The sequence below is a fragment of the Roseovarius sp. 217 genome (assembly GCF_000152845.1).
Taxonomy (GTDB): Bacteria; Pseudomonadota; Alphaproteobacteria; order Rhodobacterales; family Rhodobacteraceae; genus Roseovarius.
The window spans coordinates 3470029-3526268 of the sequence record NZ_CH902584.1 but is presented as its reverse complement, the minus strand read 5'-3'; the positions used below and the strand labels follow the sequence as shown (position 1 = coordinate 3526268).

Genomic DNA, 56240 nt, shown 5'->3' with positions numbered 1-56240 from the left:
ATTGCCTCGGCAAGCAGCAAATCGCCCTGTTTGATCTTGCCGGAGGCCACCCCGACCGAGAGCGCCAAGGGGATCGAGGCGGCAGAGGTGTTGCCGTGGTCCTGCACGGTGACGATGACGCGGTCCATAGGCAGGCCCAGTTTCTTGGCCGTGCCCTGAATGATGCGGATGTTGGCCTGATGCGGGACGATCCAATCGACATCGGCACCGGTCAGTCCGATTTTTTCCAGTGCGGCCTCGGCGGTCGACGCGAGTTTCTCGACCGCCTGACGGAAGAGGGGGTTGCCCTGCATGCGCAGTTTGCCCGCCTCGCCGGTGGTTGAAACACCGCCATCGACATAGAGCATATCGCGATAGCGACCATCGGAATTGAGGTCGGAGGACAGGATTCCGCGATCGGCGGAGGTGCCGGTGCCCTCTTCTGCCGCCAGCACCAATGCGCCCGCGCCGTCGCCAAAAAGCACGCAGGTCGAGCGGTCCGTCCAATCCATGATGCGGCTGAAGGTCTCTGCGCCGATCACCAGCACGCGCTGCGCCTGACCTGAGAGGATGAGCGCGTTGGCGGTGGTGAGCGCATAGATGAAGCCCGCGCAAACGGCCTGAATGTCAAAGCCGAAGCCACGCGTCATGCCAAGCTCTTTTTGCACCATCGTGGCCACAGAGGGGAATGTCAGGTCTGGTGTCGATGTCGCGACAACGATCCCATCAATGTCATCGGCGACAAGGCCTGCATTCGTAAGGGCTGCGCGCGCGGCGCGCACGGCGAGATCCGATGTGGGTTGGCCATCGGCGGCAAAATGACGGCGTTCGATGCCGGAGCGGGTGCGAATCCACTCATCCGAGGTCTCCAGAGTCTTTTCGAATTCCGAGTTGGGAACGATGCGGTCTGGTAGATAATGCCCGATACCTTGGACGACGGAGCGCAGTGTCATTCAGTTTCAGCCTCTGGTTGGGGCTCTGTTTGCAGATCTGAGGGGGCACCCTGGTCCAGCAGGGCCGCAGAGGCAACCCGCGCCGCCAGCTTGTCGGAAAAGCCCGATTGTGCCAATTCGAACGCCAGTTTGATTGCGGAGGATACGCCCATGGAATCGGCCGCGCCATGGGATTTGACCACAGTGCCGTTGAGCCCGAGGAACACGCCGCCATTGGCGCGGCGCGGGTCAATCCGCTTTTTCAGGCGGGCGAGCGAGGTATAGGCGAGCACCGAGGCCAGGCGCGACAGCAGCGAATAGGCAAAGGCCTCGCGCAGCAGGTCGGAAATCAGTTTGGCGATGCCTTCGCCGGTCTTGAGGGCCACGTTGCCGGTGAATCCGTCGGTGACGATCACATCACATTTGGTGCCGGGCAGGTCGCGCCCTTCGACAAAGCCGACGAAATCGAAATCCGCAATCCGGGCGTTGGCGGCGATGAGGTCATAGGCCTCTTTCAGCTCGGCGCGGCCCTTGTGCTCTTCGGTGCCGACATTGAGCAGGCCGATCCGGGGGCGCGCAAGGCCGAAGCCGTTGCGCGCATAAGAAGCCCCCATAAGGGCATATTGCATCAAATCCTTGGCATCGGCGCGAATGTCTGCGCCGCCGTCCAGCATGATATTGTGCTTTTGCGGATTCTTGGAGGGCCACATGACCGCGATGGCGGGGCGGAAGATGCCCGGTAGCTTGCGCAGTCGCAGCACCGACATGAGCATCAGCGCGCCGGTATTGCCGCAGGAGACACAGACCGTCGCCTCGCCCATGCGGACCGATTCGAGCGCGGACCACATCGAGGTCTCACGCCCGTGGCGCACCACATGTGACGGCTTGTCTTCCATCGTGACAACTTCGGGCGCGTGCCGGATTTCGCATCGCTCGGAGAGGCCACGACGTTTCGAGATCAGGCGCTCCAACTCTTCGCGGGGGCCATGAACGATGAACCCGATATTGGGGTTCTTGGACGCGGAATCGGCAATGCCGGCGACAATGGTCGCCGGCCCCTGATCCCCGCCCATGGCGTCAATCGAGATGATGGTGCGTCCTGCACCCGCCTTGGATTGGTCCGTGCGAGCGGTCATGCAGCAAATCGCCTATCGCGGCTTCAGGCCGCGTCGTCTTCCAGGTCGATCTCTTCCACCAGCGCCACGACCTCGCGGTCGGCATAGTGTCCGCACGCGGAGCACACATGATGCGGGCGCTTCAGTTCGCCGCAGTTGGTGCATTCGTTCGGATTGCCTGCAACCAGCGCGTCATGGGCGCGGCGATTGTTGCGGCGCGATTTCGATACTTTGTTCTGTTGGACGGCCATGTCGCAACCTCAATTCCTGTGGGCCGATTGGCCCTGTTTCACGGGTGTTCGCGGCTCATAGTATGTTACGAGCCGCCGGTTCAACCCCAAATTCCGGTGAGAGCGGGAAAATACAGAGATTTAATGCCGGGGCAAGCGATTCTTGGGGTCAGCGCGAGGCGATCAGTCGTCATTGCCCTCTTGCAGCTTGTTTCGCAGGCTGGCGAGGGCGGCAAAGGGCTTGGTCTCTTCGTCCTGCAGGGGGGCAACACCCTCCTCGGCGATTGCGAGGCTGCCGAGTTCGGCACCATCGCGGCGCGGATAGGCGGGCAGCGCCAGCGCCAAGGCCTCGATCATCACGCGAGAGAGGTCGATTTCGGCACCCAGGGGCTCAAACGTGTCATCCTCGGGCATCTCGATCTCTGCGCCGGGTTCGACCGGGTCGAGATCGGCCTCTGGCGAAAAGCGTCGGGTGACTTTCTCATCAATGCGTGTCTGCACGGGCTCGAGCGTGACCACGCAGGGCTGGATCACGGTTGCGCCCAGGTCGGCCTGCAACAACCAGTCCTTGCGCCCCTCGGCGCTCAGCGTACCGCGAAGGCGCAATTTGCGCAGACCGAGCAGATCGAGTTCCGCGGAGATGGCTTCTGTCTGCGCCGTGTCAGGCACCAGATCAAACGTCACGGGCCGGCGGGTCGAAAGGTCAGCCACGCGAATAACCTGGGTCTTTTGCGGGTGTTGTGACATCTTTCCCCTCGCTTCCATTCTTGAAACATTGCATCACCTTGCTGTAAGCGGGATAAAAGCCACAGGCGGCCAAGACAAGAGGGCAGAAATGACAGCGATCCGAAACCGAGTGGTCAGCGCCTTGGCGCTTTGCTGTCTTATTGTCGCAACCGGCTGTTCAGCCACCTACCGCAATCACGGCTATGTGCCGCCCGAAGAGGACCTGCAAAACCTCGTGGTGGGGGTGGATACCCGTGCCACCGTGGATGATGTCGTTGGGCCGCCATCTTTGTCAGGCGTGCTGGCGGATGGTGATTATTATTACGTGCGCAGCCGGGTGCGTGAATATGGCATGTTCCGCCCAAAGGTCGTGGAGCGTCGGGTTCTGGCAATTTCGTTCAATGACGATGACACGATCGCCAATATCGAAGAGTTCGGGCTTGAGGCCGGTCAAGTGGTGCCGCTGGCGCGGCGTGTGACGGATTCGTCTGTGATCAAGAATGGCTTCCTGCGCCAGATCCTGAGCAACATCGGCAATCTCAACCCCGCCTCCGCGTTCGAGTAAAAAGAGGTCATGCCGCTGTCACAGCTTGCGTGCTAGAGCGACCGGGACTAGGGTCGCTCAGCGCAGACGGGGTCGCGGCATGGCAGGGCTTGGCAATCAGCGGTATCAGGCACGGATCGGCACCACGCCCGAGGATCGCCACGCCGCACAGCGGTTGCGGGCGCGGGCCTTTCTGGGCGAGGCCGAGGGGCTGGATCGCGATGCGTTCGACGATATCTGCACCCATGTTCTGATCGAGGACGCTGCGAGCGGTGCTTTGGTCTGTTGCTTCCGGATGCTGATGCTGACCGGCGGGTCTGAGGTCGCGCAGAGCTATTCTGCGCAGTTCTACGAATTGTCCGCGCTGGCCGGATTTGAGGGCAAGATGGCCGAGATGGGCCGGTTCTGCATCGCGCCCGGCCTGAACGATCCCGATATCCTGAGAGTGGCCTGGGCGGCGATGACGCGGTTTGTCGATGCCAACGGCATTGAGATGCTCTTTGGCTGTTCGTCGTTTCAGGGAACCGAAACGGACACCTATCTCGATGCCTTTGCTATGCTGCGGGAGCGGCATCTGGCACCGCGACGCTGGTGGCCGCAGGTCAAGGCCCCAAGCGTATTTCGCTTTGCGCAGCGTCTGCGGCGGCACAAACCGGATGTGAAATTGGCGATGCGGCATATGCCGCCTCTGTTGCGCACCTATTTGATGATGGGAGGGTGGGTGAGCGACCATGCGGTCATCGACCGGCATCTCAACACGCTGCATGTGTTCACCGGCGTCGAGATTGGCGCCATTCCGGCCACGCGCAAACGACTGCTCCGAGCGCTGGCAGGCTGAGGTCCCTTGACGCTGCCGGGGCGGCAGGATAGCCCGCGCCCATGGCACGCGCACCTCTTTTACAACTCACCGACATTTCGCTCACCTTCGGGGGTGAGCCTGTGTTTCACGATCTCTCGCTTGTGGTGCAACCCGGCGACCGGGTGGCGCTTGTGGGGCGCAACGGATCGGGGAAATCCACGTTGATGAAGGTGATGGCCGGTCTGGTCGAGCCGGATCGCGGTGTGCGGGTTGTCACGCCGGGCATCAGTGTGGGCTATATGGAGCAGGAGCCTGACATGGTCGGGTTCACCACGCTGGGGGACTATGCCGCAAGTGAATTGGACCCAGCCGAGACATACAGGGTTGAGATGGCGGGCGAGGGGCTGAAATTCGATCCGGCACGCCCGGTTAGCACTGCTTCTGGCGGTGAACGGCGGCGCGCGGCGCTGGCCAAGCTGATGGCTGAGGCCCCCGATCTGATGCTGCTCGATGAGCCGACAAACCATCTCGATATTGAGGCGATTGCCTGGTTGGAAACCGAGTTGCGCGAGACCCGTAAAGGTTTTGTCCTCATCAGTCACGACCGCGCTTTTTTACGTGAACTGACGCGCGCAACTCTCTGGATTGACAGAGGAATGACGCGACGACAGGAAAAGGGCTTCGAGCACTTTGAAGTCTGGCGTGACAAGATCTGGGAAGATGAGGATCAGCAGCGGCACAAGCTGGATCGCAAGATCAAGTCTGAGGGTCGTTGGGCCGTTGAAGGGATCAGCGCGCGACGCAAGCGCAATCAGGGGCGGGTGCGTGCCCTTGCCGAATTGCGTGCGGAGCGCAGCAGTCAGATCAGGCGTCAGGGCACGGCAGCGATGGCGCTTGAGGCGGGTCCGTCCTCGGGGCGGAGAGTCATCGAGGCTCTTGATATTTCAAAGGCTTATGGCGACAAGCTCATCTTGGACAAGTTCAGCATCAAAATCCTGCGCGGTGATCGGGTGGCCTTTGTTGGCCCCAATGGCGTGGGCAAGACGACGCTGCTCAAAATGCTGCTCAAAGAAATTGAACCTGATACCGGAACCGTCAGCCAAGGCACCAATCTGATGTCTGCGGTGTTCGATCAGGCGCGGGCACAATTAGACCCGGAAATGAGCCTCTGGGAAAGCCTGACGGGCGATGCCGATATGCGGGTATCGGGGCAGGCGGATCAGGTGCTGGTACGCGGTCAACCCCGGCATGTGGTGGGTTATCTCAAGGATTTCCTGTTTGACGAGCGGCAGGTGCGCGCCCCGGTCAAGTCTTTGTCGGGGGGAGAGAAGGCCCGGCTTTTACTGGCCAAATTGATGGCGCGCGAAAGTAACCTGCTGGTCTTGGACGAACCGACCAATGATCTGGATATCGAGACGCTCGATCTCTTGCAGGAGCTGCTTGACGATTACGACGGCACGGTTCTGCTGGTCAGCCATGATCGCGATTTTCTGGATCGGGTGGCGACCAAGACAATCGCCATGGAGGGGGATGGTCATGCCACCACCTATGCCGGGGGCTGGTCGGATTACCGGGCGCAGCGCTTGGCGGATGTCACAGAGGATTCGGCGAAAAAAGCCGAAAAAACAGATAGTAAAAAGCCGGAGTTGAAGCAGGAAAAACCCGCTGCGACGCGCCTCAGTTTTACTGAAAAGCACCGGTTTGAGGAACTGCCGGCGATGATCGCACGGCTTGGTGCCGAGATTGGCAAGCTCGAAGATCTTTTGGCCGATCCGGCGCTTTTTACGCGCGAACCCGTCAAATTCAAAAAGGCCACGGAGGCCTTGGCGGCGCGGCAAGCGGCCCTGGCTGAGGCCGAGGAGGAGTGGTTGGCGTTGGCCGAGCGGACAGAAGGCTGATTTCTGCTGTAGTCGGACACCTGTCGCCGCTAAGGTGGTTGTCATGACCGCGACGGACGACAAGATCAAGGATCGTATCAGGCGACTTTATGAAGGGCGCAGCACGCGCGCGACCCGTTTTCGCTATGCGCTCTTGGTCTTTGACGCGTTGAGCATACTGTTCTTTCTGGCAACGGCCACCTTGACCCTCAATCCGGCGCTGATCGTCGCGGATGTCGTCATTGCATGCATCATCCTTGGCGATTTTTCCTGTCGGCTGTGGATTGCCGAGAACCGCTTGCGCCATCTGCGCCAGATCTATGTGCTCGTTGATATCGTTGTTCTGGCGTCGCTCATTGTGGCGCCGTTTCTGGGGCAGGGCTGGGCAGCGCTGCGGCTCTTGCGCGCGCTGCGACTCGTGCATTCTTACCATCTGCTGCGGGATCTGCGCCGCGATGTACGGGTATTCCGCCTGCATGAAGATGCGATTGTCGCGGCTGTGAACCTTTTGGTGTTCATCTTTACCATGACGGCGTTGGTCTTTCTGTTGCGCGGGGGCAAGGAGCCGGGACTGGAGACCTATGTCGACGCGCTCTACTTCACAGTGACGACGCTGACCACGACGGGGTTTGGCGATATCATCATGACCACGGGCATCGGTCGACTCTTGGCGGTTGGGATCATGGTGGTGGGGGTTGGTCTGTTCCTCGGACTTGCGCGGGCCATCTTCATGCCCTCCAAAGTGCGCTACAAATGCGAAGGCTGCGGCCTGTTGCGGCATGACCCGGATGCGATCCACTGCAAGCATTGTGGCCGTGAGGTCCGGATCGAGACTGAGGGCGCATAGCTGCGCCTCACTGCATCCGCAGCGCCCCATCGAGGCGGATCACTTCGCCATTGAGATAGCCGCATTCGATGATGAAGGTCGCGAGCTGGGCATATTCCACCGGATCGCCCAGACGTTTGGGAAATGTCACTTCTGCGGCGAGACTGTCCTGAACCTCTTGCGGCAGGCCGCGCAGCATCGGCGTGGCAAAGGTGCCGGGGGCAATGGCCATGACGCGGATACCGTCGCGCGCCAGATCCCGGGCCATGGGCAGCGAGAGACCGACGATCCCCCCCTTGGAGGCGGCATAGGCGGCCTGACCCTTTTGCCCGTCAAAGGCGGCGATGGAGGCGGTGTTGATGATCACGCCGCGTGCGCCATCTGTATCGGGGACGTTCTGCGCCATTTCCGCCGCTGCCAGGCGCGCCACGTTGAAAGACCCCACAAGGTTGATGTCGAGCGTGCGCCGAAAGAGGTCGAGCGGGTGCGGGCCGTCGCGGCCCAGCACCTTGGCACCGGTGGCGATGCCTGCGCAATTGATCGCCGCTGTGATCCGGCCCATGGCGGATTTGGCTGTTGCGATGGCGGCTGACACTGAGGCCTCATCGGTGACATCGGTCGTTACGAACTGCGCGCCGATTTCCGCGGCGATGGCCTCTCCTCGCTCCGCATCGCGGTCAAGCAGCGTCACCGCGGCACCCATGGCGCGGAAATGGCGGGCTGTCGCCTCGCCCAGACCAGAAGCACCGCCGGTGATGATCGCGGCTGTTTCGTCAATGCGCATTTTGCCCTCGCTTGATTTAAATGAACATGTGTTCAAATACTGGGTGTGATCCCTGCTGTCAAAGACTGTCTTGGGCTTTTTCTTGGTCCAAATACTCGGCTCCGTTCACTCTTGGCGCGGTCGTAAGCGGGTGATCACCCCGAGCGTCAGCACGGTGAGCACGATGCGGTAGATGTGGTGGATCGTCACAAAGGCGGGATTCGCCTGAAGGCTGAGCGCCACCAGCGCCATTTCGGTGACGCCGCCGGGGGCGAGGGTGATGAGGAGCACATCCACCGCCTCGCCCGTCATCTCATGCAGGGCGAGGGCCAGCCCGACGCCGAGGGTCAGCATCGCGCCCACCGCCGCCAAGGCGAGCGCAGCACCGCGCAGCAAGAGGCTGCGGCTGAGCCCGGTAAAGCGCATGCCAAGTGCAGTGCCAAGCACGATTTGTGCCATGTTCACAAGCCATTGCGGGATGTCAAAGCTGAGCCAGCCACTGAGCGACAGGGCCGCCGCAAGGGCCATCGGCCCGGTCATTTGCCCCGCAGGCAGGCGGAGCAGATGACCGAGACCCAAGCCCCCAAGCCCCGCCAGCACGATCAGCGGCAGGTCTGACCAGGGCACATCGGGGCGGGCCATGGTCATGCCAGCAGAACTGCCCACCGGGGCCCCCAGCCAGAGCGAGAGGCCAAGGGGCAGGGCCGTCACCACCACGATGATGCGCAGGAATTGCTGCATCATCAGGCGGGTTACGTCGGCACCTGCCGCCTCGCCCAGTTCGATGCTCTCGTAGAGCCCGCCGGGGGTGCTGGCGTAAAAGGCGGTGGTGGGATCATAGCCGCCAAGATGGCGAAAGATCGTATAGCCCATAGCATGCGCCAGACCGACAAAAAGCGTGACTGCGCCGAAGGTTAGCGCGTAGTGATGCGCTTCGGTAAAGAGGGCGGGGGTGACTTGGGCACCGATCATGAGGCCAATGATGGCGATGAACATGAGGCGCAGTTTCTGGGGAAAGCGGTAGCCTGTGGGCAAGCGTTCGGGCAGCGCGGTGGCGATGAGCGCTGAGATCGTCAGCGGACCCAGCAGAAAGGGCAGGGGCAGGCCGATGGCCTGGCCTGCAAAGCCCGAAAGAGCAGAGAGGATCAGCAGGAGAAGGGTGGTCGCGTGGATCGGCATGGCGCCAGTTCAAGCATCGGGCGCGGGCGGGGGCAAGGGGGGGATCAGAGGAATGTGACGAATTTGTCAAAGGGCATTTCGCGCAGACGTTGGCCTGTGGCCGCGAAGATCGCATTGGCCAGCGCCGGGGCGGCGGGGGGCACGGGCGGCTCGCCGATGCCCTTGATCTTGGTGCCGTTTTCCAGACCGCGGACGGTGATTTCCGGGCATTGATAGAGGCGAAGTGATTGAAATGTATCAAAATTATTTTGCTCCGCCGCGCCGCTTGCATAGGTGATCTGGGCGTGCATCGCATGTCCCAGACCAAAGAGCACGCCGCCCTTGACCAGCCCTTCAAAGTTGATCGGATCAAGGATGCGACCCACGTCGGCGGCGACGAAGACGCGGTCGAGGCGGAGGCCGTTTTCGGTGTTTGTGACCTCGACCACTTGCGCGCAGGGCACGCCGAAGGAGAGGCAGAAGGCCACGCCACGGCCTTGGCTCGGGGCAAGGGGGCTGCCCCAGTTCGACATCTCGCCGACCGCCTCCAGCACCTGCTGTGACGGGGCGTGAGTGCAAAGGCGCAGGCGCTCGGTCAGCGGATCGGCCCCGGCGGCGTGGATCAGTTCGTCAAGCAATCCATCGTGGAAAAACCCGTTGGAGGATGCCCCCACCGAGCGCCAGGACGAGATCGGTGCCAATTCGGGCGCGCGGTAGCCTGTGACGCGGTAGTGAGGAATATCAAAGGGTTGATCCCATGCACCGGCCACGATTTGCAGGTCTGGACCGGGGGTGGGGATGCCTTGGCGGCCCATCTGCGAGGCGAGGATCGACGGCATGGCGATGCCCAGATCATAGGCTGCGACCTGTCCATTCTCGACCCGGCCCCGCCCGCGCGCCATGGCGATCTGGCGGGGAAAGTCGTGGGTCATGTCCTCTTCACGGGAATAGGTCAGTTTCACCGGCCTGCCGGGCAAGTCCATGGCGATGCGGGTGGCGTAGCGCGTCACCTCGTCTTCGAGCCGGTGGCCAAAGCTGCCGCCGATCATCAGCGCGTGGATGTGGATGGCGTCGGGTGTAAGGTTTGTAAGCTTTGCCACGTTATTTTGTACAAAGCGCGGCACCTGGGTGCCGGTCCAGATATCGACCCGCTCGGGCGTGTAGAGAACCGTGGCGTTGAGCGGCTCGAGCGGCGCGTGGGCGAGGTAAGGCGCGCGGTATTCGACCTCGATATCGGTGCCCCCGGAGAGTGCGGTTTCCACATCGCCCTCGTCGCGGAATTGGCTGTCTTGGCGGTCGGCGGTGAAGCTGTCTGCGAGGGTTTGCCAATGGGCGTCCATCTCGGGTGGGATGGGGGCGGGGCCCCATTCGACCGGGATCGCGGCGACCGCCTGCATCGCGCGCCATGAGGTGTCGGCGATGACGGCGACGCCGTCGAGCAGGGCCGCCACCTTGATCACGCCGCGCATGGCGAGGGCAGGGGTGGGATCATGGCTAAGGCGTGCGCCGCCGATGGCGGGGTTGAGGCGCAACGCGGCATGGGCCATGTCGGGGAGGCTCACGTCGATGCCGTAGTTTTGCGTGCCGGTGGATTTGGCGACAATGTCGATCCGCTGCATCGGCTGACCAAGGAGACGCCAGTCGGAGGGCGCGCGCAGGGTGACATCGGTCACGGGATCGGTGTTTGCGGCCTCGGCGGCAAGGCTCTGATAGCTGAGGCTCGTGCCATCTGGCAGGACCACCGCGCCGCGTTCGGTGCGTAAATCGGTTATGGAGATGTTATGCAGCCGCGCGGCGGTGGCCTTGAGCGTTTCGCGCGCGACGGCCCCGGCGTGGCGGAGTTTGTCGTAGCCGTCGGGGACAGTGGTGGAGCCGCCGGTGATCTGCATGCCCAGAAATTTCATCGGCGCATCGGCAAGGCTGCGCACGGTTTCGGCAAGCCAACTGTCATCTGTGGCGCGGAAGGGGACGGCATCGCCCGACAGGGCGGTGTTGTAATAGGCGGGGCTGGGGGGGCCGGGATCGGTTTTGATCTGGTCAAGATCCACATCGAGTTCCTCGGCAATGAGGGCTGCCTGAAGGGATACGGCCCCTTGGCCTTTGTCGGCGCGGGGGGTGATGAGGGTGATCGCGTCAGCCGTGATGCGCACATAGGGGGTCAGCGCCGCTGCCCCCTCGGGCAGGTCGGTGAGGAGCGGGTTGGCGTAGGGCGTCTTGTACCGCCAGACACCAAAGGCCACACCGCCCGCGATGGCGGCGGAGCCTATCAGGAATGTGCGGCGGGCGATGGTTTTGGCGCGGCCCATGGGTCACGCCCCCTTGAGGCTGCGCGCCGCGGTTTTGACCGCCTCGCGGATGCGGGGATAGGTGCCACAGCGGCAGAGATTGCCGGACAGGGCGTCGTCAATCTCGGTGTCGGTGGGATCGGGGGTCTCACTGAGGAGGCTTGCGGCCTGCATGATCTGGCCGGATTGGCAATAGCCACATTGCGCGACCTGATGCGCGATCCATGCGGCCTGAACGGGATGCGGCGCATCGGGCGTGCCCAGCCCTTCGATCGTGGTCACAGGCCCCCAGACATCGCCCACCACCACCTGACAAGAGCGAGTGGCCACCCCGTCGATATGCACAGTGCAGGCGCCACATTGGCCGATACCGCAGCCATATTTCGGCCCGGTGATCCCCAGAACATCGCGCAGCGCCCAGAGGAGTGGCATGTCGGGTTCGAGATCATCCAGAGAATGGTTGGTGCCGTTGACGGTGAGTTGCACGCGCAGCCCTTTTTGCAGCCTTTGGAATGATAATAAACCGATCAGTTCAGTTGTCCAGATGGCATGGCAATTGCTGTTTCACTCGGGCGCAAAGACCGTATAGTAGGGGCTTATGAAGCAAAAAACCGGAAAACGGATGCAGGTCGTCATTCACGCAGGAGCCCATCACACCGATGACGACAGGTTGATCAATTGCCTGTCCGCCAATCGAGAGATGCTGGCTGAGCACGGCACCAATGTGCCTGATCCGCAACGCTATCGCCGTTTGGTGCGGGATATTCTGCATCAGGCGCAGGATTCCGGGCTGGCACCGGATGCACGCGACATTCTGGTTGATGCCATCAGCAATGAGGGGGCGGTGGATCGTCTTGTCCTGTCCAATCCGGGATTCTTCGGCACACCCAAGATGGCGGTAGGCGGCGGGACTTTTTACGGTGCGGCCGAGCATCGGCTCAATCTCTTTCGGCAACTCTTTCCCGACGATCAGATCGAGTTGTTTCTTGGAGTGGTCAATCCGGCGACCTTCTTGCCGCCGCTGCTCAGGCAGACCGAATTCGATACGATCGAGGCCTTGTTGCGTGGCTATGACGTGGCGCAACTGAGGTGGTCGGAGCTTGTCACCCGGATTCGCACCCATCATCCGGATATTCCCGTCACCGTCTGGTGCAATGAGGATACGCCGCTGATCTGGAGCCAGGTCGTGCGTGAATTGGCTGGAATTGACCCCACGGTGCAATTTGAAGGCGAGTTCAGCCTGCTGGAAGAAATTATGACGCCGGCAGGGCTCGAGCGGTTTCGCGGCTATGTGGCGGCCCATCCGGGCATGACCGAAGTGCAGAAACGCCGGGTCGTTGCCGCGTTTCTGGATAAGTTTGCCGATGAGGCCGCCATCGAGGAAGAGCTAGACGTGCCCGGCTGGACCGATGCTGTGGTGGGCACGTTGACCGAGCTCTATGACGAGGACATGTTCACAGTCCAGCGCATACAGGGCGTTCAGGTCATAACCCCGTAAAGCGGGGCAATTGAGTGAGAATTTCGCTTGCAGTGCCGAGACAGCTTGTCTAATCAGGCGCGCAAGCCCCTATAGCTCAGCTGGTAGAGCAACTGATTTGTAATCAGTAGGTCCGCGGTTCGAGTCCGTGTGGGGGCACCATTCCTAACATTCTAGAGTGTGAGCACCGAGGACGCGGTGCTTTACCTGTTGGACATATCCACAGTGATTAAGAGATTCGGCGATATCTTTGGAGCGTTGAGTTTCCAGAGTCGCAACAGACGTCAGTTCGAAGCCCTATTGTTGCGGCTTTCGTCGCGGTGCCATGATTTTGCCACAGGTGCGGAGGGGGGTCGAAAGGGGGCCTCGCTTGTCGCAGAATTTGAAACAACTACACGCTATGCGTGTGGTGTGTGGCGGGGGCGACGGAGGTTGTTCCAGTTTTCTCATATTTTTAGAGATCAGCCCAGTCGGTTTGGGAAACAGTGCATTACCATGGGGTGAGCATTGTGCGGCAAAAACAAGGCTGGCGTTAACCAGCGTGACGCAATTTTGGCACTTTTGCGCCAGATTTCCCTTGGGCCAGCCTATTCGAAAGGATAATGTCTACTCAGCCCAACTGGGGGGTTATGTCTGTAGGTCGCGGGGGCGGCCGCACAAAACCATCGCGTTTATCCGTAATGCGCTTGCGCTTACTACGGGTCTGCCTGAACGTGATATTTGGAAGTTTTGGGTGTCTTGCCCCTAAGTGTAGTGCCATGTTGGTATTGCTTCCCCTTTGGTTCTGTGCCGGCCGCTCCTGTCTTGCATCGTCAGGAATGGCGCAGGCGTTTTTGAACAGGGTCGCAAGCATGTGCTTTTGAAGCACGGGAGATGGAACATGGCAATTAACAGAATTGACGGTGATAACACCGAAAACCGCATTGATATTGCTTATACAGCTGATCCCGAGGGGGATCGTATTGACGCGAACGATGCACCGGATGGTTCCAACGATGATGTGGTCGACGGGCTGGGTGGGGATGATACGATTCTCGCAGGTGCCGGGGACGACACGGTTTTTGCCGGGTCTGGCAGCGATTCTGTCGAGGGCGGTGCGGGAAATGATCTGCTCGTTGGCGACACGCCCGATCCTGCAGCGGGCGGGCGGGAGGTGTTTCAGTGGAGCGAAGCCCCTGATCCCAACGATGCGGATCCGATTGATGCGGGCGATCCGATCACGGGTTTCACGCAGAATACCGGCTCTGTCGATGTCACGTTCTCGGTGCTCAAGACCTCGGTGACAAATGATACGACCTTTGGGGCGAACACGCAGGACGTTTCGGGCGTTGTGACGGGTGGCGCACCAGCGGATGCCAACAGTTCGCTCTCGGCGGACCTCACTGCGGCGGGAAAAACCGATCTAAAACTTCAGTTCTCGTCAGAGGTGGAGAATGTGTCGTTCAAGATCAACGATCTGGATGGCACTGAGCATGTCCAGATCTTTGCCTTCGATGCCAATGACAATCTCATCCCGGTGACATTCACGGCGGGGTCAGCTGTCACCGTCCTGAGCCCGGAAGAGGCGCTTGGTGCCGGGTCCGGTTCAGACGATAATCCGACGCATGGTTTGTTGGTTGAAATCGCGGGGCCCGTGTCACAGCTTGTCATTCGGTATTCCGATGAGGCCGGAACCTCGGACGGCATTAACGTGACGGATGTGTATTTCGGTCTGCCGGGCAGCGTGATCGACACCGGGCTTCCGGGCGATGACACGCTGATCGGGGGCGACGGCGATGATACGCTCCTCGGTGAGATCGGAGACGATTCTCTGATTGGTGGCGATGGGGCGGACAGCATCCTTGGTGGCGCGGGAAATGACACGATCGACTCCGGGTCTCCGGTATCGACAGGTCCTCTCCCCGATCTGGGCTTTGGCACGATCGTTCCCGCTGATCCTGATCCTGAAAATGACCGGGATTTCGTATCGGGTGGCGATGGCGATGACGTGATCCTGACCGGCGACGATGCCGATACGATCACGGGCGGCACAGGTGCGGATGTCATCGACGGTGGTATTGATGCCGACCTGATTGATGGTGACGAGGGCAATGACACCCTCATCGGGGGCGAGGGATCGGATACGATCAATGGCGGTGCCGGTGATGATGTGATCTATGGCGGGCTTGATCCGAGCTTTCCGGACGAATTCAACATTCCCGACGCGACGGACCCCGAGCCTGACAATGGTCGGGATCTGATTGATGGCGGCGATGGCAATGACACGATCTTTGGTCAGGATGATGACGACACGATTTTTGGTGGCGCCGGAGATGATGTGATCGACGGCGGCATCGACAATGACTCGATTGATGGCGGGGCTGGGGCGGATGTCCTGACCGGGGGCCAGGGCGACGACACGGTCACGGGAGGCACCGGCAACGACACGCTGAGCGGTGGCGATGGTGCCGATAGTCTGAGCGGTGGTGACGATCGCGATGTATTCCTCGCGGCTGGTGCGGGCGATGTGATTGACGGCGGCACTGGCGACAGCACGGATGACGGGGTCAATGACGATTTCGACACGCTCGACCTGCGCGGTCTTGGGCGGTTCGACATTGTTGGGCAAACTGTTGATGCGGATGGTGATTCGACCTCGGGGACTGTCAATTTCCTTGGCACGGACGGCGCGGTCACTGGGTCGCTGCAATTCACCGAGATCGAGAACCTCATTCCTTGCTTTACCCCGGGCACGGCGATTGCCACGCCGCGTGGCGAAAAGCTGGTGGAAGAGCTGAAGGTCGGCGACAAGGTGATCACCCGCGACAACGGCTTGCAGGAGATCCGCTGGATCGGTCAACGTGTTCTCAGTGGGGATGACTTGATGCGCTCGCCGCATCTGCGCCCGATCCTGATCCGTGCTGGCTCTCTTGGGCATGGTCTGCCCGAGCGGGATATGCTGCTCAGCCCGCAGCACCGGATTCTGCTCAATTCAGATCGGGCCGCGCTCTACTTCGAAGAGCGTGAGGTTTTGGCGGCGGCCAAGCATCTGATGGGAATTGAGGGGGTCGAACAGGTCGAGACGCGGGCGGCCACCTATATCCACTTCATGTGCGATCAGCATGAGGTGGTTCTGTCCAACGGCACCTGGACCGAGAGTTTCCAGCCCGGTGAGCAAGTGTTGGACGGGATGGGGGCTGCGCAGCGGAACGAGATCTTTGATCTCTTCCCGGAACTTCGTGCGATCGAGGGGATTGACGCCTATCAGGCAGCGCGGCGCTCGCTCAAGCGGCATGAGGCACAGTTGCTGGTGCGCTGAACGGCGATCCCATTGTTGTCAAAACGTAGACAATCCCGGTGTAGTGCCGGGATTGTTTCGTTTTGAGAGGGTGGATGGTGCGGCGCACCGGGGCAGGGGCCGACGGCGTGTTTTGCGCGCTGAGGCCGGCCCGAAACAGGTGGTCGATGCCGGGGGCATGATGCGGGTGCGCACGAGCAGATAAGCCCTGCGGGGCGCTATAAGCGCGGATCAGAGATTTTAGGGAATGCTAGCAGGATCAAGGGGGTAAGTGGCGGACCGAGGAGGATTCGAACCCCCGACCCCTTGATTCGTAGTCAAGTACTCTATCCAGCTGAGCTATCGGTCCGTGGAGGCAGCAATTAGACTCTGGCGCAGAGCATTGCAAGGGCGTTTTGGCAGAAATCAGGCGGAGAGATCGAAATTTCCCTTGGGAAAGGTGATGCAAAAGGCAGTGCCGGTCTCGTCGCTGCGTTCGAGCGTGAGGGTGCCACCGTGACCGCGCACCAGCTCTGCGGCGATGGTCAGACCAAGGCCGCTGCCGCCCTTGGTGGTGCCGCCCTGAAACGGCTTGAACAGATGTTCGCGTGCGCGGGCGGGCAGGCCGGGGCCGGTATCGGCGACGCGGATATACCATTCGCCTGCATCCTCATCGGCCATGACGCTGATTTCGCCGGGGCGACCGCTGTTCACGATGGCCTGACGGGCATTGCGCACGAGATTGCCGATGATCCGGTAGAGTTGTTCGGCATCGGCCAGCAAGATTAAGGTGTTGGGAACGTCTTCGGCAAAGCTGACATTGGCCTCGCCTGCGGCTAAGCGTTCGCTGTCGATCACATCGGCCACGACATCCGCCAGATGCAGGCGGGCCAAGGTCGGCCCGGGCTCTTCGGCCTTGCCATAAGCGAGGGTCGCCTCGCAGAGATGCACGGCGCGGGTCAGGGAGTTCAACAGTTTGGGGGCGAGGCGCTTGACGGTCGGATCTTCGCTGGTCTCGATCCGATCGGTAAAAAGCTGGGCGGAGGTGAGGATATTGCGCAGGTCGTGATTGACCTTGGCCATCGCACCGCCAAGCTGGGCGAGGTGCTCTTTTTGTTTGAGCGCGCTGGTGAGCTGGGTCTGCAGCGATTGCAGCGTTTCCTCAGCCTCGCGCAGTTCTTTGACGCTCGACCTGGGGCGGATCACCAGCCGGGCATCTTCGGGGGAGGCGGCATAGGCCTGCATGGTGCTGACCACGCGTTTGATCGGTTTGACCAGCGTGACGCGCACCGCCAGAAAGAGCAGAACGGCGGTAAAGATGGAAATGACCAGCGAAAGCCAGAGGATACGCAACCCATAGTCGATCATCGCGGCGCGCAGGCCGGTGGTCTCGAGGGTGATTTCGATCAGCAGCCCGCCCATCCGAACGGGTTCACCGATGATGCGGATCACTTGAGAGTCGGGGGTGGCGAGGCGCAACATGGCGTCACGGATCAGGGTAAAAGCGGGAGCATCCCGCAGATCGAACGTTTTTGTGATGGGTTGCGGGACGGGTGACGAGAGCATGAGTTGTCGGGCATCATCGCGACGCAGAACAACGTTGAACACCTCGGCGTTGCGCAGGAGTTCTTCTTGCAAGTCGGGTGTCACCTCTTCGGAGGCGAGCAGGACGAGCGAGGCGATCTGCGCCCGCTCCAGTCGGGTCATCAGATAATCTTCGCGAAAGCGTGCGATGGAGGGCACAAAGATCAGCACCTCGGCCAGCATCACAAAGATGGCCGTCAGGATCAGAAAGCGTCCTGAAAGTGAGTTGAGCAAAATGTCCCCTCCCGAGGATGGCTGCGATCAGGGCAGCCAGCGTTGCACGAAGCCGACGATACGTTTCACGCCTGCGCTGTCAAATAGACGTGGTGAAAAATAGGCCCCGGCGGCGCGTTTGTTGATTTCGCCTATCGTGGGGTAGGGGGCGACCATATTGGCCACATGTTTCATCTTGAGCTTGTTCGCGAGCACCAGCGCCCAGAGGTTGATCAACTCGCCCGCCTGCGCACCTGCGATGGAAACACCGACGGGACGTCCGCGCACGACCATGACCTTGATCAGACCGGCGGTCTTGCGTTCTGCGATGGCGCGGTCGTTATGGGAGTAATGAAAGCGCACGACCTCGAGGTTGCCGCCGTGTTCTTTGCGCGCCTGCGCCTCGGTCTGACCGACCTGCGCCAGTTCAGGATCGGTATAGCTGGCCCAAGGGATATGATCGGTGCGTTGTTTGGCGGGCAGGCCCAAGAGCGCCTGACGGATGATGAGACCCGCGTGATACCCTGCCACATGGGTGAATTGCAGACCGCCCGCGACGTCGCCTATGGCATAGACGCGTTTGTTTGTGGTGCGCAGAGAGGCGTCCACCTTGATGCCGCGTTTGGTGGTCTCGATTCCCGCAACCTCAAGATTGAGGCGTTGGGTATTGGCCTTGCGGCCCACCGCCATGAGCAGGTGGGTGCCTTTGAAAATGCGCCCGTCCTTGGTCTCGATCTCGATGGCCCCGGCAGTGCCGCGAATTTCGGCAGCGAGGGCGTCTTCGGCAATGTCGATGCCTTCGGCCCGGAATTGGTCGATCACCACAGCGGCCATTTCGGGATCGTCATTTCCAAGAACCTTGGCACCTTCGATCACCGTCACGGCGCACCCCAAGCGCCGATGGGCCTGTGCCATTTCCATTCCGATCGGACCGCCGCCGACGATCAGCAGATGCCCCGGCTTTTCTCGGAGATCAAAGAGCGTTTCGTTGGTCTCAAAGGGCACGGAGTCGAGCCCCGGAATAGGGGGGACAAGGGGGGACGAGCCGGTGGCGATGACGACGCGGCGGGCGGTAATGATGTGCTCGCCGGCCTTGACCTCTGTCGGGGAAAGGAATTCGCCATAGTCACGGATGACGCGCACGCCCAAGCCTTCGAAGCGGTCTTGGCTATCGACCGGTTCAATCTGGGCGATCACATCGGCCACGTGATCCTTGGCTGCGGCGTAATCCGCTTGCGGTGTTTGATCCGCGACGCCGTATTGCACGGCATGGGATTGGGCATAGGCCGCCTTGCCGCTGGCAATCAGCGCCTTGGACGGCACGCAGCCGAAGTTGAGGCAGTCGCCGCCCATCTTGTGACCTTCGAGCATAATGACGCTGGCGCCCATCCGCACGGCCCCCGCTGCGACGGATAATCCGCCCGAGCCAGCCCCAATGACCAGCAGATCGGTTTTCAATCGTGTCATGTTCAAAGTTCCTTCTTGCCGCGAATGGCCTTGATGATCATGGGAAGCGCCGCAAGGGCGCATAGACCAAGAATAGGTCCGATGATCTGGGGTTCCCACAAGAGGGAAAGATCGGGGGTTCCGCCCCGGTCGAACACTTCGCCCAAGCCCACACCGATCCAGGTAAAGACGATGGCGCCGGGAATGATGCCCAGCACGGTGGTGAAGGCAAAGTTGACGAATTTGACGCCAACCAGCGCGGGCAGCAGATTGGCGACGAAGAACGGCACCGCAGGCACCAGGCGCATGAGAAAGAGGACGCTGATTTCGTTGTTGTGCAACCCCTCCTTGAGGCGCTTGAGCGTGCCGTCGGAGGTTTCGATTTTGGCGGCAAGGGTCTTGCCCAGCCCGGCGCGCGCCGCGAGAAAGATGGCGCAGGCACCCAGCGAGGCGGCGATGACATTAAAGCCGGTGCCCAGCACGAGGCCAAAGAGAAAGCCGCCCGTGACCGAGGCCACCGCCGCACCGGGCAGGGAAAAGGCCACGATGACGAAATAGATCGCGATGAAGGCCAGTGCCATCAGCGCAATGTTGGCATCCCGATAGGCAATCAGCGCTTCGCGATTGTCGCGCAGCGTGTCAAAGGTGAGGTAATCGCGCAAGGTGACAAACCCCACCACCGCCATGATCAGAATGATCGCCAAAGGCACGTGGCGCGTCCAGGAGGAAGGTTTGGTCGATTTTGTCTCAGGGCTGCTCTGATCCATGGTCTCGCTCTGTTTCAGGACGGTTGTGTTCTAGGTGCCCTGTCCGAGGTGCATGCGCCAGTGGCCTCACGCGGGGGTGATCAAGGGTGATGGTTTGCGTCGCATGACTGGCGTGATACAAGCGACTTGTAACATTGACTGCGCAGGCGTGCAGGTTTTTGTTGCAAAAGCCGGGGCTGGGGTTTGACTTGTGAAATAGGGGCCTCTATAGACCGGGCTTCGGATACACATAAATGCGGCGCGATTCCTGATTTGCGCGGCCAATTAAGTCGGAGACGGAGCGATGAAACGCACCTTTCAACCCTCGAACCTCGTTCGCAAGCATCGCCACGGGTTTCGTGCGCGCATGGCCACCAAGGCCGGTCGCAAGATCCTGAATGCGCGTCGCGCACGTGGCCGCAAGTCTCTCTGCGCGTAAGCGCTGAGGCAAGGTGACGAAAATGACACCGCCGGAGGCCCCGCGCAGCGATGCAGGGAGGATGCCACCGGCGGTTTCGTCATGTCCGGGGGTCAAGGCCTCGTCCAAGATGAGCGTGTTGCGCAAACGGTCGGATTTTCTGGCAGCGGCGCGGGCGCAGCGTCAAGGCACCGGGTCGATGATGGTGCAGGGGCGCGACCGACGGGATGGCGATGGGGCGATCCGGGTGGGGTTCACCTGTTCCAAGAAAGTGGGCAATGCGGTGGCGCGCAACCGGGCCAAACGGCGGCTCCGGGCCGTGGCACGGGAGCTGCTGGCCGCAGAAGGCAAGTCTGGTTGGGATTATGTGCTGATCGGACGCGCAGACGAGACGGCCACGCGCCCCTTTGAGGCGTTGAAACGTGATCTTTGCTATGCGCTGCGCAAGCTGGCGGGGCAGGGATGAGCCCGCTGGCGCATGTGCTGGCCTTGCCCATTCGCGCCTATCGTCTGCTCCTGAGTCCCTGGGTGGGCTGGCATTGCCGCTATCATCCGACATGCAGTCACTATGCGCTCGAGGCGCTGGAAAAGCACGGCGCGTTGCGCGGGGGTGCGCTGGCGGCATGGCGCATCCTGCGCTGCAACCCCTGGGGGCAATGTGGACATGACCCGGTGCCTGAACCGGGACACCGCCGCGACCCTGTGGAATAAAAGGTCGAATCGCCCTTTTACCTCGGGGTCATCCATGCAATAGGGAAGCGCCAAACGAGCTGTCCATGGAGATGTGAAATGGAGATTCGCGAGGCCCTCACCTTTGATGATGTTCTGCTGGTACCGGCGGCGTCCAATGTCTTGCCGAACACGGCGGATACGCGCACGCGGGTGACCCAATCTATCGTGCTGAACATCCCGCTGCTGAGCTCTGCCATGGACACGGTGACCGAGGGGCGCATGGCCATTTCCATGGCGCAGTCGGGCGGCATGGGGGTGATCCACCGCAACCTGACCATCGAGGAACAGGCCCGCGAGGTGCGCCGCGTCAAACGGTTCGAGAGCGGGATCGTCTATAATCCCATCACGCTCACACCCGATCAGACGCTGGCGGATGCCAAGGCCTTGCAAGAGCGCTATAATGTCACCGGCTTTCCGGTGGTGGATGAGACCGGCCGCGTGGTGGGGATCGTGACAAATCGCGACATGCGTTTTGCCGAGGATGACCGCACGCCGGTGCGGGTGATGATGACAAGCAACGATCTGGCGATCCTGCAAGAGCCTGCGGATCGGGATGAAGCCAAGAGCCTGATGAAGGCGCGGCGGATCGAGAAATTGCTCGTGACGGACAAGGCAGGCAAGCTGACCGGCCTCTTGACGCTGCGCGATACAGAACAGGCGGTTCTCAATCCGACGGCCTGCAAGGATGATCTGGGGCGGCTGCGGGTGGCGGCGGCCTCGACCGTGGGCGATGCCGGGTTCGAGCGGTCGCAGGCGCTGATTGATGCGGGTGTGGACATGGTGGTGATCGACACTGCGCATGGCCATTCCGAGGGCGTGGCCCGCGCCGTGGAGCGGATCAAGGCGCTGTCCAATGCCGTGCAGGTGGTGGCAGGCAATGTCGCCACCGCCGAGGCCACGCGCGCCCTCATCGGGGCCGGGGCCGATGCGGTCAAGGTCGGGATCGGGCCGGGCAGCATCTGCACCACGCGGATGGTCGCGGGCGTTGGCGTGCCGCAACTGACCGCCGTGATGGACAGCGCGCGGGCGGCGGGCGATGTGCCGGTCATCGCCGATGGCGGGATCAAGTTCTCGGGCGATTTTGCCAAGGCGATTGCGGCGGGTGCCTCTTGTGCGATGGTCGGATCCATGCTGGCGGGCACGGATGAAAGCCCCGGTGAGGTGATCCTCTATCAGGGGCGGACCTTTAAGGCCTATCGCGGCATGGGCAGCCTTGGCGCCATGGCGCGCGGCTCGGCGGATCGGTACTTCCAAAAGGACGCGGCGAGCGACAAGCTGGTGCCCGAGGGCGTTGAGGGGCAGGTGCCCTACAAGGGGGCTGCGGGCAGCGTGATCCATCAGCTTGTGGGCGGTCTGCGGGCCGCGATGGGCTATACCGGCTGTGCCACGGTCGAAGAGATGCGGCACAATTGCCAATTCGTGCGGATCACCGGCGCGGGACTCAAGGAAAGCCATGTGCATGATGTGCAGATCACCCGTGAGAGTCCGAATTACAGGATTGGATAGGGTTATCATCGTGTTGCGTCGCGTTCTTGAGGTGATGCGGTGACGCCCGGCGCGCGCGTGGCCGCCGCCATCGAGGTGTTGGACCGGATCTGCGCGGGCGAGCCTGCGGAAAAGGCGCTGACAAACTGGGCGCGGGGCGCGCGCTATGCCGGGTCCAAGGATCGGGCGGCGCTGCGCGATCATGTGTTTTCGGTGCTGCGCTGCTGGCAGTCTTGCGCCGCGCGCGGTGGCGGTGAGACGGGGCGCGCCTTGATGCTGGGGGCGCTACGGGATCAAGGGATTGATCCTGATGACTTATTTACCGGAGATGGGCATGCGCCGGAGCCTTTGACAGAGGCGGAGCGTGTTTTGGGTGAACCGGATGCCGCGGCGATGCGGGATCTGCCAGAGTGGCTCTGGGAGCGGTTTCAGGCGTCGCTCGGGGCGGACGCGGAGGCCGCAGCGCGCGCGCTTCGCACGCGCGCACCGATCATGCTCCGCGTGAATTTGCGCCGTGCCGCGCGGGATGAGATCATAGCGCGACTGCTGGATGAGGGCATTGTCGCGCGGCCCGTGGGGATTGCGCAGAGTGCTCTGCACGTTATTGAAGGCGAGCGAAGAATAGCAGGATCACAATGCTATTCCGAGGGCTGGATTGAGCTTCAGGATGGCAGCAGTCAAGCGGCGATGGACGCGGTCGAGGTGCCGGAAGGGACCCGTGTTCTGGATTATTGTGCCGGAGGTGGAGGCAAGGTTCTGGCCCTTGCGGCGCGGATCGAGGCTGCGTTTTTCGCCCATGACGCTGCACCTTCGCGGATGCGCGACCTGCCCGCGCGGGCGGCACGTGCCGGCGTCAAGGTGCGGTGCGTTGATCGACCCGAGGGGCGGTTCGATCTGGTTCTCTGCGATGCGCCCTGTTCTGGCAGCGGCACGTGGCGGCGCACCCCCGAGGCAAAATGGGCGCTGACGCCGGACAGGCTGACGGAGCTGACAGAAATTCAGGCGCAGATTTTAGCGGATGCCGCGCCGCTTGTGACCGTCGGAGGACAGTTGGTCTATGCAACGTGTTCGGTATTAAATGAAGAAAATCAATTCATTATTGAGAGTTATTCAAGTAATAATCCTGGCTGGTCTCTCGTTGGGATGCAGCAATGGCCGATTTCCGACGAAGGGGACGGATTCTTTCTCGCGCAACTTCGGCGTGATTGTTAAAATTCGAGCAACCTTGACGTGATTTCTGCCCCGTCGTTAAGTCTCACTTAAGGCTTTCACCCGATAAAGAGGTGGAAGAATTGTAAAGTGAGGGACCGGCGTGGCGTTCATCCCCTATTCGGGTGGTCCGTTTCATCAGGCCGCTCAGCGGCTTGGGCCGCGTGCAGGTTTCATGATGTTGGCGGCGGTTCTTTTTGGGGCGACTGCTCTCATTGTCCCGCGGGGGCAGGCGCAATGGCTCTTGTGGCTGGTCGGCGCAACCTTGGGTCTCGCGGCGCTTTGGGTTGTGATGATCAACCGACATGCACAGGGGCATCGGCGTGATACCTCAGATCAAGCGGCGCTGATGCTGGAGGCAGACCCGGTGCCCTCGGTTCTGGCAGAGGTTGAGGGGCGTCTGCTTTACGTCAATGCCGCGGCGCGCCGGACATTGGATGCGGAGCGGGCAACGACGCTGACGAGCGCCTTGCGACAAATTTTGGCAAATCCGGGGGCCATTCTTTTTCGGATGGAAACCCGCGCTCTGGCCAAGGGGGCTGCGGTCGAGGATCTTGTGACGCGCGCGGGACATGTGCGGATCAGTGTGCACCGCAGCGGCGAGTCGCATTTCCTGTGGCGAATCGAGAGATCGGCGGATCATGCCCCCCGAGAGTCAGAGGCGCATCCATTGCCGATGCTGACGGTGGGGCGCAACGATGCCGTCCTCTACATGAACTCTGCCGCTCGTGATCTGGTCGGAGAACGGGCGCGCGCGCTCAGCCGGATTTGCGGAAACCTGCCTCTGAAGTCTGGACAGATCAATGACATCGCGACGCCGGACGGGCCGGTGCCCTGTCTTGTGGTCGAACGCGAAGGCATGGCCGGGCGGCGAGAGGTGTTCCTGTTGCCCGGCGTGCAGGGGCCAGAGCGGCCACCGGATGGCTGGGCGTTCTTTGACGAATTGCCGGTGCCCCTTTTGAAACTGGCTGCAGATGGCGCGATCCAGTTGTCCAACCGACCAGCCCGAGAGGTATTGGGGGTCGAGAGCGTTGCTGGGCTTGCCCTGAGCGATATGTTGGAGGGCTTGGGCCGGTCGATCACGGATTGGCTGAGTGATGTGGCGACGGGACGCGGCACTGTTCATTCCGAGTTTTTGAGGGTTCGGCGCGACGATCGAGAGATGTTCGTGCAGGTGACGCTGAACCGGGCGATGGATGCCGGTGCGGTGGTGCTGATTGCGGTGTTGACTGACGCGACGGCCTTGAAATCGCTCGAGGCGCAGTTTGTCCAGAGTCAGAAAATGCAGGCAATTGGGCAACTCGCCGGCGGCATCGCGCATGATTTCAACAATCTTTTGACGGCTATTTCCGGGCATTGTGACCTGTTGCTCCTACGCCATGATCAGGGTGATCCGGATTACAGCGATCTCATGCAGGTCAATCAGAATGCCAATCGCGCGGCGGCGTTGGTGAGTCAATTGCTGGCCTATTCCCGCAAACAGACGCTGCGGCCGCAGGTGATCGACCTGCGCGATACCTTGTCGGATCTCACGCATCTGCTCAACCGATTGGTGGGGGAAAAGGTATCACTCTCGCTCAGCCATGATCCGACCTTGTCGCCGATTCGCGCAGACAAGCGGCAATTGGAACAGGTCTTAATGAACTTGGTCGTCAATTCGCGTGATGCGATGCCAATGGGGGGCGAAATTCGGATTGTTACTCAGAATTTGGTGCTGACTGAACCGATGATGCGGGACCGGGCGGTGGTGTTGCCAGGAAGCTATGTGTCTGTTCGGGTCAGTGATGCAGGGGTCGGCATTGCCCCGGACAAGTTGCAAAAGGTGTTTGAACCTTTTTTTACCACGAAACGCACCGGAGAGGGGACGGGCCTCGGTTTGTCTACGGCCTATGGCATCGTGAAGCAAACAGGAGGGTTTATCTTTGTTGATCGCAAGCAGGGGGAGGGCACCTGTTTTCAACTGCTCTTTCCGGCACATGTGGGCGCGGAAAAGGTTGTGATGCAATCCTCTCTGCCGTTGGCGTCCGAGTCGCAAGGCAGCGGCGTGGTTCTGTTGGTTGAGGATGAGGCCCCGGTACGCGCCTTTGCCAGCCGGGCGTTACAATTGCGCGGTTTCACGGTGATGGAGGCCGAATCCGCCGAAGATGCGCTCGAGATTCTCGAGGATGCGACCCTGCATGTGGATGTGTTTGTGACCGATGTGGTTATGCCCGGGATTGACGGACCGGGCTGGGTGCGCCGTGCTTTGACGTCACGGCCAAAGGCGCGCGTTGTCTTTATGTCCGGCTATGCTGAGGAAACCTTTGGTGACACCCAGGCGCGCATTCCCAATTCCGTCTTTCTGCCGAAACCGTTCTCTCTCAATGAGCTGACGGAAATCGTGCTGCGCCAAATGATCTGAGTGAGCGCGTCTCGCTCTTGTTGGACCAGGCGCAGACCAACCGAAGAAGTTGGGGCGACGGCGGGAGTCAGACGGGCGTCAGGCGGGCGTATCCGGCTTTGATCTGGCACGCATCGGCGTATAGGCTCCGGCTGAGCCAATCCCGTCCCAAAGTGAGAAATCCTCAGAAAATTTGCGGCGCAACCGTGCCTCAATGTCAGGAGCCAGCGATAGCGGCACTTTTGGAGAGAGATTGAGGGTCTGGGGTGCAATGCTTGTGCCCAGCCGCGTATCAAGAAAGTGGCGCAGACCCGATTGGTCCTCGTAGCGGAAGAGATGTGTGACACAAGCACCGTTGCGCTGTGGTTCCAGAAATTTGGCCTGGCTGCCGACGCGCGCGAAATCGGGCTGATCGCCGGAGCAATAAGCGGTAACAAAGTCGTCAAAGGAGAGCCCTTGGGTGCTATTGGGATGGCCTGTCATTTCGGGCCGTTGGCGATAGCGATACCAGCTTCCGAGCCAGTCCAGCGGTTGGCGCATGACTGCGGCGACGTCAAAGCTGCCTTCGAAAAAGCGGTCGATCATCGGGCGAAAGAATCGATTGTAGCGAAACACGGGCGCGTGTTTGAGCTCGGGCGGGGCTGACACGACGATCGCGGCCAGAGGAGCGAGCGCCGCTTCATAGGCGGTGCTTCCGGTCTTGGGCACCGACAAGAGCACCAGCCTTGCTTTGGAAAAAACCAGCATATGCGCCTCTTGGGGTCCGTTCCGACAATTTAGATCCGCTTAAACTACTTGTTAATTGTTGTGCGGGAAAGTGGAGTCACCAGAATTTTCTTGAAATGTTCTCTCTTTGTCCTCATAAGATGCGGGAACAAGAGGCGAACACAGGCAATCATTGCCGCCCGCGGCAGGGTGTGGAATAAGGGACCGAACAAATGGCAACGGCAGATCTTCTCTCCATGGATAACAAGCGGAACGCGGACAAGCAAAAGGCGCTCGACAGTGCGTTGGCGCAGATCGAACGGCAGTTCGGCAAAGGCTCTATCATGAAGTTGGGCGGTGAAAATCCCATCAAGGATATCGAGTCGACATCGACCGGATCACTCGGGCTGGACATCGCGCTTGGTATCGGCGGTATTCCCAAGGGCCGGATTGTCGAGGTTTATGGCCCTGAAAGCTCTGGCAAGACCACGCTAACACTGCATTGCGTGGCGGAAGAGCAAAAGAAGGGCGGGGTTTGCGCCTTTGTGGATGCAGAGCACGCGCTGGATCCGATCTATGCCCGCAAGCTGGGGGTTGATCTGGATGAATTGCTGATTTCGCAGCCAGATACCGGGGAACAGGCGCTGGAGATTGTCGATACATTGGTGCGCTCGGGCGCGGTCAGCATGATCGTCGTGGATTCGGTTGCCGCTTTGACCCCTAAATCCGAACTGGAAGGCGAGATGGGCGACAGCAGCGTGGGCGTACACGCGCGCCTCATGAGCCAAGCGATGCGCAAATTGACCGGATCCATCAGCCGGACGAACTGTACTGTGATCTTTATCAATCAGATTCGTATGAAGATCGGCGTGATGTTCGGCAGTCCCGAGACCACCACGGGCGGCAATGCGCTGAAATTCTACAGTTCGGTGCGGCTTGATATCCGGCGTATCGGGGCGGTCAAGGATCGGGATGAAATCGTGGGCAATGCAACCCGGGTCAAGGTCGTCAAGAACAAGGTTGCCCCGCCGTTTAAGCAGGTTGAATTCGACATCATGTATGGCGAGGGCATCAGCAAGACGGGTGAGTTGGTCGACATGGGCGTCAAGGCGGGCGTGGTCGAGAAATCTGGCAGTTGGTACAGTTATGGCGATGAGCGGATCGGTCAGGGGCGGGAAAACGCCAAGACCTATCTTCGCGACAACCCCGCCACCGCTCTGGAGATCGAAGACAAGATCCGTGCCTCGCATGGATTGGACTTTCACATGTCCGAAGGGACGGATGACGGTGATATCATGGAGGCCTGATTGCCTCTGCCAAGAGCACCACGGGGCCCGGGCGATGCTTGGGCCTTTTTCTTGCGGTGGACATGGTCCGGCGGCCCCGTTAAATCAGCAAGACGCAGGCCACACACTCGCCCCGGAAAGAGATACCCATGCCCACGCTGAATGAAATCCGTTCGACCTTTCTGAGTTTTTTCGAACGCAACGATCACCGCGTTGTCGAGAGTTCGCCCTTGGTGCCGCGTAACGATCCGACGCTGATGTTCACCAATTCCGGTATGGTCCAGTTCAAGAACTGTTTCACAGGGGTGGAGCATCGCGAGTATGTGCGGGCCACGACCAGCCAGAAATGCGTGCGCGCGGGCGGCAAGCACAATGATTTGGACAATGTCGGCTATACCGCGCGGCATCACACGTTTTTCGAGATGTTGGGCAATTTCAGTTTTGGCGATTATTTCAAGGAGCAGGCGATCCCCTATGCGTGGGACCTGCTGACCAAAGATTTTGGGATCGACAAATCAAAGCTTCTGGTCACGGTTTATCATACGGATGATGAGGCGGCGACCATCTGGAAAAAATACGCGGGCCTCAGCGATGATCGGATCATCCGGATCAAGACGGATGACAATTTCTGGTCGATGGGACCGACCGGTCCCTGCGGCCCCTGTACCGAGATTTTCTATGATCATGGGGACAGTATTTGGGGCGGCCCTCCGGGCAGCGCGGAGGAGGATGGCGACCGGTTCATCGAAATCTGGAACCTCGTTTTCATGCAGAATGAGCGGTTTGAGGATGGCACCATGCGCGCGCTCGACATGCAGTCGATCGACACGGGTATGGGGCTAGAGCGGATCGGGGCGCTCTTGCAGGGCAAGCACGACAATTACGACACCGACCTCATGCGCAGTCTGATCGAGGCCAGCGCGCATGCCACGAGCCAAGATCCGGATGGACCGGGCCGCGTGCATCACCGGGTGATTGCGGATCACCTGCGCTCGACCTCATTCCTCATGGCGGATGGCGTCATGCCGTCGAATGAGGGGCGCGGTTATGTGCTGCGCCGGATCATGCGTCGCGCGATGCGGCATGCGCATATGCTGGGCGCCAAGGATCCGGTGATGTACCGGCTCGTGCCGGCCTTGGTTGCGCAGATGGGACAGGCCTTTCCAGAATTGGGTCGCGCACAGGCGATGATCGAAGAAACGCTGCGCTTGGAAGAGACGCGCTTCAAACAAACGCTGGAACGGGGTTTGCGTCTGCTTGATGACGAGTTGACGGCGCTGGATGACTCCGCGGCCCTGCCGGGGGCGACGGCGTTCAAGCTCTATGACACGTATGGGTTTCCGCTTGATCTCACGCAGGATGCGCTGCGCGAAAAGGGGCGCGAGGTGGATACTGCCGGGTTTGACGCGGCGATGGCCGAGCAGAAGGCCAAGGCACGAGCGGCGTGGTCGGGCACAGGTGAGGCTGCGGATCAGGCCGTATGGTTTGATATTTCCGAACAGGTGAGCGCAACGGATTTTCTGGGCTACGATACCGAGGTCTCTGAGGCGCAGGTGGTTGCCATTGTGTCCGAGGGGAAACGGGTCGATGCGATTGAGCCGGGTGGAACAGGTTGGGTGATCTTTAACCAGACCCCCTTTTACGCGGAGTCCGGCGGGCAAGTCGGTGACCAGGGGCGTCTGGTTGGGAAAGCAGTGAGTGGCTCTATTTCAGACACCAAGAAATTTCCGGGTGGTCTCTTTGGTCACCTGTTTACGCCGGATGAGGGACGGCTGGGCGTTGGGATGAGCGTCAAGCTGGAAGTGGATCACAGCCGACGCAACGCGATCCGGGCCAATCATTCGGCGACGCATTTGCTGCATGAGGCGCTGCGCAAGGCGCTTGGAGAGCACGTGGCGCAGCGCGGATCGTTGAATGCAGAGGATCGGCTGCGGTTTGATTTCAGCCATGCCAAGGCGTTGAGTACCGCCGAGTTGGAGCGGGTCGAAAGCGAAGTGAATGAGTTTATCCGCCAGAATGCACCGGTCGAGACGCGGATCATGACGCCAGATGATGCACGGGCCCTCGGGGCGCAGGCGCTCTTTGGCGAGAAATACGGCGATGAGGTGCGCGTCGTGTCGATGGGCGCTGAGGCGGGATCGGGCAAGGGCGCCGATGGTCGGACCTATTCGATCGAGCTGTGTGGCGGCACGCATGTGCGGCGCACGGGTGATATCGGCGTCTTTGTCGCGCTCGGAGATGCGGCGTCGAGTGCTGGCGTGCGGCGAATCGAGGCGCTGACCGGAGCGGCGGCATTCGACTATCTGAGCGGTCAGGCAGCGCGTCTGGGGCAGGTGGCCTCGGAGTTGAAAGCCCGGCCAGAGGATGTGGCGGACCGTGTCAAGGCGCTGATGGACGAGCGCCGGGCGCTGGCCAACGAGGTGGCGCAGCTGCGCCGCGAATTGGCAATGTCCGGAGGTGCGGCACAGGGCGGCACCGTAGAAGCGCGGGACGTAGGCGGTGTCAAGCTGATCGCTCAGGTGATGACAGGCGTGCAGGGCAAGGATTTGCCCCCCCTGATTGACGAACATAAGGCGCGGCTTGGCTCGGGTGCGGTCTTGCTTATTGCCGATACCGGCGGCAAGGTGGCAGTTGCGGCGGGTGTCACCGACGATTTAACCGGTCGGCTCTCGGCGGTCGAGATGGTGCGCGTGGCGGTGGTCGAACTGGGTGGCAAGGGTGGCGGTGGGCGACCCGACATGGCGCAGGGCGGCGGCACGAGCATGGACGGGGCCGAGGCCGCGATTGCGGCGGCCACCGGGATCATAGAGGGGGTCTTTACCTCCTAGGGAGGTTGAATGAGCGCCTATATCATTGCCCGGATCACGGTGACGAATCCGCAGGATTATCAGACCTATGCCAGTCAGACCGTGGCCACAGCCGAAAAGTTTGGCGGGCGGTTTCTGGCCAAGGGCGGGGTTCAGGATGTGCTGGAAGGGATCTGCCCGGACCGGCATGTCATCATCGAGTTTCCCGATCGGGCGACCGCGCTGGACTGGTATGGGTCTGACGCCTACAGGCGGATATTGCCAATTGCGATGAGCAGCAGCGAACGCGATATCGTCCTTGTGGATGGTATCTGACTTTAGAGACAGGAGTTTTACCCTATGCCAGCCCTCTGGATTGCCCATGTGACCGTGACCGATGCCGAAGCCTATGGCCGCTATGCGGCGCTTGCTGGTCCGGCGATTGCCAAACATGGCGGGGAATTCATCGCGCGCGGGGGGCGGTTTGTGCAGCTTGAGGGCAAGGAACGGCCGCGCAATGTGGTGGCACGTTTTCCGAGCGTCGAGGCGGCAGAGACGTGCTATCACAGCGCCGAATATCAAGCCGCGCTGGATCATGCGCGGGGAGCGTCTGAGCGGGAGTTGGTGATCGTCGAAATCACCGAATAAGCTGGACCGCCTGCCGTCCGGCCCTACCTCTTGTCGCGCGACAGGAGCGGGCGATGCGGGTTTTATTGACAGTTTGGTTGGTCGTTGCGGGCAGTTTAGCGGGCGCGCAGGACCTGTCCGCACTCATGGCCCCGGGGGGAGTGGCGCTGATGCGGCATGCCTTGGCACCGGGAACGGGTGATCCGGCGGCGTTTCGTTTGAGGGATTGTGCGACGCAACGCAATCTGGATGCGCGGGGGCGGGCGCAGGCGCGGGAGACAGGAGCAGCGTTGCGGGCGGCGGGAATCGCGTTTGATCATGTCTGGTCAAGCCGCTGGTGCAGGGCGTTGGACACGGCCGCGTTGATGGAAATGGGCGCGGTCAGGGAACAGCCACCGCTTGATTCCTTTTACGCGGGGCAGGGCGATCCCGAAGGGCAGACAGCGGCGACGTTGCGCCTGATCAACGCGCTGCCAGAGGCGGCGCGGGTGCTGATCGTGACCCATCAGGTCAACATCACCGCGCTGACTGGGCTCGGTGTGGGATCGGGCGAAATTATCCTGACGCGGCGTGGGCCAGAGGGGCTGATCCCCGTCGGGCGTTTCAGCATCGTCCCCTGAAAGCAAAAGCCCCGGCGCAGGGCCGGGGCGATCAGGTTCTAGTCCTTTTTCGACATGCGCTTGCGCTCGTGCGGGTCGAGATAGCGTTTGCGCAGGCGGATGGATTGCGGCGTCACCTCGACCAACTCGTCGTCATCGACATAGGCAATCGCCTCTTCCAGGCTCATGGTGATCGGAGTGGTCAGGCGCACCGCCTCATCCGTGCCGGAGGCGCGGACGTTGGTCAGTTTTTTGCCCTTGAGGGGGTTCACTTCCAGATCATTGTCGCGGCTATGCTCGCCGATGATCATGCCGGTATAGATTTTGGCCTGCGGGCCGAGGAACATGCGGCCGCGTTCCTCGAGATTCCACAGGGCATAGGCCACCGCCTCGCCGTTTTCCATCGAGATGAGAACGCCCGCACGACGTCCGGGGATCGGGCCGCGATGCGGTGCCCAGGAATGGAACACGCGGTTGAGTACGCCGGTGCCGCGCGTGTCGGTGAGGAATTCCCCGTGATAACCGATCAAGCCCCGCGAGGGCACATGGGCGATGATGCGGGTCTTGCCCGCGCCCGAGGGTTTCATCTCGACCAGATCGCCGCGCCGGGGCCCGGTGATTTTCTCGATCACGGCACCGGTATATTCGTCGTCAACGTCGATGGTGACTTCTTCGATCGGTTCCAGCCGCTCGCCGTTCTCGCCTTCGCGCATGAGCACTTGTGGGCGGGAAATGCTGAGCTCAAAGCCTTCGCGGCGCATGTTTTCGATCAGCACGCCCATCTGCAATTCACCGCGTCCGGCCACCTCGAAGGCGTCGCCACCCGGTGTGTCGGTGACTTTGATGGCGACGTTTGATTCCGCCTCTTTCATCAGACGTTCGCGGATCACCCGGCTCTGGACTTTTTTACCTTCGCGACCGGCGAGGGGGCTGTCGTTGATGCCGAAGGTCACGGTGATGGTGGGCGGATCAATCGGTTGTGCCTTGATCGGGGTTTCGACGGCGAGGGCGCAGATCGTGTCGGCGACGGTCGCCTTGGTCATCCCTGCAAGGCTGACGATATCGCCAGCGGTCGCTTCTTCGATGTCTTGGCTGGCAAGGCCGCGGAAAGCCTGGATGCGGGTCACCCGGAACTGTTCGATCTTTTGGCCGATGCGGCTCAGGGCCTGAACGGTCTGGCCCACCTTGAGGCGACCCGATTCGACGCGGCCGGTGAGCAGACGTCCAACAAAGGGATCGGCCCCAAGCGTTGTGGCCAGCATGCGGAAATCTTCGTCAATATGTGCAATCTGTCGGGGCGCAGGCACATGGTTGAGGATCAGATCAAAGAGGGCGGTCAGATCCTTGCGTGGGCCGTCCAACTCGTGATCGGCCCAACCGGAGCGGCCCGAGGCATACATATGCGGAAAGTCGAGCTGATCATCATTGGCGTCGAGCGACGCGAAGAGATCAAAGCATTCGTTGAGCGCACGGTCAGGCTCGGCATCGGGTTTGTCGACTTTGTTGAGTACGACGATGGGGCGCAGCCCGAGGCGCAACGCCTTGGCGGTGACGAATTTTGTTTGCGGCATCGGGCCTTCGGCGGCATCGACAAGCAGGACAACGCCATCGACCATGGATAGAATCCGCTCCACCTCGCCACCGAAATCGGCGTGGCCGGGGGTGTCGACGATATTGATGCGGGTCTTCTTGTAGAGAACGCTGGTCGGCTTTGCGAAAATCGTGATGCCCCGTTCGCGTTCCAGATCGTTGCTGTCCATGGCACGTTCATCGACGGATTGGTTGGCGCGGAACGAGCCCGACTGTTTCAGCAATTCGTCCACAAGCGTGGTTTTGCCGTGGTCGACGTGAGCGATGATGGCGATATTGCGCAGATCCATGGGGGACGTGTCCTGATATTGTTCGCCTGCGCCCTATACGCCGCAGCGCGGAATGACCAGAGGCAAAGCGCCCCTGTGGCCGTATCATGCCGCGTGCTTGTGTCGCTTTGGGAACAGAGGCACAGCGCGGGGCCACGTCAGCATACTCGGCCCGAGGCGCTGTGCCAAGGCACCGCTGCCAAGTTTGAAGCGGGTGAGGCCGGGGGATTGCACACTGTCGGCGGGACCAAGATCGAGCCGGACGATACCCCGATCTGCCAGTGCGGTCGCGGCCTCCCAAAGCAGGAGTGTATGGGCCGAGAGGCGACGCCCCTCTGAGCCGGTCCAGCCGATGTGATAGGTCGCGGTGTCGCCATGGGTGAGGATCAGCAGATGCGCGATGCTCTCAGCCTTGTGGTGGGCGGACCAGACCTGAACAGTGCCCGGGTTTTGCGCCGCATAGGCGAGGGTAAAGGCCAGTGGCAGGGCGCGGTAACGGCATGTGCGCTGCTGAACGGCCTCTTGTCGCAAGAGGGCGCTGTGCCGATTGGGGTCAAACGAGGTTTCGATGATCACAAGCCCTGCCGCTTGCGCGTGGCGCAGTCGGTTGCGCCATTTGCCATGCTGCGCGGCCAGTCGCATCGCCCGTGGCGGGCGCAGGTCCAGTTCGGCAAGGGTCTGACCGGGGATGAGCGCCCGGTAACCTTGGGCGGCAAGCTGATCGCCGTCCGCCTCGGTCGCGGCATTGGTGAGCCATAGGCCGCGGGGCAAGGCCAGCGACAAGGCGGAGAGAATGGCATGACAGGAGGCTGGGGGAAGGTTGGATCGCCAGATCGGGCCGCGCGGCATCCAGTGAAAGGTGAGAGGGCCGATGCGCCGCTCAACCACCTGCGCCTGTGCCAAGGTGTGACCGTCCTGAACGGCGCGCAGAGTCTGCACGGTGACGCCCAAGGCCCGGAGCGCACGCGCGTACTGCGGTTGCTGGTGCAGTGGCGCCGAAGCAGGGGGGGCAGAGAAGTCCGTTAAGAGGATATCCATGCGCCCTACATAAGCGCATGGTTCGTTAAGTCTGGGTTAAGTCGTGCCGATTCAGAACGGGATTTCGTCATCCATGTCGCGCGAGGGGCGGCTGCCGCCAGAGGCCGGGGCGGCGGCTGGAGCCGATCCGTAGTCGCCACCGTAATCACCGCCGTAGCCCTGATCCTGACCGCCACCATAGCTGCCACCACCACCGCCAGCCCCGCCCTCAGCGCGGCCATCGAGCATGACCAGAGTGGCGTCAAAGCCCTGAAGCACGATTTCGGTGCTATATTTGTCCTGCCCTGACTGATCCTGCCATTTGCGGGTCTGCAGCTTGCCCTCAAGATAGACCTTGGAGCCTTTGCGCAGATATTGCTCGGCGACGCGCACCAGCCCTTCGGAGAAGATGGCGACGGAGTGCCATTCGGTCCGCTCGCGGCGTTCGCCGGTGGCGCGGTCCTTCCACGTTTCGGAGGTGGCGATGCGCAGGTTGCAGACCTTGCCGCCGTTCTGAAAGGTCCGGACCTCGGGGTCGCGGCCCAGATTGCCGATGAGAATTACCTTGTTGACAGAGCCGGACATCGCGCCCTCCTTGAATCATGTCGTGGTTCGCGTTTGACGGTTACACCACCGCATTGGCGTGAAGGAAAGGTTAAAATTGTCGATAAATGCGGTGAAACTTGCCGATGTTGCGGAAAGTGCGAAAAGAAATGCTCGAATTCCGCGCCGGATTGCCTATAGTGCCCGGCAGAGACACGGATGGGGGCAGTACCGGAATGCAGCGGATCGCAAGCGCGCTTGTGGCCTTTGGGCTAATGTTGCCGGGTGTGGCAGAGGCAGACGTGCTGTCGAGCAAGAGTCGGGTCAGTCTTTTCAAATCGCAAACCAGCGTTCTGGATAACCGGGCGCGACAGCAATACAACAATTCGGTGCGATTGCAGCCGCAGCGCGTCAAAACTCCGACAATGTGGGATGATCTGGCCCCGACCTTTCGGGGGGCGTATCGTGGTCCTTATCTCGAGATGGCGAAACAGGCGGCGCGACGCTATCGCGTACCCGAGGATCTTTTTCTGCGTTTGGTGCAACAGGAGTCTGGCTGGCGAGCCGATGCGCGGTCGCACAAAGGGGCGATTGGCCTTGCTCAGTTGATGCCACAGACGGCGCGCAATCTGGGGGTCAATCCGCATGATCCGCTTGAGAATCTCGAGGGCGGGGCGCGCTATCTGGCCAAGCAGTATCGCATGTTCGGATCGTGGCGGCTGGCTTTGGCGGCCTATAATGCTGGGCCCGGCGCCGTGCAGAAATACGGCGGTGTGCCGCCCTATAAGGAGACCCGGAATTACGTGAAGGTCATTCTGGGAAGCTGATCTGTCCGTTTCAGGCCGCAAATCCGATTTTGTACAGGTGAATTTCGTTGGCGGGATGCTTTGCGGCATTTACCAGCCCCGGCCGGTGATGATTATAGAGCGCGCGCCAATAGGGTTGGATGATGACGCCCTCGTCGCGCAGGGTTGTTTGTAGCCGGGCCATGATCCCGCGGCGGCGATCGGGATCGTCGAGGTGATTGGCCTCGTCGAGAAGGGCATCAAACTCTTCATTGGCAAAGCCGCTTTCGTTCCACGCCGCGTTTGAGCGGTAGGCGAGGCTCAGCACCTGCACGTCGAGCGGGCGGTGGTTCCATTGGGTCGCTGAAAAGGGAAACTCGCGCCAGTTGGCCCAAAACTCGGGGCCGGGTAGGATACGGCGGCGCACGGTGAGACCGGCGTCGCGCAATTGCGCCGCAACCGCATCGCCGGTGTTGCGCTGCCATTCGTCATCGACGGTCACAAGTTCATGTTCGAATCCCAGAAGGCCAGCCGCCTCAATCTCGGCGCGGGCGCGGCCGGGGTCGTAGGGGGCCGGGCCAATATCGGCGTAAGCAGGGTGGATCGGGCTGACATGGTGATTGGCTGCAACCGTACCGCGCCCGCCGTAACCAAGTTCGAGACAGATCTCATTGTCCACCGCCAACGCCAAGGCACGCCGTATGGCGCGGTTCAAATACGGGTTGGTGCCCACCATACGCGCAGTCTGAGAGGCGCGGATCACGGTGGTGGCGGCGGTTTCGGTCCGGGTGCCGATCCAGCCAATGGCGTCCATCGCATCAATGAAATCGCCAACGGTTTCGTAGAGTAGGTCGATGTCGCCACGCTCGGCCGCGCTGAGCCAGCCCGAGGGGTTGGTGCCAAAGTCGATGAATTCCACCCGGTCGAGCCACGGCCCGCCAAAAATCTCGGTGCCCCACCAGCTATGATCGGGGTGACGTTCCAAGATGCAGCGCTCACCGGGCACGAGGCTGACGGGGCGGAATGGACCGGTGCCGATGCCGTGTAGAAAAGGATCGCCGCCCTCGTAGCTCTGATGCACGATCGCCGCGGGATAGTCCGACATATTGGCGATGACCGAGATGTCGGGCTGTGAGAGGTTGAGCGCGACCGTCAGATCATCCAGCACGGTGATACCCCCGTCGCGGGCTTGTCCGGTGCCGGGGTCGATCAGACCGGCAAAGCGTCCGGCCATTGAATTGCCCACCGCAGAGGTGTCGCACCAACGCACGATATTGCGCGCCACATCCTGAGCGGTGAAGAGATCGCCATTGTTCCAGATCACACCGGGGCGCAGATGCAAGAGGTAGCGGGTGGCATCCTCATTCACGTGCCAGCGCTCGAGCAGCATCCCGGTGAATGTACCATCGTTCTGATATTCCACCAGATACTCGAGAAAGCCGCGGGTCTGATTGCCAAGCTCGCTCCAGTCATAGCTGCGCGGATCGGTGAGGGCTTTGACACTCTGTTGAATGCGAAGTGTGCCGCCCTGAGCGGGAGCCGGCTGAGCCTGCGCGGGGCGCGTGAGGCCGCCCAGCGCATAGGCGGCACTTGCGCTGAGGCCGAAGGCGGTGGCGCGGCTCAGGAATTCACGTCGACCCATATGACCGTCACGCAGGGCGCGGGCGTCGGCGAGTGTGGCGGTGTGCGGAAACTGGCGCGGCATCTGAGGCTTTCGCAGAGTGGAGACTCGTAGGGTCGTTGGTCGGGTCCTGAACATTAGATAATGCGTGCGTATAAAGAGCAACCCGTTGTGGGCCAGGTGAGGCTCAGGTCGCGAGGGCGGCGGGCTTGCGCGTGGATGCTCCAGCGCGGAGTGCAGAGGGGGTAAGGCCGGTATGCTGCAAGACGAAGCGCGAGAAATAGGCAGCGCTGCCAAAGCCAAGGGTTGCGGCGATCTGGCCTATCGGTAGATCGCCCGCCTCCAACATGTCGCGCGCAGCGTGCAAGCTGCGTTCGGTGAGAAGATCGGCGGCGGTGAGGCCGGAAGCCTGCTTGCATACCCGCGTGAGATGGGTCGGCGTGACGCCCAGCGCACGGGCATAGACCGCCATCGCGCGCCCACTGGTGAAATCGCGGGCAACGAGGGCGGCATAGGCCTGCATCAGACGGGTGCTGGAACTGGGGCGCTCTTGCGGTCCTTGGGCAATCATGGCGCGGCGCAGCCAGACGGTCAGCATCCGCGCCTGCGCATTCAGCGCCTCGTCCATAAAGTCGCGGCGGGCAGATTGCTCGCGCTGCATCGCTTCGAGAATTGCGGTCAATTCGTTCTGGCTGGTGACGTCGCGGATGCGCAGATGCTGGGCGGTATCCGGCAAGAGGATTGGGCCACCGGCAGGGAGGATGCAGACCTGTCCAAACCCGGTCTTGCCCAGATCGAGCGCGAACATGGTCCCGGCTGGAATGGCCAGTGCATTATGCACGCCCACGCCGCGCCGCACCCCGTCGATAATGGCGATTCCCTGACCTCGTGTGATCCAGACCAAGGCGTGATGGTCACAGCTATGCTGAAGAGTGAGGCGCCAATCGTTCCCTTTTGCCCATTGCACCACGGTCTTGATCTCGGCATGCGCCATCTTTGGGGCCTAAAAAAAGTTGCGTTTTCACAAGTATTGCATGCTGAATACGGCAAGTCAGGGGTAAAAGTCTGGAATATCTAAAATATTGGACTGGGATCGGCGGTGTGACGCCTAAGGTTGGAAATTTGCGACGATTGACGGATGGAAATCCTTGAGTGTATAAAATGAACAAGTGTTCAATAAATCCGTTTCGGAGGAGGAAGCGCGATGTTCAATGCGGTCATGCAGTTTGATCTGGGCGAGGATGTGAATGCCCTGCGCGAGATGGTGCATCGTTGGGCGCAAGAGCGCGTCAAGCCGATGGCAGCGGAGGTTGATCGCAGCAACGCCTTTCCCAACGCGCTCTGGCGGGAAATGGGGGATCTGGGCCTTTTGGGGATCACCGTGCCCGAGGAATATGGCGGGGCAGGGATGAGTTACCTCGCCCATGTGATCGCGGTCGAGGAAATTGCGCGCGCCTCTGCCTCGGTCTCGCTGAGCTATGGCGCGCATTCCAATCTCTGCGTCAATCAGATCAAGTTGAATGGCACGGCTGAGCAGAAGGCGAAGTACTTGCCGGGGCTCGTCAGCGGGCAGCATGTCGGCGCGCTGGCCATGTCTGAGGCGGGCGCGGGCAGTGATGTGGTCAGCATGAAACTGCGGGCCGAGAAGCGGAACGATCATTACAAGCTGAATGGCAGCAAGTACTGGATCACCAACGGGCCGGACGCCGATACTTTGGTGGTTTACGCCAAGACCAACCCGGACGCCGGATCCAAGGGGATCACGGCCTTTCTCATTGAAAAGACGATGAAGGGGTTCAGCACGAGTCCGCATTTCGACAAGCTGGGGATGCGCGGCAGCAATACCGCTGAGCTGATCTTTGACGACGTTGACGTGCCGTTCGAAAATGTCTTGGGCGAAGAGGGCCGGGGCGTGCGCGTGCTCATGTCGGGTCTCGATTACGAGCGCGTCGTTCTGGCGGGCATCGGCACGGGCATCATGGCGGCCTGCCTCGACGAGATCATGCCCTATCTGGCGGAGCGCAAACAGTTTGGGCAGGCAATTGGCTCGTTCCAGCTGATGCAGGGCAAGATCGCGGATATGTATACGGCCATGAATTCTGCGCGGGCTTATGTCTATGAGGTGGCCAAGGCCTGTGACCGGGGTGATGTGACCCGGCAGGATGCGGCGGCCTGTTGTCTCTATGCCTCTGAGCAGGCGATGGTGCAGGCGCATCAGGCCGTGCAGGCAATGGGCGGGGCAGGCTTTCTTGCCGATGCGCCGGTGGCGCGCCTTTTCCGCGATGCCAAGCTGATGGAGATCGGGGCAGGCACGTCTGAGATTCGGCGCATGCTGGTGGGACGCGAATTGATGGGGGCGATGGGGTGAGACTGGCTTTGGTCCTCATGGTCATAGCGGGCGCCGCACTGGGTCAGGATGCCGTCGTCGATGAGACCATTGTGAAGGCGTGTCATGCCGAGGCTGGACCGGGAGAGGATCAACCCTCTTGCGTCGGTGCGGCGGCACGGATGTGTCAGGCACAACCCGGCGGCGATACGACCTTGGGGACCACAGAATGTCTCATGGCGGAAACGGCGGTTTGGACAGATCTGATGCACGCGGCCTACGCCGCTCAGGTCGAGGCGCTGGACGAGGGTGAGCGCAACCTTGAGGCACAGTTGGCCGTCGCGCAGGACGCGTGGAACGCATATCGCGAGGCAGAATGCGGGCTGCGCTATGGCTACTGGATTGATGGATCAATCCGAACGATCATAGCTGCGGCGTGCCACTTGGAGAAGACGGCGGCACGCACACGGGAACTACGCAGTCTGGGGGATATGGAATGACAGCCGTGAGGCGAGTTCTGGACCTATGTGGCGTGCTGATCTTGAGCGCAACACCGCTTGTCGCACAGGACTTGGTGTTTGACATCGCGCCGGTCGAGGCCTGTATTCGCGCAAACGGTGGCGAGGCCTGCGCGGGCAAGGCGGCTTCGGCCTGCATGGAGGCGACGCCAGGCGGGGGAACAACGGTCGGGATGGGCGGTTGTCTCGATCGAGAGCGGGCGCAGTGGGACGGGTGGCTGAACACGGTCTATCAGCAACTTTACGCGAAACTGGCGGCTCAGGATGCGCAAATCCAATCCTATGCGCCAAAGCAAGCCGAGGCGCTGCGCGACATGCAAAGGGCGTGGATCGAGTTTCGCGACGCGAAATGTGGGTATGAGGCGGCGCAATGGGGCGGTGGCACCGGGGCTGGACCTGCGGCGGTGAATTGTCACTTGCACGCGACCGCGCGGCAGATGCTCTATCTGCAATCCAGTCAACTGGGGCACTGAGGTCATGTCACGCCGTCTGCTGTTCCTGCCTCTGATTGCGCTCATCGCGGCCGCGGCCGGGTTTGGGCTCATGCTGGGAGGGCGTGCGGCGACGACGACCGAGACTGAGGTGATCGAGCGTGTGGTGGCGGTCTATCTGAGCGATGCGGGGGAGGGGGCCGCGCGGTCGGATTGTGCTGCGCGCCCGGCGGCGAGCGCCGATCTCTGGCTGGTGGTGGCCTGTGGGCCCTATGAATATTTTGTCGATGCCTATGGCAGACTGGTCCATGTGAATGCGCCCGAGGCTGCGTCATGAGCGGCGCGCGTCCGCTTTTGGAGCGCGCGCCTTATGAGGCGCTTTACGATGGGTTCCGCTGGGAGATCCCTGCGCGTCTGAACATGGCGGCGCAGGTCTGCGATGTCTGGGCCGCGTCAGAGCCTGAGCGCGTGGCGATCATCGACCTCTCGGGCGAGGGGCCACCGGAGGTCCGGTACGGCGCATTGCGGCGCATGGCGGATGGTCTGGCGCAGGCGCTGGTGGCGCGGGGTGTTCGGCGCGGCGATCGTGTTGGCGTGTTGCGCGCCCAAGGGGCGTGGTGTGCCGCGGCCCACATCGCGATCTGGAAGGTCGGCGCAATCTCAATACCTTTGTTCAAACTCTTCATGAAGGATGCCTTGACCAGCCGAGTGGGCGACGCTGGGGCGCGGGTGGTCGTGACCGATCCTGAGGGCGTCAGGATGCTGCGTGCTTTGCCCGAGGTCGCGACGTTGGTGCCCGAGGACGAAGGGCTGACCGAGGCACGGTTTGAGACGGTCGATACGGGCGCGGATGAGCCTGCCGTGCTGATCTACACAAGCGGCACGACAGGCAGCCCCAAGGGTGCGTTGCATGCGCACCGGGTGCTGACCGGGCACCTGCCGGGCGTCGAGATCAGCCATGATTTTCTGGGCCAGACCGGCGATTGCCTCTGGACGCCTGCGGATTGGGCGTGGATTGGCGGGCTCTTCGATGTTCTGATGCCGGGATTGGCGATTGGCGTGCCGGTGGTCGCGGCGCGCATGGTCAAGTTCAGCCCAGAGGAATGCATTAAGATCATCGAGCAAGGTTCTGTAAAAAATGTATTTTTTCCCCCAACTGCGCTGCGCATGCTCAAAGCGACCGATGCGCGGATCACCGGATTGCGGAGCGTGGCGAGCGGTGGGGAGCCTCTTGGGGCGGAAATGCTCGACTGGGGACGACAGGCGTTGAATTTGACGATCAACGAGTTCTACGGGCAGACGGAGTGCAATATGGTAGGGGTGTCTTGTGGCGCGCTGTTTGAGACGATGCCGGGCTGTCTGGGGCGGGCGGTGCCGGGGCATGCGGTGGCCGTCATTGACGACGCGGGCCACGTCACGGATGGTGAGGGAGAGATTGCCGTGCGGCGCGGATCGGCCTCAATGATGCTGGAATATTGGCAAAGACCGAGAGAGACAGCAGAGAAATTTCGCGGCGACTGGCTCCTGACCGGGGATCGCGGTGTGATAGAAGGCGGTTATATCCGTTTTGTCGGGCGCGAGGATGATGTGATCACCTCTGCCGGGTACCGGATCGGACCGGCTGAGATTGAGGATTGCCTGCTGACCCATCCAGCCGTGGCGACCGTGGGTGTGGTGGGCAAGCCTGACAGCCTGCGCACCGAGATCGTCAAGGCCTATGTCGTGCTGAAAGCAGGTGTATCGCCCTCGACCGCCTTGGCGACAGAGTTGCAGGATCACGTCAAGGCACGTCTCTCGGCCTATTCCTATCCCCGGGACGTTGCATTTCTCGATGCTCTGCCGATGACGGTGACGGGCAAGGTGATCCGCAAGGATCTCAGAGCGCGTGCGGCGGCGGAGGGGCTGGAATGATGGTCCCGATACAGGAAAAATGGGCTGGCACATCGGCCAGCCCCTTCAGTTCGATCCTGTTTGGGAGGGGATCAGAACTTCATCACGTAAGCGGCGTTGAAGATCCACGGATCAATCTTGACCTTGCCGATGTTTACACCACCGACTTTTGCGTCGGTTTCGATGTCGATGTAGCGCACGTCGAGGCGAAGCGCGGATTTCTCGCTGATGGCATAGTCCGCACCCGCATGCAGGGCGAGACCCCAAGAGTCGTCGAGGTCGATCGAGACGCCGTTCAGCGGACCCTTGCCCTTTTCATCAAAGAAGTAGGTGTAGTTGATGCCGACGCCGACGAACGGGGTGAAGGCGCTGGAATTGGTGAAGTGATACTGCAACGACAGGGTCGGCGGCAGATGCTTGGTCTCGCCAACCGTACCGGCACCGCCAAGGTCGATGTCATGCTCGAAGGGCCAAGAGGCCAGAAGCTCGATACCGATTTTGTCGGCAACGAAGTATTCCACCGTGATCGTCGGGCTGAAGGCGCCATCGGCGCTGACCTTGCCTGCGGCTGTATTGCTGCCGTCGCCGGGTTCGATCCAGCCGAGGCCGAGACCGAGAAGGAAGTCGCCCTTTTCTTGGGCGAAGGCCGGAACTGCCGCAGAAGCCAGCAGGGCCGAGAGGGTGAGGGCGGTGATATGTTTCATGGTCTGTCCACTCTTGTTCTTACCGGACGGGGTATGCGCCCATCCGACTCGGAAAACATTGATTTGGGTCAAGTTGCCCGGTTGCTGCGGCGCTGCGGTAAATATGCAACAGGATTGCCCAGCCAAGGGGAAAGCTCATGCGTTTGACATCATCCGTTCTGACGGGGTCCGAGGTATTCAAGGCCAATCGCGCCGGTCATCTCGAAGCTCTGAGTTTGGTCCGCGAGGCTGCCGACTGGGCGGCAGCAGGAGGCGGCGCGCAGGCGCGCGAGCGGCATGTGTCACGCGGCAAGATGTTGCCGCGCGACCGGGTGGCGGGCCTGCTTGACCCCGGCAGCCCGTTTCTGGAGGTGGGCGCCACGGCGGCGCATGGGCTCTATGATGGGGCCGCCCCCTGTGCCGGGGTGATTGCGGGCGTGGGGCGCGTCATGGGGCGCGAGGTGATGGTGGTGTGCAATGACGCCACCGTGAAGGGCGGCACCTATTATCCCATGACGGTCAAGAAGCATCTACGCGCGCAGGAGATCGCCGAGGAATGTCACCTGCCATGTGTCTATCTGGTGGATAGCGGCGGCGCGAACCTGCCCAATCAGGATGAGGTATTTCCGGACCGCGACCATTTCGGGCGGATTTTTTACAATCAGGCCCGGATGAGCGCCAAGGGCATCGCGCAGATTGCTGTGGTGATGGGCAGTTGCACCGCTGGTGGCGCCTATGTGCCCGCGATGAGCGATGTCACCATTATCGTGCGCGATCAGGGGACGATTTTTCTGGCAGGCCCGCCCTTGGTCAGGGCCGCGACGGGCGAGGTTGTCAGCGCCGAGGATCTGGGCGGCGGCGACGTCCATACGCGCCTCTCGGGCGTGGCGGATTATCTGGCCGAGGATGACGGGCACGCGCTGGCACTGGCGCGGCGGGCGGTTGCGTCGCTGGGCAGCGGGGGCGCGCCGACTCTCCGTTGGGAGGCGCCCGAAGAGCCGGCCTATGACCCCGAGGAATTGCTGGGTGTCGTGCCCGCCGATCTGCGCACGCCCTATGACATCCGCGAGGTCATTGCGCGTGTCGTCGATGGCTCGCGGCTGGATGAGTTCAAGGCACGATTTGGCGAGACGCTGGTGACGGGCTTTGCCCATATCAAGGGCTGTCCGGTGGGGATCGTCGCCAACAATGGCGTCTTGTTCTCTGAAGCCGCGCAAAAGGGCGCGCATTTCGTGGAACTGTGCAGCCAGCGGCGCATCCCTCTGGTGTTTCTGCAAAACATCACCGGTTTCATGGTTGGGCGCAAATACGAGAATGAGGGCATCGCGCGGCACGGGGCTAAGATGGTGACAGCGGTGGCGACAACCTCTGTGCCCAAGATCACCATGGTGGTGGGCGGCTCCTTTGGCGCGGGCAATTACGGCATGGCGGGGCGCGCCTATCAGCCACGTTTCATGTGGTCATGGCCCAATAGCCGGATATCGGTGATGGGGGGCGAGCAGGCGGCGGGGGTGCTGGCGACGGTGCGCCGCGACGCGATCGAGCGCAAGGGCGGCACCTGGTCGACCGAGGACGAGGCCGAGTTCAAGCGCCCCACGGTCGAGATGTTCGAGCGGCAGGCGCATCCGCTCTATGCGTCTGCGCGGCTCTGGGATGACGGGATCGTCGACCCGCGCAAGAGCCGCGATGTGCTGGCGCTGTCCTTGCGCGCGGCGCTCAACGCGCCGGTTGAAGAGACGCGCTTTGGCGTGTTTCGGATGTGAGGGGGCGGGTGACGTGCGAAAAGGCAAGATCACACGGTTCTATCGCGGGGCGCGCCGACATCCGAAATGGGATCTTGGAACGCCGCCGAACCCGCGCGACCGCTCTGCCTTACGCCTCGCACGACGCGGGTTGCGTGACAGAGTGCTTGATCCCGCGTTTTATCTGCGCGGTGTGATGGTGTTGGGGACGGTCACTTTGATCCTTTTACCGCTTGGGGCGGATATTTTCACCACGGCGCGCATTGGCACGCTGGCGGTTTCGGGGAGTCAGAGCCCGGGGTGTCGATTGGCCGGTGTGACTGATGGCGATACGGTTCGGCTCTACTGTCCGAATAGAGGGCTCATTTCTGCTCGGCTGACGGGGTTCGACACGCCAGAATTGTTCTCGCCGAAATGCGCATCGGAACTCAAGAATGCCATACGTGCGAAATGGGCGCTGAGATGGATGATGATGACGGCCCAAGAGGTGACGTTCGTTCGAGAGGGGACGGATCACTATGGGCGTGCTCTGGTCTTTGCATCTGTGGATGGCGTTCCGGTGGCGCGTTCGATGATCGCCCGTGGAATGGCGCGGTCTTATGATGGCGAAGCGCGACTTGGGTGGTGCTGAGGATAATCAAAATGGGGCATGCCGTGAAGATTGAGTATTTGAAGAACGATGAAACTGGGAGCATGTGCCATGTTTGAGCGGATATTGATCGCGAACCGGGGGGAGATTGCTGGCCGGGTCATGCGCACGGCACGGGCGATGGGCGTCGAGGTGGTGGCGGTCTATTCCGACGCCGACCGGGGGGCCGCACATGTGGCGCTGGCCGACCGGGCGGTATGGATCGGGGGGGCGGCACCAGCCGAGAGCTATTTGCGCGGCGAGGCCATTATCGCGGCGGCGCTGGAGACGGGGGCGCAGGCCATTCACCCCGGCTATGGTTTCCTGAGCGAAAACCCCGATTTTGTCGAGGCCGTGGAGGCGGCGGGGCTGGTCTTTATCGGCCCCTCCTCGGCGGCCATTCGGGCGATGGGCCTCAAGGATGCGGCGAAGGCGCTGATGGAAACGGCGGGCGTGCCGGTGGTGCCGGGCTATCATGGGGCCAATCAGGACCCTGAGCATCTTGCCGGGGCGGCGGAGGCGATAGGCTATCCGGTGCTCATCAAGGCCGTAGCGGGGGGTGGCGGCAAGGGGATGCGGCTGGTGGAGCGGCCAGAGCATTTTGCCGACGCGCTGGAGAGTGCGCAGGGTGAGGCGCGCACGGCCTTTGGCAATGCCGCCGTGCTTATCGAGAAATACATCCAGAAGCCCCGGCATATCGAGGTGCAGGTGTTTGGTGATGGCCACAAAGCGGTGCATCTTTTTGAGCGTGATTGCTCGCTCCAGCGGCGGCATCAGAAGGTGATCGAAGAGGCCCCCGCGCCCGGCATGACGTCCGAGGTACGCGCCGCCATGGGGCAGGCAGCGGTGCGCGCGGCCGAGGCGATTGGCTATGCGGGGGCCGGCACGGTCGAGTTCATTGTCGATGGCTCAGACGGGCTGCGCCCGGACCGCTTTTGGTTCATGGAGATGAACACCCGGCTGCAAGTCGAGCATCCGGTGACGGAACTGATCACCGGCGTCGATCTGGTGGAATGGCAATTGCGGGTGGCGGCGGGTGAGGGGTTGCCGCTCGTCCAAGAGGAGTTGACGATCAACGGTCACGCCTTTGAGGCGCGGCTCTATGCCGAGGATGTGCCCAAAGGGTTCTTGCCCGCCACGGGGCGGCTGACGCATTTGGAGTTTCCGGCGGGTGTTCGCGCCGATAGCGGCGTGCGGGCCGGCGATGAGATCAGCCCCTGGTATGATCCGATGATCGCCAAGGTGATCACCCATGGCCCAACGCGCGCGGTGGCGCTGCGACGGCTCTCGGCGGCGCTGGCGGGAACAGAGGTGGCCGGGACGGTGACAAACCTCGGGTTTCTAGGGGCGCTGGCGCGGCATGCGGGGTTCGCGGCGGGTGAGGTTGATACCGGGCTGATTGCGCGCGATAGTGAGGCGCTGGTGATGGTGCCTGAGGCGGGGTCAAGCGAGGTGGCTTTGGCGGCGCTGGCAGGGTTGGGGCTGCTGGACGATTCGCCGCCCGATGCGGGCTTTGTCCTCTGGGCACCGCTCGAGCGGGAGGTGGTGATGATCTATGGCGGCGAAGAGACCGCGGTGCGGCTGATGACACACGGGGGCGATGCGCATGATCTGCGGGTAGGGGAGGCGCTGGTCGAGGTGCGGCGCGTCGATGGTCGCTGGCGGCTGGATGGGCAGCCTGCGCCGAATGTGGCGGTGGATGGCAGCCGGATCACGGTTTTTGCGCGCTATGGGCTTAGTTTTGATCTGGTCGATCCCTTGGCACGGGAAGGGGCCGCCGGGGGCGATGCCACCTTGATCGAAGCGCCGATGCCGGGGCTGGTCAAGGCGGTCTATGCCACGCCGGGGCAGGCGGTGGCCAAGGGCGACCGCTTGGCGGTGCTGGAGGCGATGAAGATGGAACACAGCCTCTTGGCCGCACGCGACGGGGTCGTGGCCGAGGTCTTGGTGTCGGCGGGCGATCAGGTCAGCGCCGGGGCGGCGCTGGTGCGGTTGGAAGACGCCGGTCAGACATGACGGACGCCCCGCATGTGATAGGCTACGGGCCGAGCGTCTATACCCGCGCGGTGCGAATGGCGCTCGTTCTCAAGCAGGTAGCCTACGATTATTCGGAAATTGACCCATTCGAGCCGAACCAAGCTGACACGCTCGGTCAAATCCACCCGTTCCACAAGGTGCCGGTGATGGAGCATCGAGGCGTCAGGCTTTCGGAAACGCAGGCCATTCTGGACTACATCGACGGGGCGTTCCCGGGGTTGGCATTGATGCCTCACGATATACTGGCCCGGGCCCGGGCCCGACAGGTCATGTGCATCACGGATTCCTATCTGTATCGACCTCTGATCACGCAGGCCTTTTCGCACGGCGTGTTTCGGCCGCTTGTCGGCGAAGCGTTCGACCCTGCCGAAGTCCATGCGGGGCTGATCGAGGCCCCCAGAGTGCTGAACGCCTTGGAGGAGATCGCCGCTGAGGGGCAGGTCTTGACGACCGGGTGCCTGTCGCTTGCGGACTGTCTGCTCTGGCCGATGATGGATTATTTTGCCATGCTGCCGGAAGGAAGACAGATGATGACACAGCGCGGCGCGTTGTGGGCATGGGCACAGTGGATCGGGGAAACGCACGTCGCCGAAGTCACGCGGCCCGAGTTGGTAGGAGACACGGTATCATGATTGCCCTACACCACGTGCCGCTCGCACGGTCGTTTCGGGTTATGTGGCTCTTGGAGGAGATGGGGCTGGATTATGAGGTGAGGTATTATTCGATCCGCGACGGCTCGATGCGCAGCGCGGCGTTTCTGGCGCTGTCGCCTGCCGGGCGCGTGCCGGTGTTGGAGCATCACGGCGCGGTCTGGTTCGAAAGTGCCGCGATTGTGCAGCTTTTGTGCGAGACCTATCCGGAGGCGGGGCTGATGCCCGCGTTGGGCAGTGCCGAGCGGGCGCGGTGTCTGGAGATATTCGGCTATGCCGAAACGGTGGGCTGTCTTTTGGAGAACCTCAACCTCAATCAGGTGTTTTTGCGCCCGCCCGCGCAGCCATCTCCGGTGGTGGTCAAGCTGCTCAATGCCCGCCTGCGCACGAGCCTTGCGGCGATGGAAGCGCGGATGGAGGCGGATTACCTCTTGCCCTCGGGCTTTTCGGCGGCGGATGTGATGTTCGCCTATGGGTTTGAATTGGCGCGCTATTACGTCGATCTTGCGGCCTATCCCCGGCTCATGGCTTACTGGGCGCGGTTGCGTGCGCGACCGGGCTATAGTCGGGCCAAGGCGCGGGACGGGGTTCAAGATATCTACACCCAAGAATTTTATCCGGTCTCGGAGGGGACGTGATGGCAGAGCATGTCGAGATTTTCGAGGTCGGTCCGCGCGACGGGTTGCAGAACGAGGCGCGGCACATTCCAACGCGGGACAAGATCGCTTTCGTGGATTGCCTGAGCGATGCGGGGTTCTCACGCATCGAAGTCGCGAGTTTCGTGAGCCCAAAATGGGTGCCGCAGATGGCGGATTCGGGCGAGGTGCTGCGCGGTATTCGGCGCGCGCCGGGGGTGCGTTATGCGGCCCTCACGCCGAATATGCGTGGGCTTCAGGATGCGCTGGAGGCGGGGGCGGATGAGGTGGCCATCTTTGGGTCCGCCTCGGAGGGGTTTTCACGCGCCAATATCAACGCCACGATTGACGAGAGCCTCGCGCGGTTCGCGCCGGTGATGCAGGCGGCGGGGGCGGAAGGGCTGCGCGTGCGCGGCTATGTATCCTGCGTGGTCGAGTGCCCCTATGACGGGCCGGTGGCCCCGGCAGAGGTGGCGCGGGTGGCTGAGGCGCTTTGGTCCATGGGCTGCTACGAGATCAGCCTTGGCGATACGATTGGGCAGGGCCGGCCCGAGGCGGTCGCGGCGATGTTGGCGGCGGTCACGGATGCGGTGCCGGTGGATCGGCTGGCGGGGCATTTCCATGACACCTCGGGGCGCGCGCTCGAGAATATCGAGGTGGCCTTGGCGCAGGGGGTGCGGGTGTTTGACGCGGCCGTCGGGGGCCTCGGGGGCTGTCCCTATGCACCGGGAGCCGCTGGGAATGTGGCGACCGAGGCGGTGCAGGCGCGTCTTGAGGCGCTTGGCTATGAGACCGGGTTGGATCGCGAGGTCTTGACCAAGGCTGCCGAGATGGCGCGAGCGATGCGTTCGGGGCAGGGAGAGGGCTGATGTTCGAGACAATCCATGTGAACCGGGACGCGCGTGGCGTGGTGACGCTCACGCTGGACCGGGAAGAAAAACACAATGCCATGTCGGCGCAGATGATCGCCGAGTTGCACGATGCGGCGGAAACCTTGGGCGCGGATGCTGAGGTGCGGGTGGTCGTCCTGGCCGCGCGTGGCAAGACATTCTGCGCGGGCGGTGACCTGGGCTGGATGCGGGACCAGTTCGAGGCGGAGCCTGAGGCGCGCGGGCGTGAGGCCGCAAAACTGGCGGATATGCTTCAGGCGCTCAATACCCTGCCCAAACCGCTGATTGGCCGAGTGCATGGCAATGCCTTTGGTGGCGGTGTCGGCCTGTTGAGTGTATGTGATGTGGCGATTGGTGCGGATCATGCGCTGATGGCCTTGACCGAGACTCGGCTGGGCTTGATCCCCGCCACAATCGGCCCCTATGTCGTTGCGCGGATGGGAGAGGCGCGGGCGCGGCGCGTATTCATGTCGGGACGCCGGTTTGACGCCGCCGAGGCGGTGCAGCTTGGCCTTTTGGCGCGGGCCGTGCCCGAGCGCGATCTGGATGCCGCCATCGAGGCTGAAGTGACACCCTATCTGGACTGCGCACCGGGGGCGGTGGGACAGGCCAAGGCACTGGTGCGCGCCCTTGGTCCGCAGGTCGATGACGCAACGATAGCGATGACCATCGCGGCGCTTACGACCTGTTGGTCAGGCGACGAGGCCCGCGAAGGCATTGGCGCATTCTTTGACCGGCGCAGACCGGCCTGGCAGGTCTGAGTCGCGCGCTTTTGCCGCGCTGCACGAGTGTCTGGTCAGGGAACATGGCCAATTTAACCCATTTCCGGCATACCGCTGCATGCATAACAAGAGAATCCCGCAGACTTGAGGGTCAAACCTGCGCGCGCTCGGTTGACCCCTGCCAAGGGCGGGTTTAAACCCGCGTAAGTCATGCAGCCATCTTGATGCGCCGATCCTCGCGCATGAAAGGAGCCACCCCGTGGAAGAGATGCTGAGGGAATACCTTCCCATCCTCGTTTTCCTGGCCGTTGCCATTGGTTTGGGCCTTGTTCTCATCCTTGCCGCCGTCATTCTGGCCGTCCGCAACCCCGATCCCGAAAAGGTCAGCGCCTATGAATGCGGGTTCAATGCATTCGACGACGCGCGGATGAAGTTCGACGTGCGATTCTATCTGGTGTCGATCCTCTTCATCATCTTCGATCTCGAAATTGCGATGCTGTTTCCATGGGCGGTGGCGTTTCAGGATCTGAGCATGGCAGCGTTCTGGTCGATGATGGTGTTTCTGGGCGTGCTGACCGCAGGTTTCGCCTATGAATGGCGCAAAGGAGCGATGGAATGGCAGTAATGACCGGTGCCAATACCGCAGGGCCGGACCGGGAGGTCGCAACGCAGGCACTGAACGCCGAGTTGCAGGACAAGGGATACTTGCTGACCTCGACCGAGGATATCATCAACTGGGCGCGCACCGGGTCGCTGCATTGGATGACCTTTGGTTTGGCGTGCTGTGCTGTCGAGATGATGCATACCGCCATGCCGCGTTATGATGTGGAGCGTTTTGGCTTTGCGCCGCGCGCCAGCCCGCGCCAGTCGGACGTGATGATCGTGGCCGGAACGCTGACGAACAAGATGGCCCCGGCGCTGCGTAAGGTCTATGACCAGATGCCAGAGCCGCGCTATGTGATTTCTATGGGAAGTTGCGCCAACGGTGGCGGTTACTATCACTACAGCTACAGTGTTGTGCGCGGTTGCGACCGGATTGTGCCGGTGGATATCTATGTACCGGGCTGCCCACCAACGGCAGAAGCCCTGGTTTATGGCATTCTGCAATTGCAGCGCAAAATTCGCCGGACGGGGACAATTGTCAGATGAGCGCAACACTCAAGGAACTTGGCGGCTATATCGAGGCGAAGCGCGTGGATTGCGTGCTGGGCTGGGAGGTCGCGCATGGCGAATTGACGGTCGATGTGGCGATCAATCATATCGCGGGGCTGGCGGAGTTTTTGAAAACCGACCAGAACTGCGCCTTTTCCTCGCTGGTTGATATTACGGCGGTGGATTATCCCGAGCGGGCGAAGCGGTTCGATGTGGTCTACCATTTCCTTAGCATGTACCAAAATCACCGCATCCGTTTGCGGGTGGCGGTCCGCGAAGAGGATATGGTTCCCTCGATCACCGAGCCCTATCCGGCGGCCAACTGGTTCGAGCGTGAAATTTTCGACATGTTTGGCATTCTCTTTTCCGGCCATCCAGATTTACGCCGCATCCTGACCGACTACGGATTTCGCGGGCACCCGCTGCGCAAGGATTTCCCGACCACGGGCTACACTGAGGTGCGCTATGACGAGGTGCAAAAGCGCGTCGTCTATGAGCCTGTGAGCCTTGTGCAGGAATACCGGCAGTTCGATTTCATGAGTCCATGGGAGGGTGCCGAATACATCCTGCCGGGTGATGAGAAGGGGGCGAAGTGATGGGAGGATACGGTATGGGCGGCGGCGGCCTGATCTTCATGCTGATCTTTGCCGTGCTGATTGTGATTCCTTTCTGGAAATTGTTGCCGAAGTTCGGCATCCCGAACTGGGTCAGTCTTGTCGCCATCATCCCACTTGGGGCACTTGTTCTGCTCTGGATCATGGCGTTCCGCGATCAGTTTGACGGAGGACGTGGTTAATGGACGGCAGCAAAGGTTTCGATGACGCCCTGACGGGCGAGCAGAAGATCCGCAATTTCAACATCAACTTTGGGCCGCAACACCCTGCAGCGCATGGGGTTTTGCGTCTGGTACTAGAGCTGGATGGTGAGTTGGTGGAGCGGTGTGACCCGCATATCGGCCTGCTGCATCGTGGCACCGAAAAGCTGATGGAGAGCCGGACCTATCTCCAAAACCTGCCTTATTTCGACCGGCTGGACTACGTGGCCCCGATGAATCAGGAGCATGCCTGGTGTCTGGCCATCGAAAAGCTGACCGGCGTTGAGGTGCCGCGCCGCGCGAGCCTCATCCGGGTGCTCTATTGCGAGATTGGCCGTATCCTCAACCACCTCCTGAACGTCACCACGCAGGCGATGGATGTGGGCGCGCTCACCCCACCGCTCTGGGGCTTTGAGGAGCGTGAAAAGCTGATGGTTTTCTATGAGCGGGCGTGCGGTGCGCGTCTGCACGCGGCCTATTTTCGCCCCGGTGGCGTGCATCAGGACCTGCCGACCGAGTTGATCGACGATATCGAGACCTGGGCCAATGAATTTCCCCGCGTTCTGGATGATATCGACGGGCTGCTGACCGAGAACCGGATTTTCAAGCAGCGCAATGCAGATATTGGCGTCATCAGTCAGCAAGAGGCGCTCGATTGGGGCTTTAGTGGCGTCATGGTGCGCGGCTCTGGTATGGCGTGGGATCTGCGCCGCGCTCAGCCTTATGAATGCTATGACGAGTTCGATTTTCTCATTCCGGTGGGCAAGAATGGTGATTGCTATGATCGCTATCTGTGCCGGATGGAAGAAATGCGCCAATCGCTGCGGATCATCCATCAGGCGATTGAAAAATTGCGCGCCCCCGAGGGGCAGGGCGAAATTCTGGCACGGGGCAAGATCACCCCACCCAAACGCGCCGAGATGAAGCGTTCGATGGAGGCGCTGATCCACCATTTCAAGCTCTATACCGAGGGGTTCCACGTGCCTGCGGGCGAAGTCTACGCTGCGGTCGAGGCACCCAAGGGTGAGTTTGGCGTGTATCTGGTGGCCGATGGCACCAACCGCCCGTATCGAGCCAAGATCCGTGCGCCCGGCTTCTTGCATTTGCAGGCGATGGATCATGTCGCCAAGGGTCATCAACTGGCCGATGTCGCGGCGATCATCGGGACGATGGATGTCGTATTTGGGGAGATCGACCGATAATGAGTTGGGCAAGCCTTGCCATAGCACTTTCGGGTGCGGGTGTGCTGGTGACGGGGCTGCTTGCGGGCCTGTTCCTGCGCGACCCGGTGGCAGGGATGGCTGCAACGACGCATCGCGCCGAACAGTTGCCGCAGGTGATGGCAAACCGATATGTTGCCATGCTCATCCTGACCGTTGGGGCGACGATTTATGGTGATGTCAAAGTGATTGCGCTGCTCTTTGTGGCCTTCTCCTACATGGCGTTTCACGATGCCTGGATCTATAGCCGAGCAGGACAATCGGTGGCCAAGCATATCGGGGCCGGGGTTGCTGCTCTGAGTGTGGTGATGGTGGCACTCTTGGCAGTGGGGCAGGGCGCATGAAGGGTATCGTTACGCTTTTAGTTGCGGCGCTCCCTGCGTTGGCTCAGGCTCAGGCCGTGCCTTCAGAGCGGATCGAGGAATTCGTTGGCGTAATGGCCGAGCATGCCTGTCGGATGTCGCCCTATCAAGCAGACAAAGTCATGCCTGATGCTGGGTTCGCTGACAAGGATGAGAGCAAGGCGATCACTGAACAGCTCATCACCGAAGAGCGCGCGCGCATTCTCGATGGGCAGTTGGTGGTCTTTGGAGGCGCCTGTGGCGGCAAGCTTGATTATTCGGGCCGCGAGCGATTCTTTGCCGCGATTGCAGACAATAATTGCGCTATGACGATTGAAGAAGCCAAGCTCTTGTTGCCGCGTGTGGGTGTCGAGATAACCGAAGTGCAGCTCTTGATGGACAAGATGGAGCGGATGTCGGAAATCCGCGTGTCTGACGATCAAAAGGCGGTATTTCTGGAACAGAGCCTCTGCGACAAATTCAAGGGTCTGTCGGCGGATATGATGAAGAGCAATCCCGAAACCGCCGTTGCCCCACGCAACCCCGCGCAATTGCGCACAGATTTGATCGCTTATATGAAGACCGTCGATTGCAAACTTGGTCGAACAGACGCTGATAGCCAACTTCCCGCCGCTGGTTTCACCACCAAGGAACTGCGCCCCGTGATTGGCAAAATGATTGCGGACGGCGAGGCCGTGATGAATGTCGACGACGATTCCCTGACCCTTTCGCAAGAGGTGTGTTCCGAATGATGCATGCACGTGTCGCAGCGCTCGCCGCTTTGGCCTTGGTTGCGGGCTGTGGCCTGCCACCGCAGGGAGTGACCCAACAGGATATCGCCCTCTACGATGCTGCTGCCGCTTCATTGGGGTGCTCCATGGTGACCGAACCTGACTATCTGGCAGCCGAGATCCAGACCGGGCTGGAGCGGCAGCAATTACTTGATATCACTGCCTATAAATTGTCCTCGGGCGGAGCCGTTCGGCTGCCTGATGGGGGCGTGAAACTGACTACAGGAGCCTGTGCCTGAGAATGCTACGTCGTCTCTATCATAAACAGCCCGAGAGCTTTGCCTTCAGCCCCGCCAATCAGGCCTGGGCTGAGGGGCAGATCAGTAAATATCCCGAAGGCCGACAAGCCAGCGCGATCATCCCGCTTTTGTGGCGGGCTCAAGAGCAAGAGGGCTGGTTGAGCCGTCCGGCGATCGAGCATGTCGCGGATTTGCTGCGGATGGATTACATTCGCGCGCTCGAGGTGGCGACGTTCTATTTCATGTTCCAGTTGCAGCCCGTGGGCAGCGTGGCGCATTTCCAGATTTGCGGCACGACGACCTGCATGATCTGTGGTGCTGAGGATCTGATAGCGGTCTGTCAGGAAAAGATCGCACCCAAAGCGTTCGAGCTGTCGACGGATGGTAAGTTTTCCTGGGAAGAGGTTGAGTGTCTGGGGGCTTGTGCCAACGCGCCGATGGCGCAAATTGGCAAGGATTATTACGAGGATCTGACGACCGCGCGCTTTGCCGAGATCATCGACGAACTGGCCGCAGGCAAGGT

At 61.4% G+C, this 56240-nt stretch carries 57 protein-coding genes and 2 tRNA genes (2 of these 59 only partly in view); 40 read left to right on the top strand and 19 right to left on the bottom strand.

The genetic code is table 11. The features are described from left to right. The 4 genes from ROS217_RS16895 to ROS217_RS16880 all read right to left on the bottom strand — a co-directional run. A protein-coding gene (locus ROS217_RS16895; RefSeq protein WP_009819009.1) for a beta-ketoacyl-ACP synthase III crosses the window boundary here: on the bottom strand, positions 1-932 show its 5' portion. The gene continues 43 nt to the left of window position 1, outside the view; 932 of the gene's 975 nt are visible here — the first part of the coding sequence; its start codon is at positions 930-932; the stop codon falls past the left edge of the window. Beyond that, positions 929-2047 (bottom strand): phosphate acyltransferase PlsX, encoded by a 1119-nt coding sequence (gene plsX / locus ROS217_RS16890; RefSeq protein ID WP_009819008.1) that lies wholly within the window; start codon positions 2045-2047, stop codon positions 929-931. The genes ROS217_RS16895 and plsX overlap by 4 nt, the downstream gene beginning before the upstream one ends. 23 nt (positions 2048-2070) lie before the next feature. After that, the gene (gene rpmF, locus ROS217_RS16885) at positions 2071-2277 is read right to left on the bottom strand and encodes a 50S ribosomal protein L32 (RefSeq protein ID WP_008281050.1); all 207 of its coding nucleotides are present in this window, start codon (positions 2275-2277) and stop codon (positions 2071-2073) included. Between the two features lie 162 nt (positions 2278-2439). Beyond that, a complete protein-coding gene (locus tag ROS217_RS16880) occupies positions 2440-3003 on the bottom strand; it encodes a YceD family protein (protein ID WP_009819007.1) in 564 nt (187 codons plus the stop codon). Positions 3004-3091: 88 nt separating this feature from the next. Here ROS217_RS16880 and ROS217_RS16875 point away from each other — a divergent pair, with 88 nt between their 5' ends. The 4 genes from ROS217_RS16875 (at position 3092) to ROS217_RS16860 (ending at position 7049) form a co-directional block, all read left to right on the top strand. Then, on the top strand, positions 3092-3547 hold the full coding sequence (locus ROS217_RS16875) for an outer membrane protein assembly factor BamE (protein WP_009819006.1): 456 nt from the start codon (positions 3092-3094) through the stop codon (positions 3545-3547). 79 nt (positions 3548-3626) lie between these two features. After that, positions 3627-4364 (top strand): GNAT family N-acetyltransferase, encoded by a 738-nt coding sequence (locus ROS217_RS16870; protein ID WP_009819005.1) that lies wholly within the window; start codon positions 3627-3629, stop codon positions 4362-4364. A gap of 41 nt (positions 4365-4405) precedes the next feature. Beyond that, entirely contained in the window at positions 4406-6223 is a 1818-nt protein-coding gene (locus ROS217_RS16865) for an ABC-F family ATP-binding cassette domain-containing protein (RefSeq protein ID WP_009819004.1), read from the top strand. A gap of 43 nt (positions 6224-6266) precedes the next feature. Next, positions 6267-7049 (top strand): potassium channel family protein, encoded by a 783-nt coding sequence (locus ROS217_RS16860; RefSeq protein ID WP_009819003.1) that lies wholly within the window; start codon positions 6267-6269, stop codon positions 7047-7049. A 7-nt stretch (positions 7050-7056) separates the two neighbouring features. Here ROS217_RS16860 and ROS217_RS16855 read toward each other — a convergent pair whose 3' ends face one another. The 4 genes from ROS217_RS16855 to ROS217_RS16840 form a co-directional block, all read right to left on the bottom strand. Next, positions 7057-7812, bottom strand: coding sequence for a 3-hydroxyacyl-CoA dehydrogenase (locus tag ROS217_RS16855; RefSeq protein WP_009819002.1), 756 nt, complete (start codon positions 7810-7812; stop codon positions 7057-7059). Positions 7813-7917: 105 nt separating this feature from the next. Beyond that, positions 7918-8970, bottom strand: coding sequence for an AbrB family transcriptional regulator (locus tag ROS217_RS16850; protein ID WP_009819001.1), 1053 nt, complete (start codon positions 8968-8970; stop codon positions 7918-7920). A gap of 44 nt (positions 8971-9014) precedes the next feature. After that, positions 9015-11255 (bottom strand): xanthine dehydrogenase family protein molybdopterin-binding subunit, encoded by a 2241-nt coding sequence (locus ROS217_RS16845; protein ID WP_009819000.1) that lies wholly within the window; start codon positions 11253-11255, stop codon positions 9015-9017. A 3-nt stretch (positions 11256-11258) separates the two neighbouring features. Then, positions 11259-11720 (bottom strand): (2Fe-2S)-binding protein, encoded by a 462-nt coding sequence (locus ROS217_RS16840; protein ID WP_009818999.1) that lies wholly within the window; start codon positions 11718-11720, stop codon positions 11259-11261. A 112-nt stretch (positions 11721-11832) separates the two neighbouring features. Between ROS217_RS16840 and ROS217_RS16835 the strand changes: the two genes are divergently transcribed. The 3 genes from ROS217_RS16835 to ROS217_RS16825 all read left to right on the top strand — a co-directional run bounded on the left by ROS217_RS16835 (position 11833) and on the right by ROS217_RS16825 (position 16009). Continuing rightward, positions 11833-12732, top strand: coding sequence for a hypothetical protein (locus tag ROS217_RS16835; RefSeq protein ID WP_009818998.1), 900 nt, complete (start codon positions 11833-11835; stop codon positions 12730-12732). Positions 12733-12797: 65 nt separating this feature from the next. Further along, positions 12798-12873: transfer RNA gene (locus ROS217_RS16830), tRNA-Thr, on the top strand. Positions 12874-13591: 718 nt separating this feature from the next. Further along, a complete protein-coding gene (locus ROS217_RS16825) occupies positions 13592-16009 on the top strand; it encodes a Hint domain-containing protein (protein WP_009818997.1) in 2418 nt (805 codons plus the stop codon). A gap of 251 nt (positions 16010-16260) precedes the next feature. Here ROS217_RS16825 and ROS217_RS16820 read toward each other — a convergent pair. From ROS217_RS16820 to ROS217_RS16805, 4 genes are all read right to left on the bottom strand, one after another. After that, positions 16261-16337, bottom strand: a tRNA-Arg gene (locus ROS217_RS16820). Between the two features lie 56 nt (positions 16338-16393). After that, on the bottom strand, positions 16394-17785 hold the full coding sequence (locus ROS217_RS16815) for a sensor histidine kinase (RefSeq protein WP_009818996.1): 1392 nt from the start codon (positions 17783-17785) through the stop codon (positions 16394-16396). Between the two features lie 27 nt (positions 17786-17812). Further along, complete coding sequence (locus ROS217_RS16810; RefSeq protein ID WP_009818995.1) at positions 17813-19231, bottom strand: dihydrolipoyl dehydrogenase family protein; 1419 nt, start codon at positions 19229-19231, stop codon at positions 17813-17815. A gap of 2 nt (positions 19232-19233) precedes the next feature. After that, on the bottom strand, positions 19234-19977 hold the full coding sequence (locus ROS217_RS16805) for a TVP38/TMEM64 family protein (protein WP_009818994.1): 744 nt from the start codon (positions 19975-19977) through the stop codon (positions 19234-19236). Between the two features lie 283 nt (positions 19978-20260). Here ROS217_RS16805 and rpmH point away from each other — a divergent pair, with 283 nt between their 5' ends. From rpmH to ROS217_RS16775, 6 genes are all read left to right on the top strand, one after another. Beyond that, positions 20261-20395, top strand: coding sequence for a 50S ribosomal protein L34 (gene rpmH, locus ROS217_RS16800; RefSeq protein WP_008281032.1), 135 nt, complete (start codon positions 20261-20263; stop codon positions 20393-20395). 22 nt (positions 20396-20417) lie between these two features. Beyond that, positions 20418-20840: a ribonuclease P protein component gene (gene rnpA, locus ROS217_RS16795; RefSeq protein WP_040650690.1), complete on the top strand. Its 423-nt coding sequence runs from the start codon at positions 20418-20420 to the stop codon at positions 20838-20840. Further along, positions 20837-21085, top strand: a complete 249-nt coding sequence (yidD, locus tag ROS217_RS16790; RefSeq protein WP_009818992.1) for a membrane protein insertion efficiency factor YidD — start codon at positions 20837-20839, stop codon at positions 21083-21085. The genes rnpA and yidD overlap by 4 nt, the downstream gene beginning before the upstream one ends. A gap of 78 nt (positions 21086-21163) precedes the next feature. After that, positions 21164-22612, top strand: a complete 1449-nt coding sequence (gene guaB, locus ROS217_RS16785) for an IMP dehydrogenase (protein WP_009818991.1) — start codon at positions 21164-21166, stop codon at positions 22610-22612. A 39-nt stretch (positions 22613-22651) separates the two neighbouring features. Further along, the gene (locus ROS217_RS16780) at positions 22652-23803 is read left to right on the top strand and encodes an RsmB/NOP family class I SAM-dependent RNA methyltransferase (protein WP_009818990.1); all 1152 of its coding nucleotides are present in this window, start codon (positions 22652-22654) and stop codon (positions 23801-23803) included. 100 nt (positions 23804-23903) lie between these two features. Beyond that, on the top strand, positions 23904-26201 hold the full coding sequence (locus tag ROS217_RS16775) for a hybrid sensor histidine kinase/response regulator (RefSeq protein ID WP_009818989.1): 2298 nt from the start codon (positions 23904-23906) through the stop codon (positions 26199-26201). 78 nt (positions 26202-26279) lie between these two features. Here the strand turns inward: ROS217_RS16775 and ROS217_RS16770 are convergent, their stop codons facing one another. After that, the gene (locus ROS217_RS16770) at positions 26280-26927 is read right to left on the bottom strand and encodes a hypothetical protein (RefSeq protein WP_009818988.1); all 648 of its coding nucleotides are present in this window, start codon (positions 26925-26927) and stop codon (positions 26280-26282) included. A gap of 191 nt (positions 26928-27118) precedes the next feature. Between ROS217_RS16770 and recA the strand changes: the two genes are divergently transcribed. The 5 genes from recA to ROS217_RS16745 all read left to right on the top strand — a co-directional run bounded on the left by recA (position 27119) and on the right by ROS217_RS16745 (position 32204). After that, positions 27119-28192 (top strand): recombinase RecA, encoded by a 1074-nt coding sequence (gene recA / locus ROS217_RS16765; protein WP_009818987.1) that lies wholly within the window; start codon positions 27119-27121, stop codon positions 28190-28192. A 128-nt stretch (positions 28193-28320) separates the two neighbouring features. Next, positions 28321-30999 (top strand): alanine--tRNA ligase, encoded by a 2679-nt coding sequence (gene alaS / locus ROS217_RS16760; RefSeq protein WP_009818986.1) that lies wholly within the window; start codon positions 28321-28323, stop codon positions 30997-30999. Positions 31000-31008: 9 nt separating this feature from the next. Further along, positions 31009-31293, top strand: a complete 285-nt coding sequence (locus tag ROS217_RS16755; RefSeq protein WP_009818985.1) for a DUF1330 domain-containing protein — start codon at positions 31009-31011, stop codon at positions 31291-31293. 24 nt (positions 31294-31317) lie between these two features. Further along, on the top strand, positions 31318-31605 hold the full coding sequence (locus ROS217_RS16750; RefSeq protein ID WP_009818984.1) for a DUF1330 domain-containing protein: 288 nt from the start codon (positions 31318-31320) through the stop codon (positions 31603-31605). A gap of 53 nt (positions 31606-31658) precedes the next feature. Continuing rightward, positions 31659-32204, top strand: a complete 546-nt coding sequence (locus ROS217_RS16745; protein WP_040650688.1) for a histidine phosphatase family protein — start codon at positions 31659-31661, stop codon at positions 32202-32204. A 38-nt stretch (positions 32205-32242) separates the two neighbouring features. On the opposite strand, the gene typA is transcribed toward ROS217_RS16745, so the two are convergent. The 3 genes from typA to ROS217_RS16730 form a co-directional block, all read right to left on the bottom strand. After that, positions 32243-34063, bottom strand: coding sequence for a translational GTPase TypA (gene typA, locus ROS217_RS16740; protein ID WP_009818982.1), 1821 nt, complete (start codon positions 34061-34063; stop codon positions 32243-32245). Between the two features lie 84 nt (positions 34064-34147). After that, complete coding sequence (locus ROS217_RS16735) at positions 34148-35080, bottom strand: GNAT family N-acetyltransferase (RefSeq protein ID WP_009818981.1); 933 nt, start codon at positions 35078-35080, stop codon at positions 34148-34150. 51 nt (positions 35081-35131) lie between these two features. After that, positions 35132-35644, bottom strand: coding sequence for a single-stranded DNA-binding protein (locus tag ROS217_RS16730; RefSeq protein ID WP_009818980.1), 513 nt, complete (start codon positions 35642-35644; stop codon positions 35132-35134). A 194-nt stretch (positions 35645-35838) separates the two neighbouring features. Here ROS217_RS16730 and ROS217_RS16725 point away from each other — a divergent pair, with 194 nt between their 5' ends. Further along, the gene (locus ROS217_RS16725) at positions 35839-36429 is read left to right on the top strand and encodes a lytic transglycosylase domain-containing protein (RefSeq protein WP_009818979.1); all 591 of its coding nucleotides are present in this window, start codon (positions 35839-35841) and stop codon (positions 36427-36429) included. A 10-nt stretch (positions 36430-36439) separates the two neighbouring features. Here the strand turns inward: ROS217_RS16725 and ROS217_RS16720 are convergent, their stop codons facing one another. Both ROS217_RS16720 and ROS217_RS16715 read right to left on the bottom strand, forming a co-directional pair. Beyond that, entirely contained in the window at positions 36440-38092 is a 1653-nt protein-coding gene (locus ROS217_RS16720) for an ABC transporter substrate-binding protein (RefSeq protein ID WP_009818978.1), read from the bottom strand. A 103-nt stretch (positions 38093-38195) separates the two neighbouring features. Next, complete coding sequence (locus ROS217_RS16715; RefSeq protein ID WP_009818977.1) at positions 38196-39002, bottom strand: helix-turn-helix transcriptional regulator; 807 nt, start codon at positions 39000-39002, stop codon at positions 38196-38198. Positions 39003-39212: 210 nt separating this feature from the next. Between ROS217_RS16715 and ROS217_RS16710 the strand changes: the two genes are divergently transcribed. Genes ROS217_RS16710 through ROS217_RS16690 form a run of 5 tightly spaced genes read left to right on the top strand, consistent with a single transcriptional unit; the run spans position 39213 to position 43194 of the window. After that, positions 39213-40376 (top strand): isovaleryl-CoA dehydrogenase, encoded by a 1164-nt coding sequence (locus ROS217_RS16710; RefSeq protein WP_009818976.1) that lies wholly within the window; start codon positions 39213-39215, stop codon positions 40374-40376. Next, on the top strand, positions 40373-40834 hold the full coding sequence (locus ROS217_RS23235; protein WP_157046627.1) for a lysozyme inhibitor LprI family protein: 462 nt from the start codon (positions 40373-40375) through the stop codon (positions 40832-40834). The genes ROS217_RS16710 and ROS217_RS23235 overlap by 4 nt, the downstream gene beginning before the upstream one ends. 5 nt (positions 40835-40839) lie before the next feature. After that, a complete protein-coding gene (locus ROS217_RS16700; RefSeq protein ID WP_254656448.1) occupies positions 40840-41325 on the top strand; it encodes a lysozyme inhibitor LprI family protein in 486 nt (161 codons plus the stop codon). Positions 41326-41329: 4 nt separating this feature from the next. Next, positions 41330-41620 (top strand): hypothetical protein, encoded by a 291-nt coding sequence (locus ROS217_RS16695; RefSeq protein ID WP_009818973.1) that lies wholly within the window; start codon positions 41330-41332, stop codon positions 41618-41620. Further along, positions 41617-43194 (top strand): AMP-binding protein, encoded by a 1578-nt coding sequence (locus tag ROS217_RS16690; RefSeq protein WP_009818972.1) that lies wholly within the window; start codon positions 41617-41619, stop codon positions 43192-43194. Before ROS217_RS16695 ends, ROS217_RS16690 begins: the two co-directional genes overlap by 4 nt. 71 nt (positions 43195-43265) lie before the next feature. Here ROS217_RS16690 and ROS217_RS16685 read toward each other — a convergent pair whose 3' ends face one another. Beyond that, complete coding sequence (locus ROS217_RS16685; RefSeq protein ID WP_009818971.1) at positions 43266-43877, bottom strand: OmpW/AlkL family protein; 612 nt, start codon at positions 43875-43877, stop codon at positions 43266-43268. Between the two features lie 137 nt (positions 43878-44014). On the opposite strand from ROS217_RS16685, the gene ROS217_RS16680 reads away from it, so the two are divergent. The 16 genes from ROS217_RS16680 to ROS217_RS16605 all read left to right on the top strand — a co-directional run. Continuing rightward, complete coding sequence (locus tag ROS217_RS16680; protein WP_009818970.1) at positions 44015-45619, top strand: carboxyl transferase domain-containing protein; 1605 nt, start codon at positions 44015-44017, stop codon at positions 45617-45619. Positions 45620-45632: 13 nt separating this feature from the next. After that, on the top strand, positions 45633-46229 hold the full coding sequence (locus tag ROS217_RS23230; protein ID WP_009818969.1) for a thermonuclease family protein: 597 nt from the start codon (positions 45633-45635) through the stop codon (positions 46227-46229). A 69-nt stretch (positions 46230-46298) separates the two neighbouring features. Next, positions 46299-48242, top strand: a complete 1944-nt coding sequence (locus ROS217_RS16670) for an acetyl-CoA carboxylase biotin carboxylase subunit (RefSeq protein WP_009818968.1) — start codon at positions 46299-46301, stop codon at positions 48240-48242. Next, positions 48239-48895, top strand: coding sequence for a glutathione S-transferase family protein (locus tag ROS217_RS16665; RefSeq protein ID WP_009818967.1), 657 nt, complete (start codon positions 48239-48241; stop codon positions 48893-48895). Before ROS217_RS16670 ends, ROS217_RS16665 begins: the two co-directional genes overlap by 4 nt. After that, complete coding sequence (locus ROS217_RS16660) at positions 48892-49551, top strand: glutathione S-transferase family protein (RefSeq protein ID WP_040650686.1); 660 nt, start codon at positions 48892-48894, stop codon at positions 49549-49551. Before ROS217_RS16665 ends, ROS217_RS16660 begins: the two co-directional genes overlap by 4 nt. Continuing rightward, positions 49551-50417, top strand: a complete 867-nt coding sequence (locus ROS217_RS16655; protein WP_009818965.1) for a hydroxymethylglutaryl-CoA lyase — start codon at positions 49551-49553, stop codon at positions 50415-50417. The genes ROS217_RS16660 and ROS217_RS16655 overlap by 1 nt, the downstream gene beginning before the upstream one ends. Beyond that, positions 50417-51199, top strand: coding sequence for a crotonase/enoyl-CoA hydratase family protein (locus ROS217_RS16650; RefSeq protein WP_009818964.1), 783 nt, complete (start codon positions 50417-50419; stop codon positions 51197-51199). The genes ROS217_RS16655 and ROS217_RS16650 overlap by 1 nt, the downstream gene beginning before the upstream one ends. Positions 51200-51419: 220 nt before the next feature. After that, positions 51420-51785, top strand: coding sequence for an NADH-quinone oxidoreductase subunit A (locus ROS217_RS16645; protein WP_040650684.1), 366 nt, complete (start codon positions 51420-51422; stop codon positions 51783-51785). Then, complete coding sequence (locus tag ROS217_RS16640) at positions 51776-52309, top strand: NuoB/complex I 20 kDa subunit family protein (RefSeq protein ID WP_040650682.1); 534 nt, start codon at positions 51776-51778, stop codon at positions 52307-52309. Before ROS217_RS16645 ends, ROS217_RS16640 begins: the two co-directional genes overlap by 10 nt. Continuing rightward, positions 52306-52908, top strand: coding sequence for an NADH-quinone oxidoreductase subunit C (locus tag ROS217_RS16635; protein WP_009818961.1), 603 nt, complete (start codon positions 52306-52308; stop codon positions 52906-52908). Before ROS217_RS16640 ends, ROS217_RS16635 begins: the two co-directional genes overlap by 4 nt. Further along, positions 52908-53108 carry a hypothetical protein gene (locus ROS217_RS16630; RefSeq protein ID WP_254656447.1) on the top strand — a complete coding sequence of 67 codons (201 nt, stop codon included), beginning with the start codon at positions 52908-52910 and terminating at the stop codon, positions 53106-53108. Before ROS217_RS16635 ends, ROS217_RS16630 begins: the two co-directional genes overlap by 1 nt. Next, positions 53108-54328, top strand: coding sequence for an NADH-quinone oxidoreductase subunit D (locus ROS217_RS16625; protein ID WP_009818959.1), 1221 nt, complete (start codon positions 53108-53110; stop codon positions 54326-54328). The genes ROS217_RS16630 and ROS217_RS16625 overlap by 1 nt, the downstream gene beginning before the upstream one ends. Next, positions 54328-54690, top strand: a complete 363-nt coding sequence (locus ROS217_RS16620; RefSeq protein ID WP_009818958.1) for a hypothetical protein — start codon at positions 54328-54330, stop codon at positions 54688-54690. The genes ROS217_RS16625 and ROS217_RS16620 overlap by 1 nt, the downstream gene beginning before the upstream one ends. Then, positions 54687-55439: a hypothetical protein gene (locus ROS217_RS16615; protein WP_009818957.1), complete on the top strand. Its 753-nt coding sequence runs from the start codon at positions 54687-54689 to the stop codon at positions 55437-55439. Before ROS217_RS16620 ends, ROS217_RS16615 begins: the two co-directional genes overlap by 4 nt. After that, positions 55436-55717 carry a hypothetical protein gene (locus ROS217_RS16610; RefSeq protein WP_009818956.1) on the top strand — a complete coding sequence of 94 codons (282 nt, stop codon included), beginning with the start codon at positions 55436-55438 and terminating at the stop codon, positions 55715-55717. The genes ROS217_RS16615 and ROS217_RS16610 overlap by 4 nt, the downstream gene beginning before the upstream one ends. A gap of 2 nt (positions 55718-55719) precedes the next feature. Then, positions 55720-56240, top strand: the beginning of a protein-coding gene (locus ROS217_RS16605) for an NADH-quinone oxidoreductase subunit E (RefSeq protein ID WP_009818955.1). It continues 676 nt past the right edge of the window; the window shows 521 of its 1197 coding nt (coding positions 1-521); the start codon lies at positions 55720-55722; the stop codon falls past the right edge of the window.

Coding starts and splice junctions, on each gene's coding strand:
- plsX (WP_009819008.1), bottom strand. CDS start 2,047: ATGACCGCTCGCACGGACCAATCCAAGGCGGGTGCAGGACGCACCATC.
- rpmF (WP_008281050.1), bottom strand. CDS start 2,277: ATGGCCGTCCAACAGAACAAAGTATCGAAATCGCGCCGCAACAATCGC.
- ROS217_RS16880 (WP_009819007.1), bottom strand. CDS start 3,003: ATGTCACAACACCCGCAAAAGACCCAGGTTATTCGCGTGGCTGACCTT.
- ROS217_RS16875 (WP_009819006.1), top strand. CDS start 3,092: ATGACAGCGATCCGAAACCGAGTGGTCAGCGCCTTGGCGCTTTGCTGT.
- ROS217_RS16870 (WP_009819005.1), top strand. CDS start 3,627: ATGGCAGGGCTTGGCAATCAGCGGTATCAGGCACGGATCGGCACCACG.
- ROS217_RS16865 (WP_009819004.1), top strand. CDS start 4,406: ATGGCACGCGCACCTCTTTTACAACTCACCGACATTTCGCTCACCTTC.
- ROS217_RS16860 (WP_009819003.1), top strand. CDS start 6,267: ATGACCGCGACGGACGACAAGATCAAGGATCGTATCAGGCGACTTTAT.
- ROS217_RS16855 (WP_009819002.1), bottom strand. CDS start 7,812: ATGCGCATTGACGAAACAGCCGCGATCATCACCGGCGGTGCTTCTGGT.
- ROS217_RS16850 (WP_009819001.1), bottom strand. CDS start 8,970: ATGCCGATCCACGCGACCACCCTTCTCCTGCTGATCCTCTCTGCTCTT.
- ROS217_RS16845 (WP_009819000.1), bottom strand. CDS start 11,255: ATGGGCCGCGCCAAAACCATCGCCCGCCGCACATTCCTGATAGGCTCC.
- ROS217_RS16835 (WP_009818998.1), top strand. CDS start 11,833: ATGAAGCAAAAAACCGGAAAACGGATGCAGGTCGTCATTCACGCAGGA.
- ROS217_RS16825 (WP_009818997.1), top strand. CDS start 13,592: ATGGCAATTAACAGAATTGACGGTGATAACACCGAAAACCGCATTGAT.
- ROS217_RS16810 (WP_009818995.1), bottom strand. CDS start 19,231: ATGACACGATTGAAAACCGATCTGCTGGTCATTGGGGCTGGCTCGGGC.
- ROS217_RS16805 (WP_009818994.1), bottom strand. CDS start 19,977: ATGGATCAGAGCAGCCCTGAGACAAAATCGACCAAACCTTCCTCCTGG.
- rpmH (WP_008281032.1), top strand. CDS start 20,261: ATGAAACGCACCTTTCAACCCTCGAACCTCGTTCGCAAGCATCGCCAC.
- rnpA (WP_040650690.1), top strand. CDS start 20,418: ATGACACCGCCGGAGGCCCCGCGCAGCGATGCAGGGAGGATGCCACCG.
- yidD (WP_009818992.1), top strand. CDS start 20,837: ATGAGCCCGCTGGCGCATGTGCTGGCCTTGCCCATTCGCGCCTATCGT.
- guaB (WP_009818991.1), top strand. CDS start 21,164: ATGGAGATTCGCGAGGCCCTCACCTTTGATGATGTTCTGCTGGTACCG.
- ROS217_RS16770 (WP_009818988.1), bottom strand. CDS start 26,927: ATGCTGGTTTTTTCCAAAGCAAGGCTGGTGCTCTTGTCGGTGCCCAAG.
- recA (WP_009818987.1), top strand. CDS start 27,119: ATGGCAACGGCAGATCTTCTCTCCATGGATAACAAGCGGAACGCGGAC.
- alaS (WP_009818986.1), top strand. CDS start 28,321: ATGCCCACGCTGAATGAAATCCGTTCGACCTTTCTGAGTTTTTTCGAA.
- ROS217_RS16755 (WP_009818985.1), top strand. CDS start 31,009: ATGAGCGCCTATATCATTGCCCGGATCACGGTGACGAATCCGCAGGAT.
- ROS217_RS16750 (WP_009818984.1), top strand. CDS start 31,318: ATGCCAGCCCTCTGGATTGCCCATGTGACCGTGACCGATGCCGAAGCC.
- ROS217_RS16745 (WP_040650688.1), top strand. CDS start 31,659: ATGCGGGTTTTATTGACAGTTTGGTTGGTCGTTGCGGGCAGTTTAGCG.
- typA (WP_009818982.1), bottom strand. CDS start 34,063: ATGGATCTGCGCAATATCGCCATCATCGCTCACGTCGACCACGGCAAA.
- ROS217_RS16735 (WP_009818981.1), bottom strand. CDS start 35,080: ATGGATATCCTCTTAACGGACTTCTCTGCCCCCCCTGCTTCGGCGCCA.
- ROS217_RS16730 (WP_009818980.1), bottom strand. CDS start 35,644: ATGTCCGGCTCTGTCAACAAGGTAATTCTCATCGGCAATCTGGGCCGC.
- ROS217_RS16725 (WP_009818979.1), top strand. CDS start 35,839: ATGCAGCGGATCGCAAGCGCGCTTGTGGCCTTTGGGCTAATGTTGCCG.
- ROS217_RS16720 (WP_009818978.1), bottom strand. CDS start 38,092: ATGCCGCGCCAGTTTCCGCACACCGCCACACTCGCCGACGCCCGCGCC.
- ROS217_RS16715 (WP_009818977.1), bottom strand. CDS start 39,002: ATGGCGCATGCCGAGATCAAGACCGTGGTGCAATGGGCAAAAGGGAAC.
- ROS217_RS16710 (WP_009818976.1), top strand. CDS start 39,213: ATGTTCAATGCGGTCATGCAGTTTGATCTGGGCGAGGATGTGAATGCC.
- ROS217_RS16695 (WP_009818973.1), top strand. CDS start 41,330: ATGTCACGCCGTCTGCTGTTCCTGCCTCTGATTGCGCTCATCGCGGCC.
- ROS217_RS16690 (WP_009818972.1), top strand. CDS start 41,617: ATGAGCGGCGCGCGTCCGCTTTTGGAGCGCGCGCCTTATGAGGCGCTT.
- ROS217_RS16685 (WP_009818971.1), bottom strand. CDS start 43,877: ATGAAACATATCACCGCCCTCACCCTCTCGGCCCTGCTGGCTTCTGCG.
- ROS217_RS16680 (WP_009818970.1), top strand. CDS start 44,015: ATGCGTTTGACATCATCCGTTCTGACGGGGTCCGAGGTATTCAAGGCC.
- ROS217_RS16670 (WP_009818968.1), top strand. CDS start 46,299: ATGTTTGAGCGGATATTGATCGCGAACCGGGGGGAGATTGCTGGCCGG.
- ROS217_RS16665 (WP_009818967.1), top strand. CDS start 48,239: ATGACGGACGCCCCGCATGTGATAGGCTACGGGCCGAGCGTCTATACC.
- ROS217_RS16660 (WP_040650686.1), top strand. CDS start 48,892: ATGATTGCCCTACACCACGTGCCGCTCGCACGGTCGTTTCGGGTTATG.
- ROS217_RS16655 (WP_009818965.1), top strand. CDS start 49,551: ATGGCAGAGCATGTCGAGATTTTCGAGGTCGGTCCGCGCGACGGGTTG.
- ROS217_RS16650 (WP_009818964.1), top strand. CDS start 50,417: ATGTTCGAGACAATCCATGTGAACCGGGACGCGCGTGGCGTGGTGACG.
- ROS217_RS16640 (WP_040650682.1), top strand. CDS start 51,776: ATGGCAGTAATGACCGGTGCCAATACCGCAGGGCCGGACCGGGAGGTC.
- ROS217_RS16635 (WP_009818961.1), top strand. CDS start 52,306: ATGAGCGCAACACTCAAGGAACTTGGCGGCTATATCGAGGCGAAGCGC.
- ROS217_RS16630 (WP_254656447.1), top strand. CDS start 52,908: ATGGGAGGATACGGTATGGGCGGCGGCGGCCTGATCTTCATGCTGATC.
- ROS217_RS16625 (WP_009818959.1), top strand. CDS start 53,108: ATGGACGGCAGCAAAGGTTTCGATGACGCCCTGACGGGCGAGCAGAAG.
- ROS217_RS16620 (WP_009818958.1), top strand. CDS start 54,328: ATGAGTTGGGCAAGCCTTGCCATAGCACTTTCGGGTGCGGGTGTGCTG.
- ROS217_RS16615 (WP_009818957.1), top strand. CDS start 54,687: ATGAAGGGTATCGTTACGCTTTTAGTTGCGGCGCTCCCTGCGTTGGCT.
- ROS217_RS16610 (WP_009818956.1), top strand. CDS start 55,436: ATGATGCATGCACGTGTCGCAGCGCTCGCCGCTTTGGCCTTGGTTGCG.